Origin of the sequence: Pseudomonas phoenicis, assembly GCF_047302395.1 — a bacterium.
Classification (GTDB): domain Bacteria; phylum Pseudomonadota; class Gammaproteobacteria; order Pseudomonadales; family Pseudomonadaceae; genus Aquipseudomonas.
Window position 1 is genome coordinate 3,995,243 of sequence record NZ_CP154852.1, and the last position, 55,295, is coordinate 4,050,537.

51 protein-coding genes, 3 pseudogenes and 1 riboswitch (1 of these 55 cut by a window edge) are annotated in these 55,295 nt (G+C 65.3%); of the genes and pseudogenes, 21 read left to right on the forward strand and 33 right to left on the reverse strand.

Translation table 11 applies throughout. From position 1 onward, the window contains the following. Positions 1-76: 76 nt before the first annotated feature. Positions 77-610: a DUF3455 domain-containing protein gene (locus AA0Z93_RS18180; RefSeq protein WP_413047572.1), complete on the reverse strand. Its 534-nt coding sequence runs from the start codon at positions 608-610 to the stop codon at positions 77-79. A gap of 213 nt (positions 611-823) precedes the next feature. Here AA0Z93_RS18180 and AA0Z93_RS18185 point away from each other — a divergent pair, with 213 nt between their 5' ends. The 7 genes from AA0Z93_RS18185 (at position 824) to AA0Z93_RS18215 (ending at position 9,375) form a co-directional block, all read left to right on the forward strand. After that, positions 824-2,077, forward strand: a complete 1,254-nt coding sequence (locus tag AA0Z93_RS18185) for an arsenic transporter (protein WP_413047571.1) — start codon at positions 824-826, stop codon at positions 2,075-2,077. 306 nt (positions 2,078-2,383) lie between these two features. Continuing rightward, entirely contained in the window at positions 2,384-3,694 is a 1,311-nt protein-coding gene (locus tag AA0Z93_RS18190; protein WP_413047570.1) for an MmgE/PrpD family protein, read from the forward strand. Between the two features lie 10 nt (positions 3,695-3,704). After that, positions 3,705-5,054 (forward strand): LLM class flavin-dependent oxidoreductase, encoded by a 1,350-nt coding sequence (locus tag AA0Z93_RS18195; protein ID WP_413047569.1) that lies wholly within the window; start codon positions 3,705-3,707, stop codon positions 5,052-5,054. Positions 5,055-5,057: 3 nt separating this feature from the next. Next, complete coding sequence (locus AA0Z93_RS18200; protein WP_413047568.1) at positions 5,058-5,960, forward strand: ABC transporter substrate-binding protein; 903 nt, start codon at positions 5,058-5,060, stop codon at positions 5,958-5,960. Then, positions 5,957-6,859, forward strand: a complete 903-nt coding sequence (locus tag AA0Z93_RS18205) for an amino acid ABC transporter permease (RefSeq protein ID WP_413047567.1) — start codon at positions 5,957-5,959, stop codon at positions 6,857-6,859. Before AA0Z93_RS18200 ends, AA0Z93_RS18205 begins: the two co-directional genes overlap by 4 nt. After that, positions 6,856-7,617 carry an amino acid ABC transporter ATP-binding protein gene (locus AA0Z93_RS18210; protein ID WP_413047566.1) on the forward strand — a complete coding sequence of 254 codons (762 nt, stop codon included), beginning with the start codon at positions 6,856-6,858 and terminating at the stop codon, positions 7,615-7,617. Before AA0Z93_RS18205 ends, AA0Z93_RS18210 begins: the two co-directional genes overlap by 4 nt. Before the next feature lie 198 nt (positions 7,618-7,815). Next, on the forward strand, positions 7,816-9,375 hold the full coding sequence (locus AA0Z93_RS18215) for a methyl-accepting chemotaxis protein (protein ID WP_413398599.1): 1,560 nt from the start codon (positions 7,816-7,818) through the stop codon (positions 9,373-9,375). A gap of 217 nt (positions 9,376-9,592) precedes the next feature. On the opposite strand, the gene AA0Z93_RS18220 is transcribed toward AA0Z93_RS18215, so the two are convergent. Next, positions 9,593-10,363: an SDR family NAD(P)-dependent oxidoreductase gene (locus AA0Z93_RS18220; protein ID WP_413047564.1), complete on the reverse strand. Its 771-nt coding sequence runs from the start codon at positions 10,361-10,363 to the stop codon at positions 9,593-9,595. A gap of 152 nt (positions 10,364-10,515) precedes the next feature. Here AA0Z93_RS18220 and AA0Z93_RS18225 point away from each other — a divergent pair, with 152 nt between their 5' ends. Further along, positions 10,516-11,280 carry a hypothetical protein gene (locus AA0Z93_RS18225; protein ID WP_413047563.1) on the forward strand — a complete coding sequence of 255 codons (765 nt, stop codon included), beginning with the start codon at positions 10,516-10,518 and terminating at the stop codon, positions 11,278-11,280. A gap of 93 nt (positions 11,281-11,373) precedes the next feature. Here AA0Z93_RS18225 and AA0Z93_RS18230 read toward each other — a convergent pair whose 3' ends face one another. The 6 genes from AA0Z93_RS18230 to AA0Z93_RS18255 are packed head-to-tail and all read right to left on the reverse strand — an operon-like array spanning position 11,374 to position 16,616. Further along, positions 11,374-12,138 (reverse strand): amino acid ABC transporter ATP-binding protein, encoded by a 765-nt coding sequence (locus AA0Z93_RS18230; RefSeq protein WP_413047562.1) that lies wholly within the window; start codon positions 12,136-12,138, stop codon positions 11,374-11,376. Between the two features lie 21 nt (positions 12,139-12,159). Then, positions 12,160-12,900, reverse strand: coding sequence for an amino acid ABC transporter ATP-binding protein (locus tag AA0Z93_RS18235; protein WP_413047561.1), 741 nt, complete (start codon positions 12,898-12,900; stop codon positions 12,160-12,162). Next, a complete protein-coding gene (gene argH, locus AA0Z93_RS18240) occupies positions 12,897-14,399 on the reverse strand; it encodes an argininosuccinate lyase (RefSeq protein ID WP_322461224.1) in 1,503 nt (500 codons plus the stop codon). The genes AA0Z93_RS18235 and argH overlap by 4 nt, the downstream gene beginning before the upstream one ends. Further along, on the reverse strand, positions 14,369-15,088 hold the full coding sequence (locus AA0Z93_RS18245) for an amino acid ABC transporter permease (RefSeq protein ID WP_413047560.1): 720 nt from the start codon (positions 15,086-15,088) through the stop codon (positions 14,369-14,371). The genes argH and AA0Z93_RS18245 overlap by 31 nt, the downstream gene beginning before the upstream one ends. Positions 15,089-15,095: 7 nt before the next feature. After that, positions 15,096-15,758 carry an amino acid ABC transporter permease gene (locus AA0Z93_RS18250; RefSeq protein WP_413047559.1) on the reverse strand — a complete coding sequence of 221 codons (663 nt, stop codon included), beginning with the start codon at positions 15,756-15,758 and terminating at the stop codon, positions 15,096-15,098. 12 nt (positions 15,759-15,770) lie between these two features. Continuing rightward, positions 15,771-16,616, reverse strand: coding sequence for a transporter substrate-binding domain-containing protein (locus AA0Z93_RS18255; RefSeq protein ID WP_413047558.1), 846 nt, complete (start codon positions 16,614-16,616; stop codon positions 15,771-15,773). Positions 16,617-16,844: 228 nt separating this feature from the next. On the opposite strand from AA0Z93_RS18255, the gene AA0Z93_RS18260 reads away from it, so the two are divergent. Beyond that, positions 16,845-17,768 carry a LysR substrate-binding domain-containing protein gene (locus AA0Z93_RS18260; RefSeq protein ID WP_413047557.1) on the forward strand — a complete coding sequence of 308 codons (924 nt, stop codon included), beginning with the start codon at positions 16,845-16,847 and terminating at the stop codon, positions 17,766-17,768. Between the two features lie 85 nt (positions 17,769-17,853). Here AA0Z93_RS18260 and AA0Z93_RS18265 read toward each other — a convergent pair whose 3' ends face one another. Continuing rightward, complete coding sequence (locus AA0Z93_RS18265) at positions 17,854-18,780, reverse strand: LysR family transcriptional regulator (RefSeq protein WP_413047556.1); 927 nt, start codon at positions 18,778-18,780, stop codon at positions 17,854-17,856. Positions 18,781-18,876: 96 nt separating this feature from the next. On the opposite strand from AA0Z93_RS18265, the gene AA0Z93_RS18270 reads away from it, so the two are divergent. Continuing rightward, on the forward strand, positions 18,877-20,055 hold the full coding sequence (locus tag AA0Z93_RS18270; RefSeq protein ID WP_413047555.1) for an MFS transporter: 1,179 nt from the start codon (positions 18,877-18,879) through the stop codon (positions 20,053-20,055). On the opposite strand, the gene AA0Z93_RS18275 is transcribed toward AA0Z93_RS18270, so the two are convergent. After that, on the reverse strand, positions 20,031-20,447 hold the full coding sequence (locus tag AA0Z93_RS18275; RefSeq protein ID WP_413047554.1) for a MerR family transcriptional regulator: 417 nt from the start codon (positions 20,445-20,447) through the stop codon (positions 20,031-20,033). The genes AA0Z93_RS18270 and AA0Z93_RS18275 overlap by 25 nt on opposite strands. Positions 20,448-20,529: 82 nt before the next feature. Between AA0Z93_RS18275 and AA0Z93_RS18280 the strand changes: the two genes are divergently transcribed. The 3 genes and pseudogenes from AA0Z93_RS18280 to AA0Z93_RS18290 form a co-directional block, all read left to right on the forward strand. Then, entirely contained in the window at positions 20,530-20,949 is a 420-nt protein-coding gene (locus tag AA0Z93_RS18280) for a hypothetical protein (RefSeq protein WP_413047553.1), read from the forward strand. Positions 20,950-21,106: 157 nt separating this feature from the next. Next, complete coding sequence (locus tag AA0Z93_RS18285; protein WP_413047552.1) at positions 21,107-21,985, forward strand: DMT family transporter; 879 nt, start codon at positions 21,107-21,109, stop codon at positions 21,983-21,985. A gap of 229 nt (positions 21,986-22,214) precedes the next feature. Further along, positions 22,215-23,057, forward strand: a pseudogene (locus tag AA0Z93_RS18290) (SDR family NAD(P)-dependent oxidoreductase); the annotation flags it as partial. A gap of 64 nt (positions 23,058-23,121) precedes the next feature. On the opposite strand, the gene AA0Z93_RS18295 reads toward AA0Z93_RS18290, so the two are convergent. Beyond that, on the reverse strand, positions 23,122-23,811 hold the full coding sequence (locus AA0Z93_RS18295) for a helix-turn-helix transcriptional regulator (RefSeq protein ID WP_413047551.1): 690 nt from the start codon (positions 23,809-23,811) through the stop codon (positions 23,122-23,124). Positions 23,812-23,881: 70 nt separating this feature from the next. Here AA0Z93_RS18295 and AA0Z93_RS18300 point away from each other — a divergent pair, with 70 nt between their 5' ends. Continuing rightward, positions 23,882-24,247, forward strand: coding sequence for a VOC family protein (locus AA0Z93_RS18300; RefSeq protein ID WP_413047550.1), 366 nt, complete (start codon positions 23,882-23,884; stop codon positions 24,245-24,247). A gap of 361 nt (positions 24,248-24,608) precedes the next feature. On the opposite strand, the gene AA0Z93_RS18305 is transcribed toward AA0Z93_RS18300, so the two are convergent. Next, positions 24,609-25,487 (reverse strand): serine hydrolase domain-containing protein, encoded by an 879-nt coding sequence (locus AA0Z93_RS18305; RefSeq protein ID WP_413047549.1) that lies wholly within the window; start codon positions 25,485-25,487, stop codon positions 24,609-24,611. Positions 25,488-26,047: 560 nt separating this feature from the next. Here AA0Z93_RS18305 and AA0Z93_RS18310 point away from each other — a divergent pair. Both AA0Z93_RS18310 and bla read left to right on the forward strand, forming a co-directional pair. Next, positions 26,048-26,242, forward strand: a pseudogene (locus AA0Z93_RS18310) (DUF3077 domain-containing protein); the annotation flags it as partial. A gap of 178 nt (positions 26,243-26,420) precedes the next feature. Continuing rightward, positions 26,421-27,293 (forward strand): class A beta-lactamase, encoded by an 873-nt coding sequence (gene bla, locus AA0Z93_RS18315; protein WP_413047548.1) that lies wholly within the window; start codon positions 26,421-26,423, stop codon positions 27,291-27,293. A gap of 168 nt (positions 27,294-27,461) precedes the next feature. On the opposite strand, the gene AA0Z93_RS18320 is transcribed toward bla, so the two are convergent. The 5 genes from AA0Z93_RS18320 to AA0Z93_RS18340 form a co-directional block, all read right to left on the reverse strand. Continuing rightward, a complete protein-coding gene (locus AA0Z93_RS18320; RefSeq protein ID WP_413047547.1) occupies positions 27,462-28,457 on the reverse strand; it encodes an aldo/keto reductase in 996 nt (331 codons plus the stop codon). A gap of 118 nt (positions 28,458-28,575) precedes the next feature. Beyond that, the gene (locus tag AA0Z93_RS18325) at positions 28,576-29,427 is read right to left on the reverse strand and encodes a LysR family transcriptional regulator (protein ID WP_413047546.1); all 852 of its coding nucleotides are present in this window, start codon (positions 29,425-29,427) and stop codon (positions 28,576-28,578) included. Positions 29,428-29,640: 213 nt separating this feature from the next. Next, positions 29,641-29,865 (reverse strand): hypothetical protein, encoded by a 225-nt coding sequence (locus AA0Z93_RS18330; protein WP_413047545.1) that lies wholly within the window; start codon positions 29,863-29,865, stop codon positions 29,641-29,643. A gap of 75 nt (positions 29,866-29,940) precedes the next feature. Next, positions 29,941-30,672: a carbon-nitrogen hydrolase family protein gene (locus AA0Z93_RS18335; protein ID WP_413047544.1), complete on the reverse strand. Its 732-nt coding sequence runs from the start codon at positions 30,670-30,672 to the stop codon at positions 29,941-29,943. A 420-nt stretch (positions 30,673-31,092) separates the two neighbouring features. After that, on the reverse strand, positions 31,093-31,248 hold the full coding sequence (locus AA0Z93_RS18340; protein ID WP_413047543.1) for a DUF2986 domain-containing protein: 156 nt from the start codon (positions 31,246-31,248) through the stop codon (positions 31,093-31,095). 159 nt (positions 31,249-31,407) lie between these two features. Between AA0Z93_RS18340 and AA0Z93_RS18345 the strand changes: the two genes are divergently transcribed. Both AA0Z93_RS18345 and AA0Z93_RS18350 read left to right on the forward strand, forming a co-directional pair. After that, entirely contained in the window at positions 31,408-33,612 is a 2,205-nt protein-coding gene (locus AA0Z93_RS18345; protein ID WP_413047542.1) for an OsmC domain/YcaO domain-containing protein, read from the forward strand. Between the two features lie 15 nt (positions 33,613-33,627). Next, on the forward strand, positions 33,628-34,164 hold the full coding sequence (locus tag AA0Z93_RS18350) for a histidine phosphatase family protein (protein ID WP_413047541.1): 537 nt from the start codon (positions 33,628-33,630) through the stop codon (positions 34,162-34,164). A gap of 48 nt (positions 34,165-34,212) precedes the next feature. Here AA0Z93_RS18350 and AA0Z93_RS18355 read toward each other — a convergent pair whose 3' ends face one another. The 9 genes from AA0Z93_RS18355 to AA0Z93_RS18395 form a co-directional block, all read right to left on the reverse strand. Next, complete coding sequence (locus AA0Z93_RS18355) at positions 34,213-35,472, reverse strand: hypothetical protein (RefSeq protein ID WP_413047540.1); 1,260 nt, start codon at positions 35,470-35,472, stop codon at positions 34,213-34,215. Between the two features lie 338 nt (positions 35,473-35,810). After that, positions 35,811-37,055: a saccharopine dehydrogenase family protein gene (locus AA0Z93_RS18360; protein ID WP_413047539.1), complete on the reverse strand. Its 1,245-nt coding sequence runs from the start codon at positions 37,053-37,055 to the stop codon at positions 35,811-35,813. Between the two features lie 30 nt (positions 37,056-37,085). After that, positions 37,086-38,183 (reverse strand): carboxynorspermidine decarboxylase, encoded by a 1,098-nt coding sequence (locus AA0Z93_RS18365; protein WP_413047538.1) that lies wholly within the window; start codon positions 38,181-38,183, stop codon positions 37,086-37,088. 318 nt (positions 38,184-38,501) lie between these two features. After that, positions 38,502-39,857: an OprD family porin gene (locus AA0Z93_RS18370; RefSeq protein ID WP_413047537.1), complete on the reverse strand. Its 1,356-nt coding sequence runs from the start codon at positions 39,855-39,857 to the stop codon at positions 38,502-38,504. Next, on the reverse strand, positions 39,854-40,294 hold the full coding sequence (locus AA0Z93_RS18375) for a pseudoazurin (RefSeq protein ID WP_413047536.1): 441 nt from the start codon (positions 40,292-40,294) through the stop codon (positions 39,854-39,856). The genes AA0Z93_RS18370 and AA0Z93_RS18375 overlap by 4 nt, the downstream gene beginning before the upstream one ends. Positions 40,295-40,310: 16 nt before the next feature. Then, the gene (locus tag AA0Z93_RS18380) at positions 40,311-41,099 is read right to left on the reverse strand and encodes an ABC transporter ATP-binding protein (RefSeq protein ID WP_413047535.1); all 789 of its coding nucleotides are present in this window, start codon (positions 41,097-41,099) and stop codon (positions 40,311-40,313) included. Continuing rightward, positions 41,096-42,115, reverse strand: a complete 1,020-nt coding sequence (locus AA0Z93_RS18385; protein WP_413047534.1) for a FecCD family ABC transporter permease — start codon at positions 42,113-42,115, stop codon at positions 41,096-41,098. Before AA0Z93_RS18385 ends, AA0Z93_RS18380 begins: the two co-directional genes overlap by 4 nt. Next, the gene (locus AA0Z93_RS18390; RefSeq protein ID WP_413047533.1) at positions 42,112-43,119 is read right to left on the reverse strand and encodes an ABC transporter substrate-binding protein; all 1,008 of its coding nucleotides are present in this window, start codon (positions 43,117-43,119) and stop codon (positions 42,112-42,114) included. Before AA0Z93_RS18390 ends, AA0Z93_RS18385 begins: the two co-directional genes overlap by 4 nt. A gap of 124 nt (positions 43,120-43,243) precedes the next feature. Further along, a riboswitch (cobalamin riboswitch) is annotated at positions 43,244-43,444 on the reverse strand. A 26-nt stretch (positions 43,445-43,470) separates the two neighbouring features. Then, positions 43,471-44,637, reverse strand: coding sequence for a DUF1624 domain-containing protein (locus AA0Z93_RS18395; protein ID WP_413047532.1), 1,167 nt, complete (start codon positions 44,635-44,637; stop codon positions 43,471-43,473). A gap of 200 nt (positions 44,638-44,837) precedes the next feature. On the opposite strand from AA0Z93_RS18395, the gene AA0Z93_RS18400 reads away from it, so the two are divergent. Continuing rightward, on the forward strand, positions 44,838-45,398 hold the full coding sequence (locus tag AA0Z93_RS18400) for a sterol desaturase family protein (protein ID WP_413047531.1): 561 nt from the start codon (positions 44,838-44,840) through the stop codon (positions 45,396-45,398). On the opposite strand, the pseudogene AA0Z93_RS18405 reads toward AA0Z93_RS18400, so the two are convergent. From AA0Z93_RS18405 to fni, 5 genes and pseudogenes are all read right to left on the reverse strand, one after another. Continuing rightward, positions 45,322-46,251 (reverse strand): annotated as a pseudogene (locus AA0Z93_RS18405) (phytoene/squalene synthase family protein); the annotation flags it as partial. The gene AA0Z93_RS18400 and the pseudogene AA0Z93_RS18405 overlap by 77 nt on opposite strands. Continuing rightward, complete coding sequence (locus tag AA0Z93_RS18410; protein WP_413047530.1) at positions 46,248-47,738, reverse strand: phytoene desaturase; 1,491 nt, start codon at positions 47,736-47,738, stop codon at positions 46,248-46,250. The gene AA0Z93_RS18410 and the pseudogene AA0Z93_RS18405, both read right to left, overlap by 4 nt. Next, positions 47,735-48,901 carry a lycopene beta-cyclase CrtY gene (gene crtY, locus AA0Z93_RS18415; RefSeq protein WP_413047529.1) on the reverse strand — a complete coding sequence of 389 codons (1,167 nt, stop codon included), beginning with the start codon at positions 48,899-48,901 and terminating at the stop codon, positions 47,735-47,737. Before crtY ends, AA0Z93_RS18410 begins: the two co-directional genes overlap by 4 nt. After that, positions 48,898-50,160, reverse strand: coding sequence for a glycosyltransferase (locus AA0Z93_RS18420; RefSeq protein ID WP_413047528.1), 1,263 nt, complete (start codon positions 50,158-50,160; stop codon positions 48,898-48,900). The genes crtY and AA0Z93_RS18420 overlap by 4 nt, the downstream gene beginning before the upstream one ends. Next, on the reverse strand, positions 50,157-51,194 hold the full coding sequence (gene fni / locus AA0Z93_RS18425; RefSeq protein ID WP_413047527.1) for a type 2 isopentenyl-diphosphate Delta-isomerase: 1,038 nt from the start codon (positions 51,192-51,194) through the stop codon (positions 50,157-50,159). The genes AA0Z93_RS18420 and fni overlap by 4 nt, the downstream gene beginning before the upstream one ends. A 181-nt stretch (positions 51,195-51,375) precedes the next feature. Between fni and AA0Z93_RS18430 the strand changes: the two genes are divergently transcribed. Beyond that, positions 51,376-52,269 (forward strand): polyprenyl synthetase family protein, encoded by an 894-nt coding sequence (locus AA0Z93_RS18430; protein WP_413047526.1) that lies wholly within the window; start codon positions 51,376-51,378, stop codon positions 52,267-52,269. A 458-nt stretch (positions 52,270-52,727) separates the two neighbouring features. On the opposite strand, the gene AA0Z93_RS18435 is transcribed toward AA0Z93_RS18430, so the two are convergent. Both AA0Z93_RS18435 and AA0Z93_RS18440 read right to left on the reverse strand, forming a co-directional pair. Then, positions 52,728-53,567 (reverse strand): TIGR03915 family putative DNA repair protein, encoded by an 840-nt coding sequence (locus AA0Z93_RS18435; protein WP_413047525.1) that lies wholly within the window; start codon positions 53,565-53,567, stop codon positions 52,728-52,730. Beyond that, positions 53,558-54,778 (reverse strand): putative DNA modification/repair radical SAM protein, encoded by a 1,221-nt coding sequence (locus AA0Z93_RS18440; protein ID WP_413047524.1) that lies wholly within the window; start codon positions 54,776-54,778, stop codon positions 53,558-53,560. Before AA0Z93_RS18440 ends, AA0Z93_RS18435 begins: the two co-directional genes overlap by 10 nt. A gap of 306 nt (positions 54,779-55,084) precedes the next feature. Between AA0Z93_RS18440 and mqo the strand changes: the two genes are divergently transcribed. Continuing rightward, on the forward strand, positions 55,085-55,295 hold the 5' end (the start) of the coding sequence (gene mqo / locus AA0Z93_RS18445) for a malate dehydrogenase (quinone) (RefSeq protein WP_413047523.1). It continues 1,424 nt past the right edge of the window; only the first 211 of its 1,635 coding nucleotides appear in the window; the start codon lies at positions 55,085-55,087; its stop codon lies off the right edge, out of view.

Consider the following 55,295-nt stretch of genomic DNA (forward strand, 5'->3'; position numbering starts at 1 on the left):
GCCCAGCACGCGCGGGCAGGCATTCGCTCGGCGCGGTCGGCGCGTCAGAGGCGCGTGCGCGAAGCTGTGCGGCCGGTCATTCGTCTGCCCAGAAGAGGTAGTCGGCCTGGTACTGGACCACCTGCTTTTCGCCCTTGTTCTGCGCGGTGCAGGCACTGGCCGGGGCGACGCCGCCGCGGGTCGCCAGGCGCTGTACGTAGCGCACCGGCTGCATGGCACCTTTGCCCTCGGCCGGGTTGGCCTTGACCAGTTGATAGGGGATGTCACCTGTACCGGCCGGCGCGATGGCCACCTGGGTGCCGGTGATGCTCGAACCGTCGCTGGCCTTCCAGGTGGCGGGCGGGCCGAAGTATTCACCGACCGGGTTGCCGCGGCGGTCCTTGAGGGTCGCCTTGGGGCCTGCGAAGAACCATTCGGTCTGGCCGGGGGCATTGGCCTTGTCGCGGCACTCGTAGGTGATTTCGCCGACCCCGGTGGTCTGGAGCACCATGGCGTGCCCGGGCGGCACGGCGACGGCCGCTGGCACCGAGGTCTGAGCCTGGGCGGCGGGTAGGGCGATGCCGAGCGACAGGCCGCCAACGAGCAGCAGGGATGCAGGTTTGAAGGTCATGGTGAATCTCCTGGGTGGGCGACCGACGGCTCATCCGTCGGCGCTTGGGCATGCGGCTGAACGCGCTGCCTGTAGGGGATACCCGCGAGGATGAAATCTGGATGCAGGCACGGAGAAAAAAACCTCCGCCCAAGGTCAGAGCCTGTGCCTCGACCGGCCGCGCTTCACGCAAGCGGGCCGTATCCTTCCTCTGGCCTTCTCCGAGCCTTGCCCATGCCCGCAATCGACCCCGCCGTCGCCATTTGGACCCTTTGCGCCGTTGCCACCGCTGCCGTCATCCTGCGCCCCTGGCGCGTGCCGGAATGGGTCTGGGCGGTGGGCGGGGCTGTGCTGCTGACGCTGTTCGGGCTGATTCCCATGAAGACCACCCTGGCGGCCATGGCCGAAGGTCGCGATGTCTACCTGTTCCTGGTCGGCATGATGGTGCTTGCCGAGCTGTCGCGGCAGCAGGGCCTGTTCGATTGGCTGGCGATGTATGCGGTGCGCCACGCCAAGGGCTCTGGCCAGCGCTTGTTCGACCTGGTGTTTCTGGTCGGCACGCTGGTGACCGTGCTGCTCTCCAACGACGCTACCGCCGTGGTGCTGACCCCCGCGGTGTACGCCGCGTGCCGCGCGGCCAGGGCCGAGCCGCTGCCGTATCTGTTCATCTGCGCGTTCATCGCCAACGCCGCGAGTTTCGTCCTGCCGATTTCCAACCCGGCCAATTTGGTGGTGTTCGGCACGCAGATGCCGCCGCTGCTCGACTGGTTGCGGCTGTTCGGCCTGCCGTCGCTGGCGGCCATCGCCTTGACCTACCTGGCGTTGCGCCTGGCCGTACGGCGGCAGATCGCCCAGCCGTTGACCACCGCCATCACCGTGCAGCCGCTGCCGTCTGGCGGGCTGCTGTGCGCGTGGGGCATCGCGGCCACCGCCGCACTGCTGCTGCTGGCATCGGCGCTTGGCTGGGAGCTGGGTTTGCCGACGTTCTGCGCCGGGCTGGCGACTGCCGGGCTGGTCCACTTGCTGCAACGGCGCTCGCCGCTGCCGGTGCTGCGCCAGGTGGCTTGGGGCGTGCTGCCGTTGGTGGCGGGGTTGTTCGTGCTGGTCGAGGCCGTGGCGCAAACCGGGCTGATCGAACGCATGGCTCAGGCCCTGCAGCATCTAGCTCAGCACGCGCCGGTGCAGGCCAGTTGGGCCGCCGGGCTGCTCGCGGCAATCGCCGGCAACTTGATGAACAATCTGCCCACCGGCCTGATCGCCGGCTCCATGGGCCAGCTGGCCGAGCTGCCGGCGCAGACCACGGCCTCGCTGTTGATCGGGGTGGACCTGGGCCCGAACCTGTCGATCACCGGCTCGCTCGCCACATTGTTGTGGCTGGTGGCGATCCGCCGCGAGGGTCAGCACGTCAGCGCCTGGGGTTTCCTGCGCCTGGGGGTGCTGGTGATGCCGCCGGCATTGGTTGCAGCGTTGTTGCTCTTGCAGCTGTGACTCGCTGGCAAGGCCTGCAGAGGCAGCTCCACGATCTGCCTCACGTCGGCGGAACCCCGCCAGCGACGCAAAGCTCATAGTCTTGAAAGCCCGACAGCCTGCGAAACGTGTTCTGCACACAGCAGTTGATAGCTCTGATCCATCCTCGCGCACCCAGCAGTACGGGAACAATTGCCATAGCCATAGAACGACATGGAATAATCGATAACTTTTGGTTATTGGTAAAAGTATTTATAGAACAGGAAACTTTGGCCCCCATTCATTCAGTTGATGCATGTCAAAGCCTTGCATTCAAAGGTGTGCCTCTTGAGTATTTCCCTAAGCGGGCAGCTGGCTGACGCGCTTTTACATACCCGACCACGGGACGAACAACGCCAGCGAGCGCGCGAGGGTGTGGTCGATTACTTCGCCTGCCTGCTACCGGTACAGCTGGGCCTGCTCGACGACGCCGGCCTCGAACCCGTGCGCCGGGCTTTCCCTGCGCAGCCAGGCAGCGATAACCATGCGCTGCAATTGGGCTACATGAGCCATGCGCTGGATTTCGACGACTACCACGCCACCTTTCGCGGGCACCCGAGCGCGGTCGTGCTCTCGACGCTGCTGACGCTCGCCCAGTCGTTGCCGCACCTGGACCGTAATGCCTTCCTCGATGCCTACGTCGTCGGCGTGGAGCTGTGCGGGCGTCTGGGCAAGGCCATCGGCACCCGCCATTACGCTGCCGGCCTGCATAGCACCGCGACTCTGGGCGGGATCGCTGCCACAGGTGCGGCCTGCCGCTTGCTGCACCTGAGCGTCGAACACACGCAGGTCGCCCTGGGCCTGGCCGCCACGCAAGCGGCAGGGCTGCGCGCGCAGTTCGGCAGCGCCGGCAAGGCCCTGCACGCAGGCTTCGCCGCGCGTCAAGCCGTCGATAGCGTGCGCCTGGCGCAGGGCGGCTTCGCGGCGCAGCGCGATGCCGTGCTGGAAGCTTTTCTGGACATTCTCGGCCTGGGCGCGGCGCGGCCCGACGACCTCCTGGCCGGATGGGGCGCACCTTGGCGGATCAGTGTCCCGGGCTTGGAGTTCAAACGCTATCCCACCTGCGGCGGTACCCACAGCGCTATCGAAGCGGCATTCGCGTTGCGCGTCGCCGAAGGTTTCTCCCTCGAGGCCATCGATGCCATCGAAGTGAGCTTCCCGCCCGGTGCCGACACGGCGCCGTCGATCCGCCAGGCGCAGACCGGCGTGCAGGGCCGTTTCAGCCTCGAATACGTGATCGCCGACGCCTTGCTCAATGGCGTCATCGCCCTGGAGCGTTACGGCGAGCAAGCGGTGGAGCCGGCCATCGCCGCATTGGCCGGCAAGGTACGGCGCGTGCCCGACCTCAGCGCACCGGCAGACGAGCTCGACCCCGACCTGCGCTTCCATCGCGTCACGCTGCACCTCGACGATGGCCGGCGCCTCAGCCATTGCGTGACCCGCAAGCAGACCGCCGCCGCGCCCACCGACGTCCTGGCCAAGCTGCGCAGCAACCTGCATGCCTTGCCCGGCGAGCGCCTCGATGCGCTGTGCGCCGACCTTCAGTTGGCCGACGATGCCGCACTGCATCGCCTGGTCGCCCTCATTCGCTGTCATTAAGGATTTCTCCATGTCCCTGCAACAGACGTCATCTCGTCAACTGCGCCTGGGCCTGTTCGTGCAAGCCCTCGGCCACCACGTCGGCGGCTGGCGCGCTGACGGCGCCGAAGGCTCGCCCACTGACATCCAGTGGTTCAGCTGGATCGCCAAGACCGCCGAACAGGGCAAGTTCGACATGTTCTTCGTCGGCGACGCCCTGGCCACCAGCGTGCACCGCCTGCCGTCGACCATGTCGCGCCTGGAACCCCTGACCCTGCTCTCGGCCCTGGCCGTGCAGACCCAGCACATCGGCCTGGCCGCCACCGCTTCGACCACCTTCGACGAGCCGTTCCACCTGGCCCGCGCCCTGTGTTCGGTCGATCACATCAGCGGCGGGCGTATGGCCTGGAACGTGGTGACTTCGTTCTCCGCCGACGCCGCGCGCAACTTCAGCCGCGAAGACCTGCCATCCCACGCCGACCGCTATGAAGTGGCGCGCGAGTTCCTCGACGTGGCCTTCAAGCTGTGGGACGGCTGGGAAGAGGGCGCCATCGTCCGCGACAAGGCCAGCGGCCGCTACAGCGACGAGAGCAAGATCCATGCGGCCAACCACAAGGGCAAGCACTTCCAGGTGCAGGGCCCGCTGAACATCGCGCGTTCGCCCCAAGGCCGCCCGGTGATCATCGAAGCCGGCTCCTCACCGGCGGGGCAGCGGTTGGCTGCGCAGACCGCCGAAGTGGTGTTCACCGCCGCCGCTTCGCTGGAAGAAGGCCAAGCCTTCTACCGTAGCCAGAAGCAGTTCGTCCGCGAGGCCGGGCGCAACCCCGACCACCTGCTGATCCTGCCGGGGGTCATGCCCATCGTCGGCCGCACGCGCGAACAGGCCCAGGCGGTGTGGGACCAGCTCAACGAGCTGGTGGACATCGACAACGGCATCGAGCAACTGTCGGCTCGCTTCGGCACCGACATGCGCGCCTACCCGCTGGACGGTCCGGTGCCGGAAATCAAGCCCACCGAAGGCAGCCAGAGCCGGGTCAAGCTGCTCACCGAGCTGGCCGCACGGGAAAACCTCACCTTGCGCCAGCTGGCCGCCGTAGCGGCCGGGTCGCGTGGTCACCGGGTGATCGTCGGCACCGCCGAAGACATCGCCGACGATTTCCAGGCCTGGCTCGAACAGGGCGGCGCCGACGGCTTCAACATCATGCCGGCCGTGTTGCCCGAGCAGCTGCAACTGTTCGTCGAGTTGGTCATCCCCGAGCTGCAACGCCGCGGGTTGTTCCGCAGCGAATACCAATACGCCACCCTGCGTGAAAACCTGGGTCTGCCCAGCGTCACCGACAACTTCGCTGCCGTCGCCCCGACGGCCGCCGATAAGGAATGAGCCATGAATAAACCTGCACTGATCAGCGCCGTCGCCGCGCTGCTGGCCGTTCCCGGCGCCTTTGCCGCGCCTGCCCCGGGCAGCGTGCCGTTCGACGCCACCGCCAAACCCGCAGCCGACGCCAAGCTGCACGCGAGCCTGCCCGAAGCGATCCGGAAACGCGGCTACATCGTTGCCGGCACCAACCCCAACACGCCGCCGACCACCTTCTACCAGGCCGACAACAAGACCCTCGCCGGTCGTGAGATCGACATCATCAGCGCCGTGGCCGACCGCCTGGGCGTGCAACTGCAACTCAAGGACACCGGCGGCTTCGACAACATCATTCCGGGGCTCAAGTCCGGCCGTTACGACGCCGCCCTGGCGAACATCGACGCCAATGCCAAGCGCCTCGAGCAAGTCGATTTCGTCGGCTACTACAACGCCTCCAAGCTGGCGCTGATCGGCCGTGCCGACGCCAATCCGGGGCCGTTCAACAGCCTCGACGCGCTGTGCGGCCAGACGGTCGGCGCCGGCGCCGGCACCTCCCAGCTGACGCGCCTGCAGCAGGCCAGCGAAGCCTGCGTGGCCGCCGGCAAGAAAGCCATCAACGTACCCATCTTCCCGGACCGCCCGGCCGGCGTGCAGGCCGTGATCAGCAGCCGCGTACCGATGTTCTTCGGCCCCTACGAGGGCCTGCGTTACCAGGCCAGCCACGTCAAGGCGCTGACCATGGCCGGCGAGATCACTATCGAAGACACCATCGTGTCCATCGCGCTGCCCAAGCAGTCGCCGTTGGGTAAACCGGTCCAGGCCGCGCTCAATTCGTTGATCGCCGACGGCACCTACCAGCAGATCCTCGACAAGTGGGAAATTGGCTTCGGTGCGGTCAAATCGGCCGGTCTCAACGAAGAAAACATCCGATGAAGCCAGCGTTCGACGCCGACGGCGCCGGCCTGCGCATCGTCGCCAATCGCCATTGGGGGCGTTGGGCCAGTGCCGCGGTGGTGATCGCGGTGCTGGGCCTGGTGCTGCATTCGATGCTCGACAACCCGCGCTTCGAATGGGACGTGGTGGCCGCCAACCTCACCGAAGAGTCGATCCTCAACGGTGTGCTGATGACCATCAAGCTCACCGCGATTTCCGTGGTGTTCGGCTTCGCCGGGGGCACGCTGCTGGCGCTGATGCGCCTCTCGTCCAACCCGGTGCTGGTGGCGGTGAGCTGGGGCTACACCTGGTTCTTCCGCGCGGTGCCGATGCTGGTGCAGCTGTTCCTCTGGTACAACATCGCCGCCCTCTACCCACGTCTGGCGCTGAGCCTGCCGTGGGTGGGCGAGGTGTGGAGCGCGGCCACCAACGAGGTCATCAGCCCCTTCAGTGCGGCGGTGCTGGCCTTGGTGATCCACCAGTCGGCCTATGCCGCCGAGATCATTCGCGCCGGCATCCAGAGCGTGGGCGCCGGCCAGCTGGAGGCGGCCAAAGCCCTGGGGTATCGCCCTGGGCAGATCTTCCGCCAGACCGTCTTGCCCCAGGCCATGCGCACCATCCTGCCGCCGGCCGGCAACGAGGTGATCGGTCAGCTGAAAACCACCGCCGTGGTCTCGGTGATCGCACTGCAGGACGTGCTGTATTCGGCGCAGATCATCTACCAACGCACCTATGAGGTGATTCCGCTGCTGCTGGTCGCCACTGCCTGGTACCTGTTGATGACCTCCGTGCTGTCGGTGTTGCAACATTTCATCGAGGTGCGCTTCAGCCGCGGCAACACCCAGGGCCGGCGCAACTGGTTGGGCCGCAGCGTCACCCGCCAGGAGTCCGAAGCATGAGCGAGTCGATCCACCTGCGCGGGGTGCGCAAGCAGTTTTCCGGCAATACGGTGCTCAAGGACATCGACCTGGACATCGCGGCCGGCTCGGTGACGGTGATCCTCGGGCCTTCGGGCTCGGGCAAATCGACCTTGCTGCGCTGCATCAACCACCTGGAAAAGCTCGACGGCGGCACCATCCATGTCGGCGACACCTTGATCGGCTATACGCGCAAAGGGCAGACGTTGCACGAACTGCCGGAAAAGCGCGTGGCCGAGCAGCGCCAGCGCATCGGCATGGTGTTCCAGCAGTTCAACCTGTTCCCGCACCGTACGGTGCTGCAGAACATCGTCGATGCGCCACTGCGCATCCTCGGGCAGAAACGCAGCGATGTGCAGGCGCGGGCCATGGCCTTGCTGGAGCAGGTGGGCCTGGCCCATCGTGCCCATGCATGGCCCCGCGAGCTGTCCGGCGGGCAGCAGCAGCGCGTGGCGATCGCCCGTGCGCTGGCCATGCAGCCGCAGGTGTTGCTGTTCGACGAACCGACCTCGGCGCTGGACCCGGAGCTGGTGGGCGAAGTGCTGCAGGTGATGAAGCAGCTGGCGCACTCGGGCATCACCATGGTGGTGGTCACCCATGAGATCGGTTTCGCCCGGGAAGTGGCGGACAACATCGTGTTCATGGACCAGGGACAGATCGTCGAGCAGGGCGACGCCCGTTCGTTGCTGGACAACCCGCAGCACCCGCGCTTTCGCGAGTTCCTCGCCAGCGTGCTGTAGGGGCGGCCGGCTCCGCGTGCGGGGCCGGTCATTTCTCACGATTGCGCTCAAGACTCAGCGGGCCTTACCGATAACCGCATAGGCCCTCTTTTCTTGTCGCATGGAATGCGATCCCCATCGGATACCGTCTCCATGTCGATACGCAGTTTGAACATCGCCCCTCGTGCTTTGCTGGGCTTCGCCTTGATCGGTTTGCTCATGCTGGGCCTTGGGATCTTCTCCCTGTTGCAGATGGGCGAGATCCGTCAGGCCGGGCTCAAGATCGAAGCGGTCAACGTCCCCAGCATCAAGGCGCTGAACGACCTGACCAACGCCAACCAGCGTCTGCGCACCCTCGGCTATACCTTGCTCAGCAACCGCGACGCGCAAGCGCAGGCCGATACCCTGGCACGCATGGACGAGCGCCATGCCCAGACCGACAAGGCCCAGCAGGCCTACCAGGCCCTGGTGGAAGCGCCGAGCGAACAGGCGATCTTCGACCATTTCGGCAAGCTGCTGGGTGAGTACCGCCAACTGGAAAGCCGTGCCCGCGACCTCAGCCGCAGCGAGCGTCTCGATGAGCTGCGCACGTTGCTCAACGGCGACATGCTGCACAACTCCGAGGCCATCAACCAGGTGATGGACGAGCTGGTGCAGTTCAACACCGAAATGACCCGCCAGAGCAACGCTGCCGCAGAAAGCAGCTACGAGTCGGCCATCGAACTGGTGGTCGGGCTGCTGGTTTTCGCGACCTTGCTGACCTTCGCCTTCGCCTTCCTGTTGACCCGCAGCATCGTCAAACCGGTCGAGAACGCCTTGCGTACGGCCGAATGGATCGCCGCCGGCGACCTGACCCATCCCATCGACGCCAGCGGTACCGACGAGCCTGCGCGCTTGCTGCAAGCCATGGCGACCATGCAGACGCAACTGCGCGACACCGTGCAACAGATCGCCGGCTCCGCCACACAGTTATCGTCGGCCGCCGAAGAGCTCAACAGCGTCACCGACGAAAGCGCCCGGGGCCTGGCCCAGCAGAACGCCGAGATCCAGCAGGCCGCCACCGCCGTCACGCAAATGAGCAGCGCCGTGGAAGAGGTGGCGCGCAACGCCGTCAGCACCTCGCAGGCATCCGCCGATGCCAACCGCACGGCCGGCGATGGGCGCGACCTGGTGCTGGAAACCGTGAGCGCCATCGAACGCATGAGCGGCGATGTGCAAGCCACCGGGCAACTGGTGGAGGAGTTGGCCGGGCAGTCGCGCGACATCGGCAAGGTGCTGGACGTGATCCGCGGCCTGGCCGACCAGACCAACCTGCTGGCGCTCAATGCGGCCATCGAGGCGGCGCGAGCGGGCGAAGCCGGGCGCGGTTTTGCCGTGGTGGCCGATGAAGTGCGGGCGCTGGCGCACCGCACGCAGCAGTCGACCAGCGACATCGAACGGATGATCGGCAGCATCCAGGGTGGCACCGAGCAGGCCGTGGAATCGATGCGCACCAGCACCGAGCGCGCCGAATCGACCCTGAACATGGCCCGCGGCGCGGGCTTGGCGCTGGACACCATCGCCAGCGCGGTCTCGCAGATCAACGAACGCAACCTGGTGATCGCCAGCGCCGCCGAAGAGCAGGCCCAAGTGGCGCGCGAGGTGGACCGCAACCTGGTGAACATCAACGACCTGTCGGTGCAGAGCGCCACGGGCGCGCACCAGACCAGCATGGCCAGCGCGGAGCTGTCGCGGTTGGCGGTGGATTTGAACGGGCTGGTGGGCAAGTTCAGGACGTGAGTGGGTGGGTGAGGGCACGGGGGAAGGGCGATGGCGGTGTTGTCGCTTGTTGCAGATGCGGGGGCCAAGCCTATGGCGGGCAATCGAGTAGTCTGAGCAAGATCGATCAGGGCTGAGTTGGGGCCGCACAGCGGCCCCGATCGGTCATCTCACCGGCATTGGAGCCAGGTCCGGCTTGTTTCACGGCACCGTCTGGAGGGCTCCAAGGTCGCGGCAATCACCACTCGATCGGCGTGTCGTCCCAGGCCCAGAAGCTACCGCTGTCGGCGGCCCCGTGTCGGGCGATCACCTGCAACAGGCGGTCTGCAGTGTAGGCCGGGGTGAACAATCGCTCGGCGGGCACGTTCCCCTGAAACGGCTCCGACAACGCCGTGTCGGTCGTCCCCGGATGCAATGAAAGCACCGTAGCTTGCGGGTTCAAACGCTTGAGCTCGACACTGGCGCTGCGCAACAACTGGTTCAGCGCCGCTTTGCTGGCGCGATAGCTGTACCAGCCGCCCAGGTGGTTGTCGCCGATGGAGCCGACCCGCGCCGACAGCGCCGCGAAGGTCGTCGGTTGCTTGCGCAGTAGAGGCAGCAGGTGCTTGAGCAGCAGGATCGGCGCGAACGCGTTGCTGGCGAAGCTGGCTTGCAACCCGGCCAGATCCAGTTGTGCCAAGGATTTCTCCGCCCTTGCGCCTTGCTGATGCAGGATGCCCAGCGTGCATACCACCAGATTCGGCGTCGCGCCTTGGGCGCCCAGCGCGGCGGCCAAGTCGGCGAGTGCTCGCTCGTCGCGCGCATCGCAGTCGATACGCTGCAACCGCGTGCCGTGCTGCGCCTGGAGCTCGGCCAGCGCGGCGTTGCCGGTCGCCGTCCGCGCTACCGCCCACACCCGTCGCACATCGTCGCGGCCGAGCAGGGCGCGACACAGCGCCAGGCCGATGCCCTGGCTGGCGCCGACGATCAGCACTTGGGCAGGACCGTTCAGGTCGGGAATCAGGCTCATGTTCAGTCCTCGTTCGAAAGCTGTGCCGCTGGCCGGTGCCAGGGCGGTGTAGCGTGAGGCCCGCGCAAGCTGCGATCGTTCCCGCCGGGTTCCCCAAGCGCCGCAGTTTGCGGCATGCTGCACACCCGCCTGTCATGATTCGACACACATCCATGTCCGTTTTCTATCTCAAGCTGTTGATCACGCCCATGCTGATGCTGGGCATTTCCCTGGCCGGCAAACGCTGGGGTACGCAACTGGGCGGCCTGCTGTCCGGCCTGCCACTGACCTCGGCGTTGGTGATGCTGTTCATCGGCCTGGAACAAGGCCCGGCCTTCGCCCTGCAAGCGGTGCCCGGCGCGTTGGCGGGATTGGCGGCGGTACAGGCGACGTATCTGTGTTATTTCCTCATCACCCGGCGCTGCCCGGCGTGGCTGGCGTGCTGCGTGTCATTGCTGTTCTACGGCGTCGGGGCTTGGTGCATGAGCCAATTGGGCGGCCTGGTGTTGCCCGTGGCAGTTACTGTAGCGATGCTGGTCGCCAACCTGATCGCCACCCGGCCCCATCCCGACCTGGGCCGCGCGCGACTCGTTCCGACGCCACGCTGGGTGATCCCCATGCGCATGGCTACCGCTACGTTGTTGCTGCTCGCCATCACCGCCAGCGCCGAGCGCCTGGGCCCGGTGGCGAGTGGCGTGCTGGCGCCGATTCCGGTGATCGCCTGGCCCTTGATGGTGTTCGCCCATGTGCAGGGCGGGCGTTTCGAGCTGGCGACCATCGTGCGCGGCAATGCCATTGGCGCGGTGGGGGTGATCGGTTTTTACCTGGCGATGCATGCCACGATCATGGCGTGGGGCACAGGGCCGGCGATCGCGGTTGCGGTGGTGTTGGCAGTGGTGAGTACCTTTGCGCTGGCGCGGGTGGTGAACCGGCGTTGACCGGCCTTAAGGCCCGTAGCAGCCGCTCGTGCAGGGCAGACCTCGCGGCGCGCCCGCTTGCCCGTGCCGGTCTACGCCTCGCACAGCGCCGGTTCAATGCAGTACCTGACTCAAGAACAATCGCCCCCGCTCACTCTGCGGGCGCTCGAAGAACGCCTTGGGCGTCGCCTGCTCGACCACCTCGCCCTGGTCCATGAACACCACCCGATGCGCCACGGTCCGGGCAAAGCCCATCTCGTGGGTCACGCAGACCATGGTCATGCCGTCTTCGGCCAGGCCGACCATGGTGTCGAGCACTTCTTTGACCATCTCCGGGTCCAGCGCCGACGTCGGTTCGTCGAACAGCATGATCTTGGGCTGCATGCACAACGCCCGGGCGATGGCCACGCGTTGCTGCTGGCCACCCGACAGTTGGCCGGGGTATTTGTGGGCCTGTTCGGGAATGCGCACCCGTTCCAGGTAATGCATCGCCAAGGCTTGCGCTTCGCGGCGCGGCATCTTGCGGGCCCAGACCGGGGCGAGGGTGCAGTTCTGCAGGATGGTCAGGTGCGGGAACAGGTTGAAATGCTGGAACACCATGCCGATTTCGCGGCGGATGGCTTCGACCTGCCTGGCGTTGTGGGTGAGTTCGACGCCGTCGACGACGATGCGGCCTTCCTGGTGCTCCTCAAGACGGTTCAAGCAGCGGATGGTGGTCGATTTGCCCGAGCCGGAAGGGCCGCACAGCACGATGCGCTCGCCTTGCTGCACGCTGAGGTTGATGTTCTTGAGCACCTGGAAGTCGCCATACCACTTGTTGACGTTCTCCATTTGGATCATGGGTCGTGGATGCAGAGGATTGCGGATCGCTTGGCTCATTTCGAACTCCTTGCCGTTCGCTCAGTGCAGGACGCTGTCCAGGAACTGCCGGGTACGGGGCTGCTTGGGTGAGTCGAAGATCTCGGACGGCGGGCCGGTTTCGATGATCCTGCCGGCGTCGAAGAACACCACGCGGTCGGCCACTTCGCGGGCGAAACCCATCTCGTGGGTGACGACGATCATGGTCATGCCTTCGGCCGCCAGGCCCTTCATCACGTTCAGCACGTCGCCGACGGTCTCTGGATCGAGGGCGGAGGTGGGCTCGTCGAACAGCATAAGTTTGGGCTTCATCGCCAAGGCGCGCACGATCGCCACCCGCTGTTGCTGGCCGCCTGACAGCTCTGCCGGGTAGTGTTCGGCCTTGTGCCGCAGGCCGACGCGCTCGAGCAGGGCAAGGGCATGGGCCTGGGCTTGCGCCTGGGTCGCGCGCTTGAGCTTGACCGGGGCCAGCGTCATGTTGCCCAGCACCGTCATGTGCGCAAACAAAGTGTAGTCCTGGAATACCATGCCCACGTCCTCGCGCAGCCTGGCCAGGGCCTTGCGGTCACCCGCACAGGCCTGGTCGCCATCGCCGATCACCACGCTGCCTTTGGAGGGCGGGTCCAGGCTGTTCAGGCAGCGGATGAAGGTGGACTTGCCCGAGCCGCTGGGGCCGATGATGACCACTACCTCGCCTTGGCGAACGTCCATGTCCACGCCCTTGACCACCTCGTGCGCGCCGAACTGCTTGTGCAGGTCGCGAACCGTCAGGATCGTGCTCATAGGCCCGCCCGAGCCCGGGTCAGGGCTTGCAGGTTGAGGTCGGCCGCGCTCATGCGCTCGCGGCGTTGCCGGTTGGCCGTGCGCTCGGCATCCAGACGCTCGCTGGCGCGCGCCAGGCTTGGCAGCAGGGCGCCGAGCGAGGGGCCGCCTACGGAGCTGCGGCCCTGCACGTTGCAGACCGGGTCCAGGCACTCGCGCACGTGCTGCTCCGGCAGATTCAAGGCATGGCCCAGTTGCTCGAAGGCGCAGGCATCGACCATCTGCGTGGTGATCCGATTGGCCGGCAGGCCTTGGTCCATGGCCATGCGCACCACGCCTCCGACCACGTGGTGGGCCTCGCGGAACGACAGGTCGACGTCGCGCACCATCAGGTCGGCCAAGCCGGTGGCGGTGGAGAAGTCTTCACCGGCGCGGCGGGCTGCCAGGTCGACGTTAGGGGTGGCGGTGCGCAGCACCAGGTCCAGTAGTTTCAAGCAGCGCAGGCTCTCTTCGGCAGCCTCCCAGAAGCCGCGGGTGCCTTCGCGGTTGCCGTCGCCGGTGTGGGAGAAGTGGGTGCCCTTGATGGTCACGCTCGCGCCCATCAGCAGGCCGACGATGTGCCCGCTGCGGCCTTTGAGGTATTCCAGCACGGTGGGGTTCTTCTTTTGCGGCATGATGCTGGAGGTGGCGGCGACGCTGTCAGGAAAGTCGATGAGGTTGAACTCGTGGGTGCTCCAGACGAAGTAGTCCTGCGCGACGCGGCTCCAGAACACCGCCAGGTTGCTCAGGTGCGACAGGCTCTCGAGCAGGAAGTCGCGCGAGCCGATGGCGTCCAGGGCATTGTCCAGGTAGCCGTCGAAGCCCAGGAGTTCGGCGGTGCGCGCGCGGTCGATGTCGAATGGCGTGCCGGCGAACGCGGCGGCGCCGAGCGGGCATTGGTTCATCGACTCGAGCGTCTGGATCAGGCGCTTGCTGTCACGCTCCAGCGCCTGCTCCACCGCGCTCAGGTAATAGCCGTAGGTGATCGGTTGCGCCGGTTGCAGGTGGGTGTAGCCGGGCATCACCACCTCGGCGTAGGTCTTGGCGCCGCCCAGGGCCGTGGCGCGCACTGTCGCCAGTTCGTCGATCAGGTCCATCAACAGCTCGCGGCAGCGCAAGCGGTCGAGGGTGGCGAGGATGTCGTTGCGGCTACGGCCAGTGTGCAGACGCCCGCCGATGTCGGCGCCGATGTGCTCGATCAGGTGCGCCTCGTAGTTGAAATAGGCATCTTCGCGGGAAGGGTCGAGCTCGACCGCCTCCGGCCCGGCCTGCTCCATGTCCAGCACACCTTTAGCCAGCACGCTGGCATGTTCGCCACGGATCAGCCCCTGTTCGGCGAGCATCAGGATGTGCGCCTTGTTGACGTTGCCCAGGTTCGCAAAGCCACTGGCGAATCCTTCCAGGCGTGGGCGGTAGATGTACTCGTTCACCTCGGGCGCAGTGCTTTCTTTCAGGCGCCGACTGACTTTGGATGCTTGCATTCTGGAACCTCTCCAAGGGATGGACGTGCCGCCGGGCGACCCAGACGGCGTTCGAGATAACGGCTGAGCCAGGTCAGTGCGGAGCAGATGACGAAGTACACCAGCAACACCACGCCGTAGACGGCGAAGGCCGGGCTGACGCCGGTCATGACGGTTTCGCGTTCGATGATGATCTGCCCGACTTTGAGAAATTCCCCCACGCCTACCAGTGCGCCCAGGGAGGTGGCTTGCACCAGGATCGTCAGCAGCCCGGTGTAGGCCGGCAGAATGGCTTTCATCGACTGCGGCACGATCACGTGCAGGTAGATTTGCCAAGGGCGCAGGCCCAGCGCCCAGGCGCTTTTCCACTGGTGCACAGACACCGATTCCAGCCCGCCGCGCACGATTTCGATACCGTTGGCGCTGCCCCATAGGGTCAGGCCCACGGCGACGGCGGCGAAAGGGCTCAGGTCCACGCCGAACATCGGCGCGCCGAAGAAGATGAAGAACACGTTGACGATCAGCGGGATGGAGCGGAACAGCTCCACATAGGCATGGATCGCCCACCCCAGCAGGCGGTGCTTGACCGTGGCCAGCACGCCGACCACGGCCGAGATCAGCGTGGTGAACAACAGCACCACCAGCGCCAGATACAGGGTCATGAGCAAGCCTTTGCACACGAAGCTCCAGTTTTCGAGGATGAAGTTCATAGGTGCCTCACTGCCTGAAAGGACGTTGCAGATGGGCGGACAGCCGCGCGGTCAACAGCGCCAATGTTCCCACCAGCACCAGGTACATGACGCAGATGGCGGTGAACATCTCGATGGCGCGGAAATCCGTGGCGATGCGGTCCACGGCGACGAAGGTCAGCTCCGCCAGACCGATGGCCTGCAGGTAGGACGAGTTCTTCAACAGCGAGATCGCGGTGTTGAGCATGGCCGGCAGGCTGGTGCGGAAGGCGATCGGCAGGGCGATCAGGGCGAAGTACTGCAGCGGCTTGAGGCTCAGCGCCAGGCTCGCCTCGCGCATACCGCGCTCCACGGTGGCCAGCCCGCCGCGGATGTTCTCGATCTGGTAGGCCCCGGCCCACAGCGACAGGCAGACCACCCCCGACCAGAACAGCGACAGCCCCCAGCCGATGGCCGGCAGGCCGTAGAAGATGAAGAACAGCTGCACCAGGATTGGCGTGTTGCGGATCAACTCCACATACAGCGCCACGACCTGCGACAGCACCGGGATTCGCATGACGCGCACCGCGCCGCCCAACACGCCGATCAACAGCGAACAGAGGATGGCCAGCGCCGTGACGCGCAGGGTCATGAGCACGCCGTCGAGCAGGGCCGGCCACTGCTCGATCAGGTAATGAATGTCGAACTCCATGGCGGCGGCCGGTCAGAGCGTTTCGGCAGGTTTGGCCTGCTCGAACACACTGATGTAGTAACCCTGGATGTTCGCGGGCACGAACTGCTCGACCCAGCCCCGATACAGGTGCTCTTGGCGCATGCGCAGCACCGCCGCGCTGAGGAAGTCGCGCCACTGCGCTTCGTTCTTGCGCACCCCAATGGCCGCATCGGAGATCTGGAACGGCTCGCCGATCAGTCGCGCATCCTTGTCGTTGTCGGCGACCACCACCAAGGTGGCGGCGTCATGGGTGTAGGCGTCGGCGCGGCCCTGGCGGAAGGCCTGCAGCGCGTCGGCGGCGCTGTTCATGCGCAGGGTCTTGACGTCGGGCATGTGGTCCTCGAACCACTTGGCTTGCACCGAGCCCTTGAGGGTGGCGAGGGTCTTACCTTTGAGGTCGGCGATCTTCTTGGCCGGGCTGTCCTTCTTCACCACCACGTCGCTGGCGCCCCAGCGGTAGGGCGTGGTGAAGTCGATCACCCGCTGGCGTTCCGGGGTGACGCCCAGGGTGGCGATCAGCAAGTCCACCTTGCGGCCCAGCAGTTGCGGCACGCGGTTTTCGGCGGTCACGCAGGTGAAGCTGACCTTGTCTTTTGAGCCCAGGGCCCACAGGGAAATCTGCTTGGCCATTTCCACTTCCACGCCAGCGAATTCGCCCTTGTTGTCTTGATAGCCATAGGGAGGTTGGTCGCAGCGCACGCCGGCCCGTATCTGGCCTGCTTCTTTGATGGCTGCGGGAACGGGCGGCAGGTCGGCGGCTTGCACGGGATACACCGCGGCCAACGACACGCACGACAGGGTCAATGCAGCGCTTAGTTTTTTATACGAGAACGACATGATGCCTCCTGATTACCGGTCTGCACCGCTCCAACGGGTTGGGGCGAGGCGTGAGTACAAGGGCAGAGCTGAAATGAAGCTGGAGCACCGGTTGTTGTTCGTGTTGTTGCCGGTATGCGCTCGGGGGTATCGCGCTGCGTCGGGGCAGACGTCGATGTAGGTGTAGTTATAAAATCTTCGTGTCATGCAATCAAATGACAATACATCAACCCGTCATGCAGAAATGATATGGCCATCAATTTCAAGCAGATCGAAACCTTTCGTGCGGTCATGCTCAGCGGCTCGATGACGGCAGCGGCGCAGGCGCTGCACACCTCGCAGCCCAACGTCAGCCGGCTGATCGCGCAGCTCGAACGGGCCAACGGCTTCAAGCTGTTCGAACGGGTAGGCGGGCGCCTGCTGCCTACCGACGAGGGTGCGCAGTTCTTCGCCGACGTGGAGCGCGCCTTCATCGGGCTGCACAGCCTGGAAACCTCCGCCCAGCACCTCAAACGCGGCGGCACGGGGCGCTTGCGCATCGGCGCAGTACCCTCGCTGACCCACGGCCTGTTGCCGGCGATCATCCAGCGCTTCCGCCAGCAGAACCCGCACGTGCACATTTCCATCCATACCAACGACTCGCCGAACGTGGCGCACTGGGCGGCCACGCGGTTCTGCGATGTCTGCCTGGTGTCCTATGTGGCCGAGGACATGGCAGGCGTGCATTCGCAGATCATCTGTGACGTGCCGGGCGTGTGCATTTTCCCCAAGGGCCACCGCCTAGGCGCCCTGCAAGTCGTGACGCCTGCGGATTTGAAGGGCGAGGCATTCATCTCGCTGTCGCACACCGACGGCGCCCGCACGCGGCTCGATCGGCTGTTCGCCGACGAAGACCCACGCGTGCTCAACCTGGACGCGACCCATGCCGCGACCGTGTGCTCGTTGGTCGGGCTTGGCTTGGGGGTGAGCGTGGTCAGCCCGCTGGTGGCTGCCGAGTACTTGCACACCGCTATCGACCTGCGGCCGTTCGCGCCGCAGTTGCGCTTCTACACGTACTTGCTGCTGCCTTCCGACCGGCCCGAGAACGTGCTGACCCAGCGCTTTCGTGTGTTGGCGGAGGCGATGCTGAGGGAGGCGGCGCAGGTGGCGCCATTGGAGCAGGGTAGGGGCTGAGGTCGAACGCGTTGCACAGGAGGCTCGGCACCTAACGCCGAGCATTGGAAAACGAGGCGTGCGTGCCTTTCGAGGGCAAAGGGCTTCAAGCGGCCGGTACCGTAGGTTGGCACCAGTGGTGCGGCTGGTGGTGCTCGATCAGAAAGTCCACGAACACCCGCACCCTGGCCGGCATCGCCGCGCCGCCGACGAACACCGCGTGGATCGGCTCCAGGTCGCCAGGGTTGAAGTCCTCCAGCAGCGGCAGCAAGCGCCCGCTGGCCAGATCGTCGGCCACCGAGAACCGGCCGATGCGCGCGATGCCTGCGCCCAGCCGAGCGAACTGCGCCAGCGCCTCGCCGCTGCTGCACGCGATGTTGCCGGCGATCTTCAGGCTGAAGGCCTCGCCGTCGCGGCGAAACGGCCAGTCGGGCGCGGCGCGGCGGAAGTTGAAGCGCAGACAATTGTGCGCGGCCAGATCCTCAGGCCGCTGAGGTGTGCCACAGCGCGCCAGGTAATCGGGCGAGGCGACGATGACCTGGCCAGTGGCGCCGATTTGCCGGGCGCTCAGCGAACTGTCGGGCAGCAGGCCGAAGCGTATCGCCACGTCGGCCTGGCCTCCGAGGATGTCGACGACCTCATCGCCCAAGGCAAGGTCTACCGTCACCTGCGGGTAACGGGCGCTGAACGCTGCGACCAGCGGCACCACACTCAAGCGGCCATGCCCGAGCGCCGCGCTGACCCGCAGCCGACCGCGTGGCACGCCCTGGTCGGTGATCGCCTCTTCGACTTCCAGCAAATCCGCCAGAATGCGCCGCGCTCCGCGCAAGTAAGCCTCGCCTTCAGGCGTCAGGGTGATGGCCCGCGTGGTGCGCAACAGTAGCCGCGTGCCCAAGCGCTGCTCGGTCCGCGCCACGATCCGGCTGACCGCCGACGGGGTAAGGCCCGATGCCCGTGCCGCAGCGGAGAAACTCCCCGCTTCGGCCACACGCGCGAACACCTCCATCTCACCCGAACGTCCGTTGACCTCCATCTGTGCCTCCCACGCAAAAGTCTTTGGCCAAGGCGCCGTCTAGTGCGGCGCGGCGTGGGATCGTAGCATTCTCGGCAAAGATCAGGAGCTGTTTCCATGCGTATCAATCCCCCTTTACTCGCCCTGGCCCTGGGTGCCTTCGGCATCGGCGTCAGCGAATTCGCCCCTATGGGTATGTTGCCCGGCATCGCCACCGACCTGGGCGTCACCATCCCGGCCGCCGGCATGCTGGTCAGCGCCTATGCACTGGGTGTGCTGATCGCCGCACCTTTGATGACGTTGGCCACCGCGCGCCTGGGCCGGCGCCAGTTGCTGATCGGGCTGATGGCGATCTTCACCTTGGGCAACCTGATGGCGGCGCTGGCCGACAATTACCTCGCGCTGCTGATCGCCCGGCTGGTCACGTCGTTGAACCACGGCGCGTTCTTCGGCATCGGCGCCATCGTCGCCGCCAGCGTAGTACCCGCGGATAAACGCGCCGGTGCTGTCGCGGCGATGTTCATGGGCCTGACCGTGGCGACCATCGGCGGGGTGCCGCTGGCCACCTGGTTCGCCGAACTGCTGGGCTGGCGCGCTTCGTTCTGGGGCATCGCCGGGCTGGGCCTGGTGGCGATGAGCGCCTTGTGGTTCGCACTGCCGTCACTGCCGGCGCCGGCCGGCGTCGGGGTCAAGACCGAGTTGCGGGTGCTGTGCAAGCCCGAAGTGTTGGCCGCCCTGGTCCTGACCGTGGTGGGTTCGAGCGCGATGTTCACGGTGTTCACCTACATCGCGCCGATCCTGCAAAGCGAGGCAGGCGCGTCGACGGCCTTCGTCACGGCGATGCTGGTGCTGTTCGGTGTCGGTCTGACCCTGGGCAACCTGTGGGGCGGCAAGGCCGCGGACCGTTCCATCGACCGCACCCTGATCGTTTCGCTGCTGGTATTGATCGGCGTATTGCTGGTACTGCCGGCGCTGCTGGACTGGTCGGTGCCGACTGCCGTCGCCGTGGTGGTGTGGGGCGCAGCCAGCTTCGCCTTGGTGCCACCGTTGCAGATGCGCGTGATGGAAGCGGCCCAGGACGCGCCCAACCTGGCTTCGGCGGTGAACATCGGCGCGTTCAACCTGGGCAATGCCGTGGGCGCCGCCGTGGGTGGCGGGGTGATTCAGGCAGGCTTTGGGTATGCCGCGCTGCCGGCGGCTGGCGCAGCGATGGCCGGCATCGGCTTGCTGATGGTGCTGGGCTTTGCGCGGCGGCAACGGGCGCGCGGGGCTCAGGCGTTGGATGCCTCTGCCTGATGATGAGGCGCTTGCGCCAGGCCCGACGCAGCGCCAGCCGCTGCGCTGCGCAGTGGGCAGGCCAGGGTGAGGCTGTGGCGCAGGGCATCGCGTAGTTGCCCGAGCGCCGCAAGACGTTCTTCGATCACCCCCAGCTTTTCTTGCAACAGCAGCGCCACGGCCCGATCAGGGTCGTCGGCCTGCCACAGGTGGCCGACATTGCTGCCGATCTCGCCCAGGCTGAAGCCCAAGCGCTGGGCGTTGCGGATGAAGTCCATCAACTGCACCGTTTGCGCGGGATAGTCGCGGTAGCCGTTGGCCAACCGCTGCGAGCGGATCAGCCCGCGCTCTTCGTAGAACCGCAAGGTATCCCGGCTTACGCTACAGGCCTGGGCCAGTTCGCCGATTCGCATCGATACGTCCTTGTAGGGGATTGACCTTGGAGCATACCCCAGGCTTTAGCCTGCCGGCTTCATCGATCGAGGAGGCGTGGATATGTGGAGCGAACAGGGTTATCGCAGGTTGGTGCGGGCCAGTGGGATTTACGATCTGCTGGTGACGGCGGCGTTCGCCACGCCGTGGAGCTTCATGCTCCTGCATGGGCAATTGGCCGAGCTGCACCGGGCGATGGGGCTAGTGGGCGAGCTGCCGGCGTTCGGACCGTTGCAGATGATGATGGCGAACCTGATGGGGTCGATCGTTTGCGTGTGGGCGTGGTTGCGCATCCGCCATCCGCAGCGGCGGTTCGGGCGCTACGACGCGGCAGGGCGGGTGCTGTTCGCGTGCTGGCAGGGGTATGCGCTGGGGCAGGGAGTGACGGAGCTGGTGTGGGGGGTGTTGGTGCTGGAAGTGCTGTGGGCGGCGTTGCAGTGGTGGCCGGTGAAACAGAGTCCCGGGGCTGGGGCCATGGCCTGATGGTGGGGCGCGGCGTTCCGGTTTTGCGGAAGTTTCCCAGGTGAGGTGTGGAGAGTTGCCAATAGCCATGCGCTCAATTATCGTGCGCCCTCCTGGGTACCGCTGACATACGTTTTTGGTGAGGCATTCGGTATAAATGCCCGCCGGAGGCTTCGCTATGTCGCATCGCACGTTCTGGTCAATCGCACTGTTGGCGGTCACGGCCATCTGGGGTTGGAGCTTCGTCGCCAAGCACGCGTTGTTGGGCAGCATGGCGGCCTCCACGCTGAACGCCTGGATGTTCACCTTGGCGGCGCTGGCGCTTCTGCCGTTGTCAATCCGCTCATTGCGCAACTTGCAACGCCGCGACTGGCTAGGCGCGGGATTTGCCGGTGTGGTGCTCTTCGCTGCGTTCTCGTTGCAAACCTCAGGCACAGCCCTTACCACGCCTTCGAACGCCGGTTTCATCACGGGCTTGTGCACTGTCTTCACGCCGCTGTTCATTTTTCTCATCGGCAGGGGGCGGCCCAGTCTCAAACAAGCAGTGGGAACGGCCATCGCCGTGGTCGGCCTGGCTCTACTGAGCCTGGACGGGTTCAACGTGCACCAGGGTGATCTGCTGATTCTGGGCTGTGCCGCCTGTTTCGCGATCCATATCGTGATCGTTTCGACCTTCACGACTCCTGACGTTGCAATGGCTTCAGCTGCCATTCAGTTGGGCGTCGTCGGTGTGGCTTCCTTGTCCTGGAGCTTGGGTACCCATCAGTTTTCCTTGCCCGGTACGCTGCCTTCGACATTCACCATTCTGACCCTGGCGCTGGTGGCGACTGCCTTGGCCTACGCCATTCAAAATCGCGCACAGGCAGTGCTGGCGCCGGAGAAGGTGGCGTTGATCCTCATCTGCGAGCCGGTCTTCAGCGGAGTGTTCGGCTATTTTCTCGCTGGCGATCGCTTGCCCCCTGAACGGCTGGCGGGGGCGGGTTTGATTTTACTGGGGCTTGCCGTTACGGAGCTGCGGCTCGGGCGTTTGGCTTATTTCTCATGGCGTCGTTCTTGAGTTCGCCTGGCAGGCGATACCCATTTTTTTGTGCATCCTTATGCTCTGACCAGCAAGGAGCGATGGTTCTGTCATCGATGCACGTCCGCTCGGCTGTCGGCTCCGATAGGAATAGGCAAGGCTCCAAGACGAACCGGCATAGGGGGTCGAGTTTTCGATAGCTACCATGACCTCGTCCCTACTGACTGGAGTTGCCATGAACAGCAGATAAACCCTCTTCATCACCGGCGTGAGCAGCGGCTTCGGCCACGCGCTGGCGCAAGAAGCGCTTGCAGCGGGCTATCGGGTCATCGGCACGGTGCGCAGTGATGCGGCCTTGCAAGCTTTCGAGGCAGTCTGCGCGGAGCGCGCCCATGGGGTGGTGCTGGATGTCACCGACTTCGCTCGGATCGACAGCGTAGTGGCGGCTGTCGAAGCGACCCACGGCCCGGTCTACATGTGCGTCAACTTACAGGTCGCCAGCGAGTTGATCCTGCAAATGGACGAACTGCTCGGGCCGAACGATGCCCAGCCCAAAGGCATGTATGCCTCGCCGATGGACGATTCGCTGCGCGCTTCGACGTTGCGCTTTCTCGAGGCGATGAGCGATCCGGCCGAAGCGCACATACTTGGGCCGTCACTGGTGCGGGAGATCTACTACCGCATTCTGACGGGCGAGCAGGGCGGTTCCATGCGCGCCGCGCTCGATCGCCAGGGGCACTTCGGCAAGATCACGCGCGCGATCCGCAAGATCCACAGCTGTTACCAGGAGCGCCTGGATGTGCTGTCCCTTGCCCAGGAAGCGAGCATGAGCGTGCCCAGTTTCCACCTGCACTTTCGCAGCGTGACGGACTCGTCGCCCATGCAATACCTGAAGTCGACGCGCTTGCACCAGGCACGGTTGCTGATGCTGCGTAACGCGATGAGCGCTTGCGCAGCGGCATTCAAGGTGGGCTATGAAAGCGCCTCGCAATTCAGCCGCGAATTCAAACGGTTCTTTGGGCGCACGCCCCAGGCGGAGGTCGAGTGGATGAAGACGACCTACGCACTGCCTGCGCCGTCCACGCCCTCTATGTATGTCTCTTCACATTAGGGGTGAGCCGATCCGCTGGGTGTGCGGCGAATGCGGCTTGCGAACTTCAGCACCACTGCGAACTTCACGGCACTACATCCAGACGCGCGCTTCGCCATTTGGCCAACAGCCAACCCCCTTGGTTTTTGAAGTCAGCATCGAGGTGTGTCAGGGATTGAATACGATCAAGAAGGAAGTGCCTGAAGTCCCTGCGCGTTTCACACCACGCCGCCAGGACTTCCATCTCCTCGAAATATCCAATTCCCAGCGGCCAAACGGTACGTTCCGTCTCGACGGCTGTTTTACTCACATAGACCAAACGTACTTTCTTCTCCAGGCGTATGGCGTCGCGCAAGCACCTGGCGTCGAATCCATAGGCACCTCGAGATTGAGCGGATGCAGCGAACAAGGGCGTCTTCGACCATCCATCGGCAACGGCTGATGGCAACACCGCTTCTGCCTTCGACAATACATCGAGGGCTGCTTGGGCCAACGACGTGTCGGGTTGCCGGGCCACCCAACGCATGCCGAGCATCAGTGCATCGAGCTCTTGCTCGTTGAACATCAGCGGCGGGAGCACGAAGCCTGGACGGAGCGTATAGCCGATGCCGGCCTCACCCCGAATGTCGGCGCCTTGCGCCTGCAACGTGGCGATATCGCGATACACCGTGCGCAAACTGACCGACATCTCCTCCGCGAGCCGCTGTCCCGTCACAGGATGGCGGTGTGTGCGCAGGATTTGCAGGAGGGAAAGAAGTCGTTGTGTGCGAGTCATGCGTCGATGCTGACATTTTCTGTCAGTAGCGTCGAATAGCATCGGGCTTTCACCCTTCGAGGATACTTCCATGGCAAGCCCGAACTTGTTTCTGCTGTACGTTAAAGACCCTCAGAAAAGCGCCGCTTTTTATGAAAGGTTGCTTGACCGAAAACCGCAGTCGGTATTCCCCAGTTATGTGTCTTTCTTACTTGATGAGGGGACGGCTTTGGGTCTTTGGTCGACCGATGCCAAGGATTACAAAAGCGGCGGCAGCGGCCATCGCAGCGAAGTGGCGTTTTTGGTCGAGACGGAAAGGCAGGTGGAAGATCTGCATCAAAAGTGGGCGGCTGAAGGCGTGCGTATCGAGCAATCGCTTCACCGCGCAGTATTTGGCCTGACATTCGTGGCCCTCGATCCGGATGGCCATCGACTACGGGTGTGCATGCCTGATTGATCGGGGTCAGGGCAAGGGCAAGGGCTCGAAATACCGGTCATGCCTCGTTTCCCTGGTGCATGCCTGAGCGTGTTGAGCCGACGCGTGTGAAGGCTATGCGTCGGTTTTCGCTCATCTGTGTGCTCGCCGGGCGCCTGTCCAAGGATTGAAATGAACCGAGGGCAGTCTCGCTTTGGGCCCTATGCCAAATGATCGGTCGCTGAAACGTTCAGCGGCTGGGTATGGAAACCCGCGCAAGCATTCGGAAACCCTCTTCGAGGGCGGCTGTACGCGGGAGGCCCTGTATCCAAAGGGTTTCTGAATGCGCTCGGGTTTCCACCCCCGTGTACAGTAGTCACCCTACAGCGTCGTTACTATTGCGTTACTCGAACATGCGCAAGAGCCGCTCTACAGCGACAGTTTCGACAAGTCCTTCAGTGCTGCTCATTGCGTACACAGCACAACACGCTGACGCGTCGCCGACCGCTGCACGGTAAACCGCGATTGTGCTGCCGGGCCCTTGACCCGTGTGTCCGCACAGCCCAATCCCACCCTCTATCGAACCTTGCATCACTCCGAGCCCATAACCCGCCGTCTTCCAGGGACGTCCGTCTATGGGGCCGCTCAACATTCGTGCAGTGCGCATTTCCCCCATGAGCGCTTGAGGGAGAAGGCTACCGGCGAGGAGTCGATCCAAGAGCAGCGCGGCTTGTGACAGGGGGCCGATCAGTAGTCCGTGGTAGACCCAGGCCGGGTCATAATCCGGATTGGCGCCGAGAGGGCTGTTTCGCATCTCTTCACGCGTTTTCGCGAAACGTACGTTTGCGAGCCCCAATGGTGCCAGAGCGCGTCGCTCCACGGCTTCATCGAGCGTCAGCGCTGTCAGACGTTCGATGAGCCGGCCCACCAGCCAGTAGCCGACATTGGAATAGCGCCAACCTGCTCCAGGGGCGTACCTGAGCCGGGTGCCGTCCAAGCGCTGCATCATGTACTCGACCGGCCACGCGGACTCGCCGTTGGCGACAGCGGCATGGTAGTCCGGAAGCTCACCGTAGTCGGCGAGCCCTGCCTCGTGCCGCAGCAATTGCCGCAACGTGAAAAGCTCATCGGATACGGGGTCGTCCAAACCGATCAATCCGTCTCGCACGAGCGATAGCGCCGTTGCCGCCAGGACCGTTTTCGTGAAACTCCACCACGGTACGGTCGGCTCCGCTTGATCGGGTGCATGCAGTCGGCCACTGGAGACGAGCGAATAGAGCATTGGATTGTCGTGATAGGGCAGTAGGAGCCGACAAGATAACCCACCTTCAATGCATCTACATTTCCTACGTTAAGCTGGGCACATTCCTACGCCAGCCTGCTGTTCATCACCAGTCCTAGGAAATACCCTACGCAATCTGTCGACTCCCGTCTGATTGCCCACGGAACCCTTGCCCCCTAGGCTCTCTCGGTCGCTGAAACGTTCAGCGGCCGGGTGTGGAAACCCGCGCAAGCATTCAGAAATCGTCTTCAATGGCGGCTGTACGCGGGAGGCCTTGTGCCTACCGGGTTTCTGAATGCGCTCGGGTTTCCACCCCGTGTACAGCTGCCACCCAACGCGTGGAAACGGAAGGTGCAGCGTCCATTCTGCATTCAGGTGACCACATGAAGAAAATCGTCCCCGATCCGCCACGTTTTCCAGGCATCTCCTGCCTACGGAGTATGAACTGCTGCGGTCAGTTTTTTCAAACCGAGGGATTAGCCATGAATAATCCTCAGACCGGCCATCCCGCCATAGACTAGGACCTCCGTTCGACGCCAGCCATGACAGTTTTGCCGGCCTTTCGGCTAGCCTCCAGCGTACCCATCACCTGCGCACACGAGCATGTGTCCATCCTCCTGAGCTACATCACTCATCTGGTTGAGCAGGGCGATCTCGAAGACGACCACAAGCTGCTGGGCGCCGCGGCCTATTTGAGCGCATTGGCCAAAACCCTCATGGATGACGTCGAATTGACCGAGCTCCCTGCGCCTTAGCAGCAGCACACGTCGAATCGGGTCAGCGATGCCCGCCCATGAGCGAGGGTCTAAACCTGTGCGAATACTCGCAAAGCGCTGTCAGAAGCCTCGGCACGCATTGCGCCTGACGCCCTTGGCTTACCGATAGAAACCCACTAGCCTCCACGCTCCCATGTTTACAGTGGAAACCCTCGCCATGTCCTTCGCTTTCAAGCGCCGCGCCTTGCTGCAAGGCGCCTTGGCCGGTTCGACACTCCTGGCCTTACCCGCCTGGGCGACGCGCTCGATCGACACCCAGTTCGAGCGGCTCGAACGCACCCACGGCATCACCCTGGGCCTCTACGCCCTGGACACCGGCAGCGGCCGCCACCTGGCCTACCGCGCCGACCAGCGCTTCGCGCTGTGCAGCACCTTCAAGGTCATGCTCGCCGGTGCCGTGCTGCACCTGAGCCAGGAAAAGCCCGGCCTGCTCGCCCAGCGTATCCATTTCGATGCCAAGACGCTGGTGGTGTATTCGCCCATCACCCAGCAGCACGTCGATACCGGCATGACGGTCGCCGACCTCTGCGCTGCCGCCTTGCAGTACAGCGACAACACAGCAGCCAACTTGCTTCTGGAGGTGATCGGCGGGCCTGCCGCGCTCACCGCCTTCGCTCGGCGCATGGGCGACGGGGCGTTCCGCCTGGACCGCAACGAACCCGGCCTGAACAGCGCCTTGCCCGACGATCCCCGCGATACCAGTACGCCTCGAGCCATGGCGGTGAGCATGCAGCGCCTGGTACTCGGCGACGGCTTGGACGAACCGGCTCAGCAGCAATTGCAGACCTGGCTCAAGGGCAACACCACAGGCGCCAAGCGCATTCGCGCAGGTGTGCCAGCGGGTTGGACGGTCGGCGACAAGACCGGCTCGGGCGATTACGGCGTCGCGAACGACGTCGCCGTGATCTGGCCGCCGAACCGAGCGCCCTGGGTGCTGACGCTCTACACACGCGCCGCCGAACCGAAGTCCCTATGGCAGGATGCGGCGCTGGCGGAAGCGACGCGTGTGGTCGTAGGCGAACTGGGCTGAAGGGCTTGATGCCTGAGATGGCGATTCGCGGCGGCGGATACAAGGCGGTCCTTACGCCGCGAGCGGCGGCAGATGCGGTCTAAAGACCGCTTTGAATCGTCACACGAAGAGCAAACGAATGCCCGAACCGCGCAGGCGAACCGGCACCCGACAGGCCGCCCGGTTCCATCACTTGAACCCCGTCACCTTGTGCGGCACATACGGCGCTTCCAACCGCGCGATCTCCTCCGCCGTCAGCTTCAATGCCAGCGCCGCTATCGCATCGTCCAGCTGCGCCGGCTTCGACGCCCCGACGATCGGCGCCGAAACGCCAGGGGTGTTCAGCACCCAGGCCAACGCCACCTGCGCCATCGGCACACCACGCTCCAGCGCGACTTGCTCGACCACATCGATCACCTTGCCATCTTCCACTTCGCTGCCGGCGAAGAACGACGCGCCCGATTCGTCGCTGAGAATCCGCGCCGTCTGCTGTCCTTGGGGCCGGGTCAGACGGCCGCGAGCCATCGGGCTCCACGGCATCAGGCCGACGCCCTGGTCGCGGCACAGTGGGATCATTTCGCGCTCTTCCTCGCGGTACAGCAGGTTCAGGTAGTTCTGCATCGACACGAAACGGGTCCAGCCGTTGGCGGCGGCCGCTTGCTGGGCCTTGGCGAACTGCCAGGCGAACATCGACGAAGCGCCGATGTAACGTGCCTTGCCGGCTTTCACCACATCGTGCAGCGCTTCCATGGTCTCTTCGATGGGCGTGCGGTAGTCCCAGCGGTGGATCTGGTACAGGTCGACGTAGTCGGTGCCCAAGCGGCGCAGGCTGGCGTCGATGCCGTTGAAGATGGCCTTGCGCGACAGGCCCTGCTCGTTGGGGCGGGCGTCGCCTTGCCACATGTTGGCAGGGTAGAACACCTTGGTGGCGATCACTGTCTCGTCGCGGCGGGTGTAGGCCTTCAGCCATTTGCCGAGGATCTCCTCGGACGTGCCGGCCGAGTAGCTGTTGGCGGTATCGAAGAAGTTGATCCCCTGCTCGACGGCGTGGCGGATGATCGGCCCGCTGTCGGCCTCGCCCAGGGTCCAGGGGTGGGTGCCGGCGTCCGGTTCGCCGAAGGTCATGCAGCCCAGGCACAGCCGGGAGATGTCCAGACCGGTGTTGCCGAGTTTCACGTATTGCATGCGAGTCTCCTATTGCCGAGTGCCTGCCCAGTGGGGTGGGCGTGGAAGTGCTGACTAAGGTAACGGCGCAAAGCCCGTAGGGAAATTCCCTGTGCGCGCAGATTCGGTATGCAGAAATTCACAAGCGCAGAAGTGGCTGCAGGCAGCCCTGTACGAAGTCGATCACGGCCCGGATACGCGGGGTGTGGCGCGCGTCTTCATGCACCGCCAGCCAGATTTCGATACTCGTCGAGGCACCTGCGCGGCTGACCGGCTCCAGCTGATGCTCATCGGCCATGAATGCCGGCAGGCAGGCGATCCCGGCGCCACCGGCCGCTGCCTCGGCCTGGATGCGCAGGTCGTTGCTGTGCAACACGAAGGTGCCGTCGCCCGCTTGCTGGAGCAGCCAGCGTTGCTGCGGCGACTTGGCCTGGGACGCGTCGTAGCCGATGTATACCGGCGCTTGCCCGCTGCGCAGGTAGGCGGGGGCGGCGTACAGGCGGTATTCGAGGTGGCCCAGCAGTTGCGCCACCAGCGTAGGCTCGGTAGGGCGGGTAAGGCTGATGGCGAGGTCCGCTTCGCGGCGCGTCAGGGAGGCGCGGGACTTGCTGCCGACCAGCTTCAGCGTCAGCGCGGGGTAGCGTGCGAACAACTCGCCGCCACGCCGGGCGATCAGGCTGCCCAGCAGGGCAGGTGGGGCGCTGAGCACCACTTGGCCCTCGACCTGCGCCTGGCCGGCACTGGCGAAATGCTCCAGTGCGAAAGAGGTCGTGAGCATCTGCTGGGCGAAGGCCGCGACGCGCTGACCTTGCTCGGTGACCAGATATGTCCGCGCGCGGCGGTCGACCAGTTTGAGGTGCAGCGAGGCTTCCAGCGAAGCGATGCGCCGGGCCACGGTGGCGTGGTCGACGGCCAACGCCTTGGCGGCGGCCGACAGCGATCCGGCGCTGACGAAGGCGGAGAAATAACGCAGATCTTCCCAATCGAACATGAGGTGCCCTTGAACGGTGAGCGTCGAGGGTAGCGGATTGATCAGGTCAGGCAAGGGGGAGCATGAGAAGTGCGCTGAGGGCAAGGGGTCGAGAGGGCGCCGTGATACGACGCATCGTCAGGGAGGGTCGATGGTCGACGCAGAAACGACATTGGGGAGGGCACTACCGGCGCGCCGTGGGTCACACGGCACGCCGTCGACTCGGGCAGGCGCTTAGCGCGAGGTCTTGGACTCGACCTCGGCCAGACGCTCATTGATCTGGCGGGTCTGCTCTTCGAGCTCTTTGACTTCGGTCGGCGTGATGACCTTGTCGACGACCTTGGTGCGCGGGTCGCCTTGCTCGAGGACCGGGTCTGGGGAACCTTCACCTTTTTGCGCCTGCTCGGAGGAAATCGGACGTGGGACTTTGTCGGCTGGGTTCGAATCGGTGGGTTTCATGGCGTCTCCTCAAGGATCAGGTGTCTATACAGCAGAACGCGCACGGGCTTGAAAGTTTGATCGGATCGCGTGGAATCAAGCCAGGACGACCACCTCGGCCTGCCCGCTGGCCAAGTCGTAACACACCAGCGCTTCACCGTCGGTGCCAGCCTGACACAGCACCCTGCCATCGCCGTCCCACACGCCGGAACCGCCGGCGCACACGAAACCCTCGACCGGTCCGACAGCGTTTGCCATCACTACCGGCATGGCATGCCGTTGGGCAATCAGTGGATAGTGCCGCAACGACGCCTGCACGCCCTCTGCGGATTTCGCGACGCTGGCCAGATACACCTGGGCGCCCAGGTAGACCATGGCCTGAGCATGCTCAGGTTGCATCGACTCGAAGCAGATGGCGGGGGCCAACCGGTAGCCGCCTGTTTCGAGCAGCATTGGCCTGTCGCCAGGCATGAAGAAAGCCTCTTCGTCCGCATGCAGCCACTGCTTGGCGTAGCTGCGTCTGGGCTGATTGGGCTGAAAGATCACGAGGCTGATCTGCACCCCCGGTCCGTACCGGGTCGGCACCCCGATGGCGATCAACATCTGATGACGGTCGCTGGCGTGTTGGAACACCGTCAGCCGAGCATCGTCCAGGTGCATGGCCTGTTGCGCCGCCTGGCTCGGGGCGTATCCGGTCAACGACAGTTCAGGGAAAAACAACGCGGCGGTGCCAAGGGCTGCGGCGCGTTCGACCAAGTCCAGGTGGCGTGCGACGCCTTCGTGGAACGAGGTGAAGGTGCAAGCGGTCTGTGCGGCCACAATTTTCATGGTCAAGTTCCTGTAGGTGCGGTGTTCGCGGTCGAGCTTTTACCCGTTGTTTTCGTCGAAGCGCCAGCGCGCTGGCCTGGGTTTGGGGGGCTGCGTATGGGCTGCCGAGAGGTGCGGAGCGGCCATTGGGCCGGCACCGCCGGCCATCGCGGCTAAAGCCGCTCCTACATGGGATATGATTCCCATAGACGCCCCGGCTTCCCGGTGAACTGCCCTCAACCCCGTCGGGCGCGGCTGTGGATAAACGCGTATTGCTCCAGAATGAGCTGACCTGTAGGAGCGGCCGGCCGGCGCTCCGGTTTAGCCGCGATGGCCGGCAGCGCCGGCCCCATGACCCTGACCCAAGTCTCCCAGGATCGATGCAGGCTCCACGCCAGGTTCACTTGACGGCTCCGAGCTCATCACTGCTCCTGCGAGCGCTCAGTCCACCACCGGCTCCTGCTCGGCCTCGGCTTCGAGCCTGGCGCGGTCCGCCTTGCTGACGTACTTGGGCTTGCTGCTGCGTGGCGCCAGTTTGGCGCTGGCCTTCTTGGCGTTGGCCTTGAGCAGTTGGTTGATCTTCTTGCGACGGTTCATGACAGGCACTCGGTATCGGTGGGGCACGGGCACCCAGCGCTGTGTGCCTGGGAGGGTGGCAATCATAGCAAAAGCCATCGGCCCGCCGGGCAAGACTTCCCAGGCAAAAATCCGGATAATCGCCGCCACTTTTGTTCAGACGGTACCCGGTGCTCACCCATGGAAATCAAAGTCAACTTTCTCGACAACCTTCGCCTCGAAGCGAAGTTCGACGACTTCACGGTGATCGCCGACCAGCCGATCCGCTACAAGGGCGATGGTTCGGCGCCGGGCCCGTTCGACTACTTCCTCGCCTCTTCGGCGCTGTGCGCGGCGTACTTCGTCAAGCTCTACTGCCAGACCCGCGACATCCCCACGGAAAACATCCGCCTGTCGCAGAACAACATCGTCGACCCGGAAAACCGCTACCAGCAGATCTTCAAGATCCAGGTGGAGCTGCCGGCCGACATCTCCGAGAAAGACCGCCAGGGCATCTTGCGTTCGATCGACCGCTGCACGGTGAAGAAGGTGGTGCAGGCCGGCCCCGAGTTCGTCATCGAAGAGGTGGAGAACCTCGACGACAGTGCCCAGTCGCTGCTGATGCTCGACCCGAACTCCACTGCGCGCACGCTGATCCCCGGCAAGGACCTGCCGTTGGAGCAGACCATCGCCAACCTGTCCGGCCTGCTCGAAGGGCTGGGCATGAAGATCGAGATCGCCTCGTGGCGCAACATCGTGCCCAACGTCTGGTCGCTGCACCTGCGCGACGCCCAGTCGCCGATGTGCTTCACCAACGGCAAGGGCGCCACCAAAGAGGCGGCGTTGGCCTCGGCGTTGGGCGAATTCATCGAGCGGCTGAACTGCAACTTCTTCTACAACGACCAATTCTGGGGCGAAGAGCTGGCCAACGCGCCGTTCGTGCATTACCCGGACGAGCGCTGGTTCCAGCCTGGCGCCAACGATGAGCTGCCGGGCGAAATCTTCGACGCGCATTGCCTGGCCATCTACAACCCGGACGGCGAGCTGCACGGCTCGAACCTGATCGACACCAACTCGGGCAACGAAACCCGCGGCATCTGCTCGCTGCCGTTCGTGCGCCAGTCCGACGGCGAGGTGGTGTACTTCCCCTCGAACCTGATCGAAAACCTCTACCTGAGCAACGGCATGAGCGCCGGCAACACCTTGGCCGAAGCCCAGGTGCAGTGCCTGTCGGAAATCTTCGAGCGGGCGGTCAAGCGCGAAATCCTCGAAGGCGAGCTGTGCCTGCCGGACGTGCCCGAAGCGGTGCTGGCCAAGTACCCCGGCATCGTCGCCGGGATCAAGGGGCTGGAAGATCAAGGCTTCCCGGTGCTGGTCAAGGATGCGTCCCTGGGCGGCGAGTTCCCGGTCATGTGCGTGACCCTGATGAACCCGCGCACTGGCGGCGTGTTCGCGTCCTTCGGCGCGCACCCCAGCTTGGAAGTGGCGCTGGAGCGCAGCCTGACCGAATTGCTTCAGGGCCGCAGCTTCGAAGGCCTCAACGACTTGCCGGCACCGACCTTCGAAAGCCACGCGCTGACAGAGCCGAACAATTTCGTCGAGCATTTCATCGATTCCAGCGGCGTGGTGTCATGGCGCTTCTTCAGCGCCAAGCCCGACTACGACTTCGTCGAATGGGATTTCTCCGCTCACGGCGAAGACTCCAACGTCACAGAAGCCGCCACGCTGTTCGGCATCCTCGAAGCCCTCGGCCACGAAAGCTACATGGCGGTGTACGAGCACCTGGGCGCCAAGGCCTGCCGCATCCTGGTGCCGGGCTACTCGGAAATCTACCCGGTGGACGACCTGGTCTGGGACAACACCAACAAGGCGCTGTACTTCCGCGAAGACATCCTCAACCTGCACCGCCTGAGCGACCGCGAATTGAAGGCCCTGGTCGAGCGTCTGGAAAACAGCGAGTTGGACGAATACACCGAGATCAAGACGCTGATCGGCATCGAGTTCGACGACAACACGCCTTGGGGCCAGCTCACCGTGCTGGAGCTCAAGCTGCTGATCCACGTGGCCCTCAAGCAGTTCGATCCGGCCAAGGAACTGGTGGAGATGTTCCTGCAATACAACGACAACACCGTCGAGCGCGGCTTGTTCTACCAAGCGCTGAACGTGGTGTTGGAGATCGAGCTGGACAACGAGCTCGACCTCGGCGACTACGAAGACAACCTGCGCCGCATGTTCGGCCAGGCGCGCATGCAGGCGGTGCTGGGCTCGGTACGAGGCAACGTGCGCTTCCATGGCCTGACCCCGACCAGCATGAAGCTCGAAGGGCTGGAGCGGCATCAGCGCCTGCTCGAGAGCTACAAGAAGTTGCACGCGGCGCGGGCGAGGATGTCGGCTCAACAAGGCTGAGTCGAGACGTCGGCGGTGCAGGCCATCGAACTGACCTTGCTGTGCCACGCGGCAACCGAAGCGCAGCGGACAGGGCACTTCGCTCGACAGGACGATGCGCTGCGCGACATGCCCGCGCCGCGCTCGTGGCCGCCCGCGCTGCAATGCCTGGTCGCGCCGGAGCGCCGCACTGTGCAGACCGCCGCCGCATTGGGCTTGGCGGGTCAGGTAGACACGGCGTTAGCCGACATGGACATGGGGTGTTGGGGCGGGCGCTCGCTCAAGGACGTGCAGCTGACCGCACCCGAGGCGTTGCGAGACTGGCTGGACGACCCGCTGGCCGCACCCCATGGCGGCGAGTCGCTTCGGCAGGTGAGCGCCCGCGTCGGCGCCTGGCTCGATCGAGGTTTGCCACCTGGGCAGTGGCTGGCCGTGACCCACCCCTGGGTGATGCGCGCGGCCTTGCAACACGTGCTGGGCGGTGCGTTGGCGAAGGCGGGATGCATCGATGTCCTGCCCTTGGCTGAGCTGCGCATGAACTGGCACGGGTATTGGCGCCTGCGCGTCGATTGATCCGCAGCGCCCACACCTCGCGGCTGGTGTCGCTTCGCGAGGGCCTGGTCAAGCGATGTCGCCCTGCACGCATGGCAGTCGTGCCGAATCGGCGGTGCGCGGTGTGCAGGGGAGGGCTTGTGCATACAGGTTCAGGGGGCACTCCAGCCCGCCGTCGGCGTTGCCGAGCAGCCAACCATGCAACAGCCTGCTGTACACCGATCTGAGCGCCCCAGCCGTTTGCCGCGACCCACGCGGCGCCCAGTGCTCACCGATGGCGCGGCGACCCAGATGGTTGAGCTTGCCGGGTAGGGTGCCGACCACGTGTGTGGAATTGACGTTGCAGTGCTCGGCGAATTGCAGCGCGCCGCGCAGGGCGGTGTTGGCCAAATCCCAGATATGGCAGACCGAGAGGTGTTCGAGCAGGGTTTCGGCCACCGCCTGGCTGCGTTCGCGGGCGCGGAAGGCCAAGCCATGTTCGGCGCAGCGGCGTTCGATCTGCCCGTAGACTTCCTCCACGGCCAGACTGTGGATCAGCTGGGTCAGCTCCCGGTGCCATTCGGGCCTGGGGCCGCGGGCCAAGTCGCGATGCAAGTGTCGATAGACCTCGGTGAGGGTTGCCCGTTGCTGGCCGTCGAGGGTGATGTTGCAGATCCAGTGCACGCGCCCGAGCCGTGGTAGGGCGGGGTTGGGCAGGAAGGCTTCGAGCGGCGAGTGCGGGTCCACCAGCAGCAGGGTTTGCAGGCGTACGCTTTCGAACAGGGCCGTGTCCATGGTTTCGCTGGGGCTGAGCAGCAGGGCGCTCTGCCCCGGCTCGACGGGCTCGATACGGTCGCTCCACGCGCTGCCGCGCGCTTCGATGATGGCCATGAGCGTGAGTTTGCTGCCGATCCCAAGCGTGCAATAAGGCACCATCGGCTCGGAGCCTACCGCCCAATGGGCGAGGATCTGCTGGCGTAGGCGCGCTTGCTGGTCATGCCGGGCGTGATCGCGCTCCAGACTGCAAGGCGCGCAGATGCAATAGCGCTGCAGCCGGTTGTAGGCAGGAAAGAAATAGCGGTGCTGGCAGGTCAGGCAAAAAGCTTCGTTGACGCTGCGCGCCGGTTGCGACTTGCCGCGCCGACGGGTGTACAGCGGCCGTTCGCACCACGGGCACTCCAGGTCGGCGCAGGGCATGGGTGGAAAAGCCCTGATCAGGCTGCTGGCGGGTACATCGATGGCGTACTCGACGAGCAGTGCGGCGATGGGTTCTCCGGCCAGGTAACGCTGGTACAAGGTTTCGATGTCTTCAACAGCGAGGTGGCTGAGCTTGTGGTGGTGGTCCGTCAATGTCTGTTCCCCCTGGGTGCGAGGCGTTTGCACGCGTAGGGGAATGATGGAAGGGGGTAAGGAGAGGGGAAAAGCGCAAAGGCCAGAGGTTTTTCTCCGCCTCTTGTAGTCCTTTTCGGAAAATAGGCGAAGGAAGGGAGATTCATGTCAGGAACGCATTCAGCGCGGCTCGCGCTGGACGGCAGAGCGACCCGCCGATCTCACCGGGCCATCCTCTGCGTTGCCCGACGCTGGCGCAAAAAAACTGCCCGGAGCGTACCGGACATCGTCCGGCGCACCACGGGCAGTTTCGTTCCAGAAGGCTACGAGCCCACGCCATCGGGGCTCGCCGTTAGCCTTTAGACGGGCGCATCCCAAGCACGGTCGCCGTGCTCGTCCTTCACGCGGGTGGGCAGGCCCATCACGTCCAGCGCCTTGAGGAACGGCTCGGCCGGCAGTTCCTCGACGTTGACCATGCGCTGCACGTCCCACTCGCCGCGTGCGACCAGCAGCGCCGCTGCGACCGGCGGTACGCCCGCGGTGTAGGAAATGCCCTGGCTGTCGGTCTCGGCGAAGGCGTCCTCGTGGTCGGCCACGTTATAGATGAACACCTCGCGCGGTTGGCCGTCCTTGGTGCCTTTGACCAGATCGCCGATGCAGGTCTTGCCGGTATAGCCCGGGGCCAGCGAAGCGGGGTCGGGCAGCACGGCCTTGACCACTTTCAGCGGCACCACGTCGAGGCCTTCGGCGGTGCGTACCGGCTGCTCGGAGAGCAGACCCAGGTTTTTCAGCACGGTGAAGACGTTGATGTAGTGCTCGCCGAAGCTCATCCAGAAGCGCACGTTGGGCACGTCGAGGTTCTTCGACAGCGAGTGCACTTCATCGTGGCCCGTCAGGTACAGGTTCTGCTCGCCGACCACCGGCAGGTCGTCGGTGCGCTTGACCTCGAACATGCTGTTGCTGGTCCACTGGGCGTTCTGCCAGCTCCAGACCTGCCCGGTGAATTCGCGGAAGTTGATTTCCGGGTCGAAGTTGGTGGCGAAGTATTTGCCGTGCGAGCCGGCATTGACGTCGAGGATGTCGATCGAGTCGATGCGGTCGAAATACTGCTGCTGCGCGAGTTTCGCGTAGCTGTTGACCACACCCGGGTCGAAACCGACGCCGAGAATGGCCGTGATGTTCTTGTGTTGGCACTCTTCGGTGTGTTTCCACTCGTAGTTGCCGTACCAGGGCGGCGTTTCGCATACCTTGCCTGGTTCTTCGTGAATCGCGGTGTCCAGGTAGGCGACACCGGTATCGATGCAGGCACGCAGCACCGACATGTTGAGGAACGCGGAGCCGACGTTGATGACGATCTGCGATTGGGTCTCGCGAATCAGCGCTTTGGTCGCTTCGACGTCGAGTGCATTGAGCGAGAAGGCCTGGATGTCCGCGGGTACCTTGAGGCTCCCTTTGGCCTTGACGCTGTCGATGATGGCCTGGCATTTGGAGATGTTCCGTGACGCGATCGCAATACGACCAAGCTCGTCGTTATGCTGTGCGCACTTGTGGGCCACCACCTTGGCGACACCTCCTGCACCAATGATAAGAACGTTCTTCTTCAATTTATCTGTTGCTCCTTACTGAATGCCGTCTTAAGACAGGCTGGAAACGTAGTCGTCGAAACCGAACTCACGGACGACGTCGATGCTGCCATCGAGTTGCTTGACGACGATGGACGGCATCTTCAGACCGTTGAACCAGTTCTTCTTGACCATGGTGTAGCCGGCTGCGTCGACGAACGAGAGACGGTCGCCGATGGCCAGCGGCTTGGCGAACTGGTATTCGCCGAAGATGTCGCCGGCCAGGCACGATTTGCCGCAGATCATGTAGGTGTGCTCACCCTCGCTCGGCGCCAGCTTGGCGTTGAGGCGGTAGATCAGCAGGTCGAGCAGGTGCGCTTCGATGGAGCTGTCGACCACCGCCAGGTGCTTGCCGTTGTACAGCGTGTCGAGCACGGTGACTTCCAGCGAAGCGCTCTGGGTGATCGCTGCTTCGCCGGGTTCCAGATACACCTGCACGCCGTAGGTGTCGGAGAACGACTTCAAGCGCTTGCAGAAGGCATCGACGTCATAGCCTTCGCCGGTGAAGTGGATGCCGCCGCCCAGGCTGACCCATTGCACCTTGTGCAGCAGGTGGCCGAAGCGCTGTTCGATATGCGTGAGCATCTGGTCGAACAAGCCGAAATCGCCGTTCTCGCAGTTGTTGTGGAACATGAACCCGGAGATGTCGCCGATCACCGCTTCGATCTTTTCCGGGTCCCATTCGCCCAGGCGGCTGAAGGGGCGTGCCGGGTCGGCCAGCAGGTAGTCGGAGCTGCTGACCTGCGGATTGACGCGCAGGCCACGGGTCTTGCCGGCGGACTGCTCGGCGAAGCGCTGCAACTGACCGATGGAGTTGAAGATGATCTTGTCGCAGTTGGCGAGCATCTCTTCGATTTCGTCGTCGGCCCAGGCCACGCTGTAGGCATGGGTCTCACCGACGAATTTCTCCCGGCCGAGTTTGAGCTCGTACAGCGAGGACGAGGTGGTGCCGTCCATGTACTGCTGCATCAGGTCGAACACCGACCAGGTGGCGAAGCATTTGAGCGCCAGCAGCGCCTTGGCGCCGGACTGCTCGCGCACGTAGGCGATCTTCTCCATGTTGCTGAGCAGCTTGGTCTTGTCGATGAGGTAGTACGGCGTCTTGATCATGGAAAAGGCCTCCCGGCCCGGCCGGCCAAAAAAAGACACGCATTGTGCCTTCACTGGCCTCGGATCGAAAGGGCGCATGGCGCTTTTCGTCAGCTCGGGGCAGGTGGACCGTGCCGAGCGTTGGCCTTGCCGTCGTGGCGGGGCCGGTCGGGAGACTATCGCAGGGTGGTGTGACGTAATGATGGCAGGTGGTTTGGGTGGCAAATCTTGGGGAACACGATCGTGGGAAACCCCCTCATCGATGCGAGGAGGTTTCGTCGGTGTGGATGCGCATCCAGTTCCACACGTCTGGGGTAACTCGGCTGACCTTTTCCGCGCTCAGAAGCCGCCGCCCAGTGGGTACTCCACCGCCAACCGCACCTGGTTGCTGTCCAGTTCCGCCTGGGCGGTGTTACCGCGGTGCACGTCGTGGCGCAACGAGAAGGTCAGGCCTTTGGCCTGGCCCGACTGCACCACATAGCGCGCTTCCAGGTCGCGCTCCCAGTGCTTGCCGCCTTGGCCGTAGCCGAGGTAGGCATAGCCGCCGGCGGCGTCGACATGGCTGCCGTCGATGTCGAACCCGCGCACGTACAGTGCGCTCAGCAACAGGCCGGGCACGCCGACGCTGGACATGTCGAAGTCATAGCGCGCCTGCCAGGATTTTTCGTTGGGGGCGTTGAAGTCCGACAGTTGCACGGCGTTGGTCAGGTAGATGGCGCCGCGGCTGACGTAGTCGAACGGTGTGTCGCCGTGCACCTGTTGCCAGCCCAGGCTCAGGGTGTGGGCGTCCTGGCGGTAGCGCGAGATGAGGCTCCAGGTGGTGTTGTCGATGCGCCCGGACAGCGCCTTGCCGGTATCGCGGGTGCGGTACAGGTTCAAATCCAGGTTGAGGCTGCGGTGCGCGTCCAGTGCATGGCTGAAGGTGCTGCCCAGGTACTGCTGGTTCCAGGTGTCATCGTAATGCGAGGTGTAGAGGCTGGCGCCGAACGCGGCCGTAGGGTTCCAGACGGCGCCGGCCACATCGATGCTGTCGCCGCGCTTGCCGTTGGAGTAGTTGACCACCAGGCCCTTGCCGTGGCTCGACGCGTTGCGGTCGGCATCGTCGGTGAAGTGTCCGCCCACCAGCTTGAGGGTGTCGATCTCGTCGCTGGTCAGCCACCAGCCGGTGAAGGTCTCCGGCAGCAAGCGGCTGTCGGAGGCGCTGAACACCGGAGTCTTGAGGCGTTGTTCGCCGTAGCTCAGGACCGTGTTGGACACGCGCATCTTCAGCGCAGCGCCGGCACGGTCGAAGCTGCGTTGTGGATGACCGCCGTTGTCCAGCGCCAGCAAACGCGCCTTGCCGGCACGGCCGCCGCCACTGTCGAGCCTGACCCCGAGCAGGGCGTGGGCGTCGACACCGAAGCCCACCTGGCCCTGGGTGAAGCCCGAAACGAAGGTGCCGATCACCCCGTAACCCCATTCCTCGGCCAGGTCGCTGCGTGCGCTGCGCGGCTTGTAGGCGTTGCGCGCCGCGCCGTTGCGGCCGCCATTGTGGTAGTCGCGACGGTCGTAGACGCTGCGGTTGAGCAAGCTCCACCGGCTGTCTTCGACGAAGCCCTTGGCGGCCGATTGCGCCGATTCGTCGGATTCGGCGGCGGCCAGCGGTGCGATGCCGAGCAGCGGCACGAGCAGGGCGGCGCGGGTCAGATGGCTCATCGTCCGGCCTCCAGCTTCTCGCGCTGGGCCTGGAGCCGCGCAGCGGCGCGGGCCGGCAGATCGGTCGGCCATGGCACCGCGCCCAGGTCTGCATCGCCCACCTCGATCAGCATGACCATGCCCATGCCCAGGTGCGGAATGCATTGGATGCCATACAGCCCCGGCTCGCTGAAACGCTGCTCGGCGGCCTGGTTGAGCTTGCTCTTGAACGGCTCGGCGCCTTTGGGCCATAGCGCAGGCAGGCTGGCGGCGTTGTGGCTGGCGTGGGTGGGCACGAAACGCACGCTGTCGCCGGGGGCGATGTGCAGGTGGTCGGGCTCGTAGACCATGGCGCCGTCGGCGCCGCGGTTGAGCATCTTCACTTCATGGACCTCGGCCAGAGCCAGGGGGGCGAGCGTCAGGCCGGCGAGGCACACGGCAGCGGTGAATCGGAGCATGGGCGGGTTTCCAGCGTCAGGGCGTGCGCAAACGCAGGATGCGTGCGCCGTCGTAGGGGTCGGTGAGGTAGTGCGCGTGCACGCCGAAGGTGCTCAGCAGGCGCGCGGGGGTGAGCACGTCGAAGGGCGCGCCCAGGGCCACCAGGCGGCCTTGGTCGAGCACGGCCAGGCGGTCGCAGGTCAGGGCCTGGTTGAGGTCGTGCAAGGCCACCACGGTGCTGATCGGCAACGCCTGCACGCAGTGCAGCAGGCTCAGCTGGTGCTGGATGTCGAGGTGGTTGGTCGGCTCGTCGAGCAGCAGCACCTGCGGCCGCTGGGCCAGCGCGCGGGCGATGTGCACACGCTGGCGTTCGCCGCCTGACAGCGAGCCCCACACCCGTCGTTGCAGGTGCAGGGCATCGACGTCGCGCAATGCCTGCTCGACGATGGCGCGGTCGGTCTCGCCGAACGGCGCCAGCGCCGACAACCACGGCGTGCGGCCCAGGGCCACGGCCTCGAAGACGCTGATGGCGTCGTGGGTGTCGGCCTGTTGCTCGACCAGCGCCAGGGTTTGCGCCACGCGCCGTCGCGGCAATCGCGCAAGCGGCTCGCCCAGCAGCTGTACGCTGCCTTGGCTGGGCGCGCGCAACCCGGCCAGAAGCTTGAGCAAAGTGGACTTGCCCGAGCCGTTGGGGCCGACCACGCCGAGGGTTTCCCCTGGCAACAGTTGCAGGTCGATGCCTTGCAGCAAGGGCTGGCCACGTAGGCTCAGGCCCAGGCCCGCGCAGCACAGCGGGGCCAGGCGCACGGCCGCGAGATTGCTCATGAACGCCCCCGGCGGCTGACCAGAATCAAGGCGAACACCGGCGCGCCGATCAGCGCGGTGACCACACCCACCGGAATCACCTGCCCGGGCAGCAGGGTGCGCGAGAGGATGTCGGCGCAGATCAGGAACAGCGCCCCGCCCAAGGCACTGGCCGGCAGCAGCCGCGCATGCCCCGGCCCGAACAGCAGGCGCAGCGCATGGGGAATGACCAACCCCACGAAGCCGATGGCGCCGACGATCGACACCATCACCGCCGTGACCAGCGCCGCGCAGCTGATCAACAGCAGTTGCGTGCGGCGCACCGGCACCCCCAGCGAGGCCGCCGAATCGGTGCCGAAGGTGAAGGCATCGAGGCTGCGTCGGTGCCACAGGCACACCGCCAAACCCAGCAGCGCCACCGGCACCGCCAGGCCCACCGATGGCCAGCGCACCCCGCTGAGGTTGCCCAGCAGCCAGAACAGAATGCCGCGGGCCTGCTCGGCGGTGGCCGACTTGGTGATCAGGAAGGCGGTGATGGCATTGAACAGCTGCGACCCGGCGATGCCGGCCAGGATCACCTGCGCGTTGTTGTGCGCAGGGCCGGCCGCACGCGACAGCAGCAGCACCAGGGCGAAGGCCGCCAGGGCGCCGATGAAGGCCCCGGCCGACAGCGACAGCGCCGCGCCGCCGACGCCCAGCAAGCCCACCGCCACCGCGCCGGTGGACGCCCCGGCCGACAGCCCCAACAGATAGGGTTCGGCCAGGGCGTTGCGCAGCAGCGCTTGCAGGATCACGCCGCAGGTCGCCAGGCCCGCGCCGCAGGCCGCCGCCACCAGGGTGCGGGTCAGGCGGTAGTTCCAGACGATGCCGGCATCGATCGGGTCGACCGCGTAGCCGGCTTGCCAAAGGTGGTTGGCCAGCACCTGGTAGACCACCCGTGGCGCCACGCCGGTTTCGCCGATGCTGATGCCCGCCAGCAAGGCGGCGCCCAGCGCCAGCAGTGCCAGGACGCCGCCTGGTAGCAGTCGCTGGCTCACGGCGTCGTTTTACCGCTGGCGAATGCCTCGGACAGCGTCTCCAGGCCACGGAACAGGCGAATGCCGGCCTGCATGGCGTCGGCGTCGAGGATGATGATGCGACCCTGCTTGACCGCATCGAGATTCTTCGCCACCGGGTCGGTGCGCAGGAATTCGAGTTTCTTGCGGTAGTCGTCGGCCGGGAAGCGGCGACGGTCCATGCGCGCGATGATCAGCCAGGTGGGGTTGGCCTTGGCCAGGGTTTCCCAGCCGACGGTGGGCCATTCCTCCTGCGACTCCACCACGTTGCGCACACCGAGGGTTTGCAGCATGAAATCGGCTACCCCCTGGCGGCCGGCGACGTAAGGGTCGATGTCGAGGTCGGCGCTGGAGAACCAGAACAGCGCGCTGGTGCCCGACAGATCCTTGCCGGCCAGTCGCGCCCGGGCCCGTTCCAATTGCCCGCGCAGCTGGGCATTGAGCGCCTCGCCGCGCGCCTGCACATCGAAGATCTCGGCCAGTTGGCTGACGCTCTTGTAGATCGTGTCGACCTTGAACGGTTGCAGGCGGGTGCCGTCGGCGCCGACCAGGTTGTCCTTGCCTTCGCAGTCGGAGGGCAGCAGGTAGGTGGGAATGTCCAACTCGCGGAACTGCTCACGGGTGCCGACCACGCCTTGCTCGCCGACCATCCATTCGAACTGCGCGGTGACCAGTTGCGGACGTTTGCCGACCACCGCCTCGAAGCTCGGATCGTTGTCGGCCAGGCGCGGTACCTTGTCGTTCTGCGCCTTGAATTCGGGCAGCACGTCGTTGAACCACAGCGAGGTGCCGGCCAGACGTTCGCCCAGGCCCAAGGCGTAGAGGATCTCGGTGCCGGCCTGGCCGATGGTCACCGCACGTTGCGGCGCCTGGGCGAAGGTCTGCGGCATGCCGCAGTTGTCCACGGTCAGCGGGTAGTGCGTGGCGGCGGCCTGGGCGACACCCGAGAGGCCGAGGGCGGTGAGCAGGGCAGTGAGGCGAAGCATTGGAACGATCTCCTATCGTGGTGCAGCGGACCGCGTGCACGGACAGGCATCGTCTGCGCCGCCTGCGCGAGGCAGGCGGCACCACCCTGGACAGGGTGCCGATGGCCGTCCCGGACACCCCGCCGGTCGGTGAATGTGTGCCGGCAGGTCTCCTGACTGGTGCGTCCTGGCCTGGCTCCGGCCTTCCCGGACTCGTCCAGTGGCATTCGAGGAGCAGGCTCGGCACCTACAGTTGCGGGGGCAGTTTCGTTTGGCTCGCCACGTGGCGGCGAGCGACGAATTCCCTATTAATTCCTGGGGGGAAACCGGCGGGCGGCATGGTAGACCATCGCCCGCCGGCAGGGAACCGCTTCACAGGTATTTGAGCCAGGCGATGTCGCGGCGCCGAGCCTTGAGCCGGGCGAAGGCGCGTACCGGCAGGTATAGCGCCAACGCCAACGACACCGCGCACAGCCACACCGCGCCAATGCTGTCGAAGCCGAAGTACTGGCCCTGGTTGAGGCCGAACAGCGCCACGCACACCAGGTAGGCGAGCTTGAGCACGTACAGGTGCAGCAGATAGAAGAACATCGGCGCTGCGCCCAGCACCGCCAGTACGCCGATCCAGCGCGCCTGGCCGGCGCGCTCGAAACCGCGCAGCAGCAACAGGCCGACACCCAGGGTCAGGCACAGGAACAGCAGCGAAGGTGGGTACTTGGTGATGTTGAGCAGGCTCATGAGGGTTTGCACGGCACTGGGGTAGCTGCTCCAGGGCGCTTCACCGTAACCATTGAGCAAACGCAGTATGACGAACGCCAACAGTGCCAGCGCGGCGCTGCCCAGCAGCCGCCGCTGGCGCAGGGCCGCGTCGCTGCCACGGGCGAACCACGGGCCGAGGGCGTAACCCAGGGCGATCACGCCGATCCACGGCAAGACCGGGTAGGAGGTGCGCAGACGCATGTGCTCGGACACTTCCAGCCAGCCACGGTCATGCAGGATCGCCCAGAGCACGTGCAGGGAAGAACCTTCGCCGAAATGCACGGCGTCGAGCAGGTTGTGCCCGACGACGATCGTCAGGCCCAGCGCGATCAGCGCCGCCCGTGGCAACCAGACCAGCGCCGCCAGGGCGATCATGCTCACGCCGATGGCCCAGATCACTTGCAGGTAGACCACGCTCGGCGGCAGTTGGAAGGTCCAGGCGAAGTTGACCACGGTGAACTCCAGCACCACCAGGAACAGGCCGCGCTTGAACAGGAAGGCTGCGACATCGCCACGGCCCTGGTGCTTTTCACCGTACAGCCAGGCCGAAAGGCCCGTGAGCAGCACGAACACCGGCGCGCACAAGTGCGCCAGAGTGCGGCTGAAGAACAAGCCGGGTTCGGTGGTGGCGATCGCCATCGGATCGCCCACCTGATGATGCAGGAAGAAGGTTTCGCGGACATGGTCCAGCAGCATGAACAAAATCACCAGGCCACGCAGCGCGTCGATGCTTTGCAGGCGTTGGGTGATAGGGGTGGGAAGAGGGTTGGTGCTTGTCATGAAGGATCGCAGGCAGGAGGTGGGCTTGGAATGAAACGTTATCTTATAACAAATTTCATGAAAGCCAATACCGTTTTCATCTTCGTCCATGCGCAGGTGCGACCCAGATCAACCCGTCGCGCCGTTTACGCTGATACACCGGGGAACGCTATCCTAGGCGCAGCACTCCATACCTCACTCCCTGGAATCGAACGGACGCCATGCTCACCAACCTCGCCATCTTACTGATCACCCTGGCCGGCATGGAAGTCGTTGCCTGGCTGGCCCACAAGTACCTCATGCACGGTATCGGCTGGGGCTGGCACCGCTCGCACCATGAGCCGCGCCAGGGTTGGTTCGAGAAGAACGACCTGTACGCCGTGGTGTTCGCCGTATTGGCCATCGTGTTGATCGCTTTGGGCAACGCCGGTTGGCACCCGCTGGAATGGATCGGTGCCGGCATGACCGGCTACGGGCTGCTGTACTTCATCGCCCACGATGGGCTGGTGCACCGGCGCTGGCCATTGCGCTACGTGCCGCGCAGTGGCTATCTCAAGCGCCTCTACCAGGCCCATCTGATGCACCACGCAGTGCATGGCCGGGAGGGTTGCGTGTCGTTCGGCTTCATCTATGCACCGCCCATCGAGCGCCTCAAGGCGCAGTTGCGGGCTCGGCACGATGGGCCGTTGCGTTCGGCAGCGGCGCGCGCGTCCACAACCGAGGGTCGCGCTGCGGATAGCGTCGCAGACGCCGCAGCAGACTCGTCCACAGCCCCCCGCTGAGCGCAGTCAGCTTTTCCAGCTTGCCGGTGGAGGCGCGCGTGTTCCAGGCCTGGGCGCCCGCCGCGCGCACGCGGATACCGATACGCCGGTACACGGCCCCGGCGCTCGCCACCGCCCAGGCCGAACGCCAAGGCAGCGCCGCCAGGCCCGCCTCGGCGCTGGCGTAATAGGGCTCGGCCTGATCGATCAGGCGCGTGGCCAGCACCGCCAGCGCCGGTCGATGGCGCGGCTCGGCCAAGGTCGCCAGGGTGATGCCGAACTCGTCGAGCCACTGCTGGGGCAGGTAGCAACGGCCGACTTCGGCGTCGTCGACGATGTCGCGGGCGATGTTGGTCAATTGCATCGCCAGTCCCAGGTCGCAGGCGCGGTCGAGCACCTGCGGGTCCTGGGTGCCCATGATCCGCGCCATCATCAGCCCCACCACCCCGGCGACGTGGTAGCAGTACTGCAAGGTGTCGGCGAAGGTCTGGTAGTGCTGGCCATCGACGTCCATGGCGAAACCCTGCAACAGGTCGAGGGCTTCCTCACGGGCGATGCCATGACGCTGCACCACGGCCTGCAAGGCAGCGAAGGCCGGGTCGTCGATGGGTGTGGCGAGGTAGGCCGTCTGCGTGCGGGCGCGCAACTCGGCCAGGCGCAGGCGCGCCTCGGCCGGGCTGAGCGGTACTGCATCATGGCCGGCCTGTTGGCCGTCGATCACATCGTCGCAGTGCCGACACCAGGCGTAGAGCAGCACTGCGCTGCGCCGAGTGTGCGGATCGAACAGGCGCGAAGCGCTGGCAAAGCTCTTCGAGCCCACGGCGATGCTGTCGAGCGCGTGTTGCAGCAGCGGATCGGTGGCCGGTTCGGTCATCCGTGCAGGTCCTCGATCATCAGTTGCGCAGTGGCCTTGGCCGAAGCGATCACCCCGGGCACGCCAGCGCCGGGGTGGGTACCGGCACCCACCAGATAGAGATTCTTGACCTGCGCGTCGCGGTTGTGGGGGCGGAACCAGGCGCTTTGCTGCAGGACCGGCTCCAGGGAGAACGCCGATCCCAGGTGCGCATTGAGCTCTTCGCGGAAGTCCAGGGGGGTGAAGGTGCGGCAGGTCACCAGATCCTCGCGCAGGCCGGGCATGTAGTGCTGTTCCAGGTAGCTGAAGATACGGTCGCGGTAGCGCGGCGCTTCTTCGCGCCAGTCGACGTCGGCGTTGCCCAGGTGCGGCACCGGCGCCAGCACGTAATGGCTGGAACAGCCGGGCGGCGCCAGGCTCGGATCGGTGGCGCAAGGGGTGTGCAGGTACAGCGAGAAATCTTCGGGCAGCTGTGGCCCGGCGAAGATTTCATTGATCAGCGGCTTGTAGCGCGCGCCGAAGCACACGGTGTGGTGGCGCAACTGCGGCTGCTCGCGCTTGAGGCCGAAGTGCACGACGAACAGCGAATTGCTGAACCGCTTGCCCTTGAGCCGCTCGCCCTCGCTGCGCCCGCGTGGGTGGGTGCCGAGCAGGTCGCTGTAGGTGTGCACCACGTCAGCGTTGGAGGCGATGGTGTCGGCCGGCCAACGCTGCCCGTCGGCGGTACGCGCGGCAGTGAGTCGGTCGCCTTCGGTGTCGAAGCCGCTGACGTCTGCGTTGAGCACCAGGCGCCCGCCGATGTCTTCGAACAGCTTGGCCATGCCTTGGACCAGTGCGCCCGTACCACCCCGTGGGAACCACACGCCCCATTCACGCTCCAGGGCGTGGATCAGCGTGTAGATCGACGAGGTGGAGAAGGGGTTGCCCCCGACCAGCAAGGCGTGGAACGAGAACGCCTGGCGCAGTTTTTCGTTGCGGATGAATTTCGCGACCATGCCATACACGCTGCGCCAGGCTTGCAGGCGGGCCAGCTGCGGGCCCGCCGAGAGCATGTCGCGGAACGACAGGAACGGCACCGCGCCGAGCTTCACGTAGCCCTCGGCGAGCACTTCCTTGGAATAGGCCAGGAAGCGCCGATAGCCTTCGACGTCGGCCGGTTCCAGGGCGTGGATCTGTCGCTCCAGGTCGGCCTGGTCGTTGCCGTAGTCGAACCGCGTGCCGTCCTCCCAGCACAAGCGATAGAAAGGGGTCACCGGCAGCAGCTCGACGTAGTCGCGCATGGGTTTGCCCGCCGCCTCGAACAGCGCCTCGATGGCCGAAGGGTCGGTGATCACCGTCGGCCCCGCGTCGAAGGTGAAGCCCTCGTCCTTGTACACGTAGGCGCGCCCGCCTGGCAGGTCGCGGCGCTCCAGCAAAGTGGTGGCGACGCCAGCGGCTTGCAAGCGGATGGCCAAGGCCAGGCCGCCCAGGCCGGCGCCGATGACGACAGCCGTTTTACCAGGGGTCATGAATGTTCCTCGAAATGGCGGGGGGAATGACGCAGCGCGGCGCGCAGCGCCTGACCAACAGGGACCGGCGGTTTGCCGCTGAGAATGCGCAGGCGGTCGGCCCACGTGTTACGCCCGGCGTAGAACCGTGCGATCAGGGGCTCGGACAACCGGTAGAAGCGTTGCATGACGTGCCAGCGCTGCTGCGGCAAGCCGGCGAGAAACAGCATGCGGTTGAGCAGGCGATAGAAACCTTGGTGCTGCCAGCGGCTGCGCTGGTAGTCGGCGAACGCCGGCGCCAGGCTGTCATGCGCCAGATGCGGCTGGCGCGCCAGCCAATCCGCCAGGCGTACGGCCTCGGGCAGCGAGTAGCCGGTGGTGCAATGGAACAGCCCGGCGCGCAGGCCAGCCTGTAGCTGGCCGGCCTGTTCGGCCTGCCAGGCAGGGAAATCGCCGGCCAGGGTGATCGGCAGCACGCCATGTTCTTCGCGCAGCACCTGTTTGGGGTGCCAGCCGTGCTGCTGCAAGTACTGCCCGATGTGTTGGCGCAGTTGCTCGGCGCTGAGCGCGTGGCGTTCGACGTAGTGGGTGTCTTCCACCAGCAGCGTGTCTTCGCTGAACGGCAACACGTAGACGAAGCGATAACCGTCGCCCTGCGCCACCCGCGCGTCCATGACGATGGGCGCGGCCAGGCCATGGGGCGCGTGCAGTTGCACCACCTGGCCGAGAAACGCCTGCTGGCCCAGCACCATGTGCGGGCTGGGCAGCGGACCGCGTCCGTCGATCACGGCTGCAGCCTGCAGGCGTTCGCCGCTGTCGAGCAGCACGCTGGTGGCGTCGAGCTGCTGGATACGGCTGTTGCAGCGCAGTGCCGGGCCCAGTGCCTCGGTCATCAGGCGGGCGAAGCGGGCGCTGTCGATGCTGGCATAGCCGCTGGCCAGATGCCGCGAAAAGCCTGGGAAGTGGACGTGGTAGCTGGGCCAGCTATGGCCCACCAGCGGGGCCAGCCATTGCCGCTGGCTCTGGTCGAGATCGGCTTCGTGGAACGACCAGGTATGGTTGCCGCCCGGCGCGGCGTCGCCCTCCAGGCACAGGATGTTCAGCTCGGGGCGCAATTGGCGCAGGCGCCAAGCGATCAGGCCGTTGGCCAGGCCGCCGCCGGCCAGGATCAGGTCGAAGTTCATGGCAGGTCGCTATGCAGGACGGGCCGTCCGGTGGTGACGGCCCGTTCGATGATGTCAGCGGCGCGCATCGCACCGCCTGCGGTATTCAGTGCGTCGTTCAACGCAGGGTGATGGGCCGCGGGGCGGGCCAGCAAGCGCTCGAGGCTGGCGGCGATACGCCGTGGCCCGGCCCAGCGCGGTAGCACCTCGCCCAAGCCATGGTAGGCGACCCGCGCCGCTACGCCAGGCTGATCGAAGGCGATGGGCATCACCAGCAGCGGCGTGTGCGCCGCCACCGCATCGAGCACGGTGTTGAGGCCGCCGTGGCTGATCACCACCTGGGCCGCGCGTACCGCCCAGTGCTGCGGCGCGAAGTCGGTGACGATGCTCGCGCCGCTGTAGCGCAGGCGCGTCTGCTGCGCGGCGTCCAGGCCACCGCAGTGGGCCAGCAGGAGTTGCACGTCCAGGGCTTTGCAGGCCTGGGCGATGCGCAGGAACAGGCTGAAACGATGCCCCTGCAGGGTACCGAGGCTGGCGAACACCAAGGGCCGCTGTGGGTCGAGCAGCCACTGTCCGTCGCCGGCGCCGTCGCGCCGCCAGGGCCCGACTGCATGAAAATGGTCGGGCAGCGCTCGACGGGGAAAGTCGAACGGCGCCAGGGTCTGGCTGATCTGCGCCAGCGGCGACAAGCACGTGTGCATGCCCTGGCGCGGCGGCAGGCCGTGGCGTTCGCAGGTGGCGTCGATCACCGCCTGCAAGGGTTTCATCAGCCAGTCGTGGACCTGTTCGGTACCCTCGTACAGGCGTGCGTCGCGGCCCGGCGCGAAAGGCATGACCGGCAACGGCAGGCCCGGTTCGCGGTTGACCGGCAGCGCGCAGGCCATGGATACGATCGGCAGGCCCAGGGCTTCGCCGATCAAGGCGCCGGCCGGCTCCATCTGGTCGCACAGCAACGCATCCACCTGCGCGTCGCGCAAGGCAGCGGGCAGGGTTTCGCAGAGCATGGCGCTGGTGCCTGCCAATTGACGGATCAAGCGGCGCAGGCGCAGCGGGCCGTTGGGCCGCGCCGCCAACTCGAGGGCCTGGGTCAGGCTGCCGGGCGGATGGCTGGTCGTGCCGAGGGCTATGAAGCCCATGCGCGCATCGCTGAGCCAGCGCGCGGCGTCGGCCTGCTGGAAGAACGTGACGCGATGACCGCGCTCCAACAGATGTCCGGCCACGGCCTGCAATGCCTGGAAATGGCTGGGATAGGGCGGTGCCACGACCGCGAAGTGGCTCATCCGTGGGGCACTTGCAGACGCGCGCTACGCAGCGCGTCGAGGTTGCGCGAGCCGGTGCAGAAGCAGGCGATGCGCAACTGGCGCAGGAGGATGTCGAAATGCGCCAATACCGCTTCGGTCGACTGCATCGCTGCCGGCAGCACGCGCGCCGCCTGGCCGACCAACTGCGCGCCCAGGCGGATGGCCTTGGCCGCTTCGACGCCGTCGGCGATCCCCCCCGAGGCGATCAGCGCCATGCGGGGCAGGGCGCGGTGCACGCTGTGCAGGCAGGTGGCGGTGGGCATGCCCCAATCGGCGAAGGCCATGGCCACCGCACGGTCGCTGGCATTCTCGATGCGTTCGGCTTCGACCGCAGCCCAGCTGGTGCCGCCGGTGCCGGCCACATCGATCACCTGCACGCCCGCGTTGCCCAGGGCCATGGCCGTGGCGACATTGATGCCTGCGCCGACCTCTTTGGCGATCACCGGCACCTCGAGCGTTCGGCACAGCCGTTCGATCGACTGCAACACCCCGCCCCAGTCGCGATCGCCCTCGGGCTGCACGGCTTCTTGCAGTGGGTTGAGATGCAGGATCAGCGCATCGGCTTGCAGGCTGTCCACCGCCCGACGGGCGAGTTCCAGGCCATCGGCTTCGCGCAGTTGCACGGCGCCGAGGTTCGCCAGCAAGGCCACGTCGGGCGCGCGTTTGCGCAGGGCGCGGGTCAGGCCTTGGTCGAAGCCTTCGCGCAGGCTGACGCGCTGCGAGCCCACACCCATGGCGATGCCCAACTGCTGGGCCGCTTCGGCCAGGTGCGCGTTGATCGCTTCGGCCCGTGCGGCGCCGCCGGTCATGGAGCTGATCAACAGCGGCGCTTGCAGGCTTTTACCCAGAAACTGGGTGCCCAGATCGATGTCGTCCAGGGCAAGTTCCGGCAAGGCGCAATGTTCGAAACGCACGCTCGTCCAACCGCCGTCGGTGCGGGCCGTGGCCCGGGCGGAGTCCAATACGATGTCCAGGTGGTCGTCCTTGCGTTGGGAGAGCGAGTTTTTCTTCATGCCGGGTTCCAGGGGCCGGTGAATCATTTGTCTGGATGCGTGGTCAGTGCATGAGGTAAGAGTTGTACAACACGGATTAACTTGTATAGCTAAGCTTTGAGTTATTGCATCAGGCAACGGCACGTTCCAGTCGTTCCTTGCTACCGTAGTAAAGCTGCCGCACAACAATGAAGAGGCCAGGATGACGACCACAGCAACCACGCCGCTTGCCGCCGAGTGCGGGCTTGCGCACTCCCTAGAGCCGTTGCGTGAAGCGTTCGAGGCCCGTCTCGACGCCGTCTTGCCTGCGCCTGGCAACGCCCGCGACCTGGTGGCAGCCGCCATGCGCGAATGCAGCCTGGCACCGGGCAAACGCCTGCGCCCGATGCTGTTGGTGCTGACCGCCGAAGGCCTCGGCGCTTCACGTGCGGCCGCCATGGACGTGGCCTGCGCGGTGGAGCTGGTGCACGCCGCTTCCCTGGTGCTCGACGATCTGCCGTGCATGGACAACGCCGCGCTGCGCCGTGGCCGTGCCACGCTGCACCTGGCCTTCGGCGAAGACGTGGCCGTGCTGAGCGCCATTGCCCTGCTCAGCCACGCCTTCGGCCTCATGGCGGCCATCGAGGGTGTGCGGCCCGAAGTGCGCAACCGTCTGGTCACCACGCTGTCGCAGGCCATCGGTGTGCAAGGGCTGGTCAAAGGGCAGCTGCAGGATCTGCGCGATGGCGGCAAGGCGCGCAGCGCTGCGCAAATCGCCCAGACCAACCAGCTCAAGACCGGCGTGCTGTTCTCGGCGATCATGGACATGGCCTGCGATCTGGGCGATGCCTCGCCGAGCGTGCGTGCGCCTTTGCAGCATTTCGCGCTGGAGCTGGGCCAGGCCTTTCAATTGCGTGACGACCTGCGCGATCGCGATCCATCCAGTGGCAAGGATCAGGGCAAGGACGATGGCAAATCGACGCTGGTGGCATTGTGCGGGGAAAGCCAGGTACGTCGTCGCTTGCAAAGCCACGTCGAATCGGCTCAGCGGTATTTGGACCAGGCTATGTTGAGGGAGCGAACGCTCAGCGTGATGTTGCAGCGGTTGTTTGCTTGAAGCCGCGCGCTTGCCATGCACGGTTGTGGGTCTGGTAGCGCAGAGCTGCTGCGGCTCGTCCTGTACGACGGAGTCGACCGAGTCCGTGCCGCAGGTCTGCTGGAGATGGCCTTGTCATCAACCGTAGATGGGTCTACCCACGGATACGCGGCCGCCAAGTCTTGCAGCCGACCAAAATCCTGCAGGAGCGGCCGGTTCGGCGCTCCGACCAGCCGCGATGGCCTGCGCAGCAGGCTCAATGGGTACTATCGATTCAGGGCGGCGCTGCCGCCCATCGCGGCTGAACCGGAGCGCCGGCCGGCCGCTCCTACAAGTGGTTCTGTAAAAAGCCGATGATTGTGGCTCTTTCAGTAGACCAGGATTTTGTTGGAGCGGCTTCAGCCGCGATAGCCTTAATACGAAAAATGCCTGGCGAAGCGAAGGTTTGACTGGGAACACAATCGTGTTACGGGCCGACATCAATCCTTCTTCTGAATTTGCTTGCCAGCCTGTTGCGCCACCTCCGGCGCCTGACCGTCGCGCTGCTTGCCGTGCCGCGCCTGGCCGACCAGTTGCGGAATCAGCATGCCCTCGGGCAAATGCCGCCAGAAGCGGCCCGGCATGTGCTGGCGCAAGACTTCGGGGTTGAGTCGCGCAGGGTTGAAGATATGCCGGTAATAAGTACGCCACAGCTCCGCACCGGGATCGTCGGCATGCTGCGCCCACTGTTGCCATTCGGCAGGGCACTGGCGCCGGTAGTCCATCCTGGCGCCGTCGTACAGCACCCCGTCCCGATCGGTCGCGATCAGCCAGCGTTGGCGCCCCAGCCGCTCGGCGAAATGCCCGCTGGCGCTTTCCAGAATGTCGTGGGCCGGCACATGCCAGGCCACCAGGTCCAGTTGCAGCCGCTCGGCCAAGGGGCCGGGCAGGGGCACGAAGCGTACGAACGCATGCAAGTGATGCGCCTCACGGCTCACCTGCTTGATCCGCCGCTGCAACTCGCTGCCCAAGCGGTCGCCCGCCATCATCGCCGTACGGTCGCCATGGGCCACGCGCCACAGCACCTCGTACAACAGATTCCAGCGCTGTTCGCCGTGGTAACGCGCGGCCTGTTGCAGCTGCTCCAGCAGCGCCGCCGGTACCGTGGCGCGGAACGGCCCAGGGCCTTCAGGCAAAGGCAACGGCTGCGCCAGCAGGTCGTCCATCGGCCCCTGGTTCCAGGTCACCTGGGACGGGTCGATGCCATGGCCCAGCAACGCCCGCGCCTGTTTGCGCCACACCCCGAAGAGGTCGTCGCAGTCGAGCGCGATCATCCCCACAGACCCATCTGTACTGGCGCCTGCGGCTCGCGCAGGCGTTCGCGCAGCAGGCCGCTGCGCAGGTCGCCGTTGGACGGGCGATAGTCGCTGGTGATGATGAAGGGCCGCGCCTTGTCCAATACGCAGCGCAACTGGATCAGGTCGTCATAGCGGATGCGCCGCTCACGGCGCAGCGCCACCAGCCGCTGCACGCTGCGCAGACCGATGCCTGGGATGCGCGCCAGCAACGCCGGCTCGGCGCGGTTGACGTCCATCGGGAACTGCTCGCGGTTGGCCAGCGCCCAGGCCAGTTTGGGATCGATGTCCAACGCCAGGTTCGACGACTTGCCGAACAGCTCGCCAGCGTTGTAGCCGTAGCCGCGCAGGAGGAAGTCGGCCTGGTACAGCCGATGCTCGCGCAGCAGCGGCGGGGCGGCCAACGGCACGCTGTCCGGGCTGTCGGGAATGGGGCTGAAGGCGGAGTAATAGACGCGCTTGAGGCCATAGCCCTGGTACAGCGACTCGGCATTGCGCAGCAAGGTGCTGTCGTCGGTGGCGTCGGCGCCGACGATCACCTGGGTGCTTTGACCCGCCGGGGTGAAGCGCGGTGCTCTGGGTTCGTCGGCCACCGCCAACTGCTCCTGGTGGATGACGCTCATGGCCTGGCGGATGGTGCCGCCGTTCTTTTCCGGCGCCAGGCGTTGCAGGCTTTCATCGGTGGGCAGTTCGATGTTGACGCTGAGCCGGTCGGCCAGCCGACCGGCCTCGGCGATCAGCAGCGGGTCGGCGTCGGGAATGGTCTTGAGGTGGATGTAGCCGCGGAAGTTGTGCTCTTCGCGCAGCAGCCGCGCCACGCGGATCAACTGCTCCATGGTGTAGTCGGCCGAGCGGATGATGCCCGAGCTCAGAAACAGCCCGCTGATGCAGTTGCGCCGGTAGAAGTCCAGGGTCAGGCGCACCACTTCTTCGGGACTGAAGCGGGCGCGCGGCACGTTGCTGGAGCGGCGGTTGACGCAGTATTGACAGTCGTACAGGCAGAAGTTGGTGAGCAGGATCTTGAGCAGCGACACACAGCGGCCGTCGGGCGTATAGCTGTGGCAGATGCCCATGCCGTTGGTCGCGCCAAGGCCGTCACGCCCCTTGGAACTGCGCTTGGGGGCGCCGCTGCTGGCGCAGGAAGCATCGTATTTGGCGGCATCGGCAAGGATGCCCAACTTGGCGATCAATTGCATGGCATACACCTGGTACTGAATATTCATACAGTATTATCGGACGGGTCCGCTTGCAAGTGCAGGTGGTCGGATAGTGGCAGATTTGCCCTATGCTCGGCGGGTTGCGGAACTCCTACGGGGTGAGGCTTTCAACAACACACGCCGCAGGCGGCTGGGCGTGTTCGCCCCCGTGTGCAGCCCGTCGCGCGAAGCGACATGGCGTACTCGTCGCCGGCCCGGAAGGCCGGCGGCCCAGTGACTGGGGTACATCAAAGCAATCGGGGCGTTTTCGACCTCGAGGGAGAACGTATGAAGGGCAGGAAAACGATGCACAAGGCACTCACGGGCCTGGCGGTGGCAGTTGCGCTGGGCAACGCGCAGGCGGCCGACACCAAGCAGGTAGACGTCATGCTGGTGGGCGGCGGCATCATGAGCTCCACCCTGGCGGTCTGGCTCAACGAGCTGGAGCCTGAATGGTCGATGGAGATGGTCGAGCGCCTGGACAAGGTCGCCGAAGAAAGCTCCAACGGCTGGAACA

Coding starts and splice junctions, on each gene's coding strand:
- AA0Z93_RS18335 (WP_413047544.1), bottom strand. CDS start 30,672: ATGAAAATTGTGGCCGCACAGACCGCTTGCACCTTCACCTCGTTCCAC.
- AA0Z93_RS18325 (WP_413047546.1), bottom strand. CDS start 29,427: ATGTTCGATTGGGAAGATCTGCGTTATTTCTCCGCCTTCGTCAGCGCC.
- AA0Z93_RS18265 (WP_413047556.1), bottom strand. CDS start 18,780: ATGGAGGTCAACGGACGTTCGGGTGAGATGGAGGTGTTCGCGCGTGTG.
- AA0Z93_RS18440 (WP_413047524.1), bottom strand. CDS start 54,778: ATGCAATTGATCGCCAAGTTGGGCATCCTTGCCGATGCCGCCAAATAC.
- AA0Z93_RS18365 (WP_413047538.1), bottom strand. CDS start 38,183: ATGATCAAGACGCCGTACTACCTCATCGACAAGACCAAGCTGCTCAGC.
- AA0Z93_RS18300 (WP_413047550.1), top strand. CDS start 23,882: ATGGCAAGCCCGAACTTGTTTCTGCTGTACGTTAAAGACCCTCAGAAA.
- AA0Z93_RS18210 (WP_413047566.1), top strand. CDS start 6,856: ATGAGCGAGTCGATCCACCTGCGCGGGGTGCGCAAGCAGTTTTCCGGC.
- bla (WP_413047548.1), top strand. CDS start 26,421: ATGTCCTTCGCTTTCAAGCGCCGCGCCTTGCTGCAAGGCGCCTTGGCC.
- AA0Z93_RS18330 (WP_413047545.1), bottom strand. CDS start 29,865: ATGAAACCCACCGATTCGAACCCAGCCGACAAAGTCCCACGTCCGATT.
- AA0Z93_RS18280 (WP_413047553.1), top strand. CDS start 20,530: ATGTGGAGCGAACAGGGTTATCGCAGGTTGGTGCGGGCCAGTGGGATT.
- AA0Z93_RS18305 (WP_413047549.1), bottom strand. CDS start 25,487: ATGCTCTATTCGCTCGTCTCCAGTGGCCGACTGCATGCACCCGATCAA.
- AA0Z93_RS18370 (WP_413047537.1), bottom strand. CDS start 39,857: ATGAGCCATCTGACCCGCGCCGCCCTGCTCGTGCCGCTGCTCGGCATC.
- AA0Z93_RS18235 (WP_413047561.1), bottom strand. CDS start 12,900: ATGAGCACGATCCTGACGGTTCGCGACCTGCACAAGCAGTTCGGCGCG.
- fni (WP_413047527.1), bottom strand. CDS start 51,194: ATGAAGAAAAACTCGCTCTCCCAACGCAAGGACGACCACCTGGACATC.
- AA0Z93_RS18205 (WP_413047567.1), top strand. CDS start 5,957: ATGAAGCCAGCGTTCGACGCCGACGGCGCCGGCCTGCGCATCGTCGCC.
- argH (WP_322461224.1), bottom strand. CDS start 14,399: ATGCAAGCATCCAAAGTCAGTCGGCGCCTGAAAGAAAGCACTGCGCCC.
- AA0Z93_RS18180 (WP_413047572.1), bottom strand. CDS start 610: ATGACCTTCAAACCTGCATCCCTGCTGCTCGTTGGCGGCCTGTCGCTC.
- AA0Z93_RS18220 (WP_413047564.1), bottom strand. CDS start 10,363: ATGAGCCTGATTCCCGACCTGAACGGTCCTGCCCAAGTGCTGATCGTC.
- AA0Z93_RS18380 (WP_413047535.1), bottom strand. CDS start 41,099: ATGAGCAATCTCGCGGCCGTGCGCCTGGCCCCGCTGTGCTGCGCGGGC.
- AA0Z93_RS18250 (WP_413047559.1), bottom strand. CDS start 15,758: ATGGAGTTCGACATTCATTACCTGATCGAGCAGTGGCCGGCCCTGCTC.
- AA0Z93_RS18230 (WP_413047562.1), bottom strand. CDS start 12,138: ATGAGCCAAGCGATCCGCAATCCTCTGCATCCACGACCCATGATCCAA.
- AA0Z93_RS18260 (WP_413047557.1), top strand. CDS start 16,845: ATGGCCATCAATTTCAAGCAGATCGAAACCTTTCGTGCGGTCATGCTC.
- AA0Z93_RS18410 (WP_413047530.1), bottom strand. CDS start 47,738: ATGACCCCTGGTAAAACGGCTGTCGTCATCGGCGCCGGCCTGGGCGGC.
- AA0Z93_RS18395 (WP_413047532.1), bottom strand. CDS start 44,637: ATGACAAGCACCAACCCTCTTCCCACCCCTATCACCCAACGCCTGCAA.
- AA0Z93_RS18285 (WP_413047552.1), top strand. CDS start 21,107: ATGTCGCATCGCACGTTCTGGTCAATCGCACTGTTGGCGGTCACGGCC.
- AA0Z93_RS18215 (WP_413398599.1), top strand. CDS start 7,816: ATGCTGGGCCTTGGGATCTTCTCCCTGTTGCAGATGGGCGAGATCCGT.
- AA0Z93_RS18430 (WP_413047526.1), top strand. CDS start 51,376: ATGACGACCACAGCAACCACGCCGCTTGCCGCCGAGTGCGGGCTTGCG.
- AA0Z93_RS18185 (WP_413047571.1), top strand. CDS start 824: ATGCCCGCAATCGACCCCGCCGTCGCCATTTGGACCCTTTGCGCCGTT.
- AA0Z93_RS18225 (WP_413047563.1), top strand. CDS start 10,516: ATGTCCGTTTTCTATCTCAAGCTGTTGATCACGCCCATGCTGATGCTG.
- AA0Z93_RS18195 (WP_413047569.1), top strand. CDS start 3,705: ATGTCCCTGCAACAGACGTCATCTCGTCAACTGCGCCTGGGCCTGTTC.
- AA0Z93_RS18375 (WP_413047536.1), bottom strand. CDS start 40,294: ATGCTCCGATTCACCGCTGCCGTGTGCCTCGCCGGCCTGACGCTCGCC.
- AA0Z93_RS18420 (WP_413047528.1), bottom strand. CDS start 50,160: ATGAGCCACTTCGCGGTCGTGGCACCGCCCTATCCCAGCCATTTCCAG.
- AA0Z93_RS18320 (WP_413047547.1), bottom strand. CDS start 28,457: ATGCAATACGTGAAACTCGGCAACACCGGTCTGGACATCTCCCGGCTG.
- AA0Z93_RS18295 (WP_413047551.1), bottom strand. CDS start 23,811: ATGACTCGCACACAACGACTTCTTTCCCTCCTGCAAATCCTGCGCACA.
- AA0Z93_RS18400 (WP_413047531.1), top strand. CDS start 44,838: ATGCTCACCAACCTCGCCATCTTACTGATCACCCTGGCCGGCATGGAA.
- AA0Z93_RS18245 (WP_413047560.1), bottom strand. CDS start 15,088: ATGAACTTCATCCTCGAAAACTGGAGCTTCGTGTGCAAAGGCTTGCTC.
- AA0Z93_RS18390 (WP_413047533.1), bottom strand. CDS start 43,119: ATGCTTCGCCTCACTGCCCTGCTCACCGCCCTCGGCCTCTCGGGTGTC.
- AA0Z93_RS18275 (WP_413047554.1), bottom strand. CDS start 20,447: ATGCGAATCGGCGAACTGGCCCAGGCCTGTAGCGTAAGCCGGGATACC.
- AA0Z93_RS18200 (WP_413047568.1), top strand. CDS start 5,058: ATGAATAAACCTGCACTGATCAGCGCCGTCGCCGCGCTGCTGGCCGTT.
- AA0Z93_RS18345 (WP_413047542.1), top strand. CDS start 31,408: ATGGAAATCAAAGTCAACTTTCTCGACAACCTTCGCCTCGAAGCGAAG.
- AA0Z93_RS18270 (WP_413047555.1), top strand. CDS start 18,877: ATGCGTATCAATCCCCCTTTACTCGCCCTGGCCCTGGGTGCCTTCGGC.
- AA0Z93_RS18255 (WP_413047558.1), bottom strand. CDS start 16,616: ATGTCGTTCTCGTATAAAAAACTAAGCGCTGCATTGACCCTGTCGTGC.
- crtY (WP_413047529.1), bottom strand. CDS start 48,901: ATGAACTTCGACCTGATCCTGGCCGGCGGCGGCCTGGCCAACGGCCTG.
- AA0Z93_RS18340 (WP_413047543.1), bottom strand. CDS start 31,248: ATGAACCGTCGCAAGAAGATCAACCAACTGCTCAAGGCCAACGCCAAG.